The sequence below is a fragment of the Streptomyces sp. NBC_01384 genome (assembly GCF_045040035.1).
Classification (GTDB): Bacteria; Actinomycetota; Actinomycetes; order Streptomycetales; family Streptomycetaceae; genus Streptomyces.
The window spans coordinates 5956843-6014513 of record NZ_CP109559.1 but is presented as its reverse complement, the minus strand read 5'-3'; the positions used below and the strand labels follow the sequence as shown (position 1 = coordinate 6014513).

Annotated in this window: 38 protein-coding genes, 1 other RNA gene and 1 pseudogene (2 of these 40 only partly in view); 22 read left to right on the top strand and 18 right to left on the bottom strand. The window is 70.7% G+C overall.

Going from position 1 to position 57671, the window contains the following annotated elements:
• Together OG747_RS27620 and OG747_RS27615 are read right to left on the bottom strand one after the other, a co-directional pair.
• Nucleotides 1–1379, bottom strand: partial view of a nitrate/nitrite transporter gene (locus tag OG747_RS27620; RefSeq protein WP_405882092.1) — the 5' portion only. Its footprint begins 1 nt before the window's first position; the window shows 1379 of its 1380 coding nt (coding positions 1–1379); the start codon lies at nucleotides 1377–1379; the stop codon is cut by the window's left edge — 2 of its three bases fall inside, at nucleotides 1–2.
• A 121-nt stretch (nucleotides 1380–1500) separates the two neighbouring features.
• Nucleotides 1501–2523, bottom strand: coding sequence for a LysR family transcriptional regulator (locus OG747_RS27615; RefSeq protein WP_405882091.1), 1023 nt, complete (start codon nucleotides 2521–2523; stop codon nucleotides 1501–1503).
• A gap of 83 nt (nucleotides 2524–2606) precedes the next feature.
• Here OG747_RS27615 and OG747_RS27610 point away from each other — a divergent pair, with 83 nt between their 5' ends.
• The 7 genes from OG747_RS27610 (at nucleotide 2607) to OG747_RS27580 (ending at nucleotide 13487) form a co-directional block, all read left to right on the top strand.
• The gene (locus OG747_RS27610) at nucleotides 2607–3920 is read left to right on the top strand and encodes an MFS transporter (protein ID WP_405882090.1); all 1314 of its coding nucleotides are present in this window, start codon (nucleotides 2607–2609) and stop codon (nucleotides 3918–3920) included.
• A 182-nt stretch (nucleotides 3921–4102) separates the two neighbouring features.
• Entirely contained in the window at nucleotides 4103–5398 is a 1296-nt protein-coding gene (locus OG747_RS27605; RefSeq protein ID WP_405882089.1) for an ABC transporter substrate-binding protein, read from the top strand.
• Nucleotides 5395–6390, top strand: coding sequence for a carbohydrate ABC transporter permease (locus OG747_RS27600; protein WP_405882088.1), 996 nt, complete (start codon nucleotides 5395–5397; stop codon nucleotides 6388–6390). Before OG747_RS27605 ends, OG747_RS27600 begins: the two co-directional genes overlap by 4 nt.
• Entirely contained in the window at nucleotides 6387–7208 is an 822-nt protein-coding gene (locus OG747_RS27595; protein WP_405882087.1) for a carbohydrate ABC transporter permease, read from the top strand. Before OG747_RS27600 ends, OG747_RS27595 begins: the two co-directional genes overlap by 4 nt.
• An 11-nt stretch (nucleotides 7209–7219) precedes the next feature.
• On the top strand, nucleotides 7220–9538 hold the full coding sequence (gene yicI, locus OG747_RS27590; RefSeq protein WP_405882086.1) for an alpha-xylosidase: 2319 nt from the start codon (nucleotides 7220–7222) through the stop codon (nucleotides 9536–9538).
• A complete protein-coding gene (locus OG747_RS27585; protein ID WP_405882085.1) occupies nucleotides 9538–10551 on the top strand; it encodes a LacI family DNA-binding transcriptional regulator in 1014 nt (337 codons plus the stop codon). The genes yicI and OG747_RS27585 overlap by 1 nt, the downstream gene beginning before the upstream one ends.
• Before the next feature lie 11 nt (nucleotides 10552–10562).
• On the top strand, nucleotides 10563–13487 hold the full coding sequence (locus OG747_RS27580) for a glycoside hydrolase family 3 C-terminal domain-containing protein (protein WP_405882084.1): 2925 nt from the start codon (nucleotides 10563–10565) through the stop codon (nucleotides 13485–13487).
• Between the two features lie 66 nt (nucleotides 13488–13553).
• Here the strand turns inward: OG747_RS27580 and OG747_RS27575 are convergent, their stop codons facing one another.
• From OG747_RS27575 to ftsE, 9 genes and pseudogenes are all read right to left on the bottom strand, one after another.
• Entirely contained in the window at nucleotides 13554–13913 is a 360-nt protein-coding gene (locus tag OG747_RS27575; protein ID WP_405882083.1) for a hypothetical protein, read from the bottom strand.
• A gap of 298 nt (nucleotides 13914–14211) precedes the next feature.
• Nucleotides 14212–14514: a hypothetical protein gene (locus OG747_RS27570; RefSeq protein WP_405882082.1), complete on the bottom strand. Its 303-nt coding sequence runs from the start codon at nucleotides 14512–14514 to the stop codon at nucleotides 14212–14214.
• A 334-nt stretch (nucleotides 14515–14848) separates the two neighbouring features.
• The gene (locus OG747_RS27565; RefSeq protein WP_405882081.1) at nucleotides 14849–15448 is read right to left on the bottom strand and encodes a hypothetical protein; all 600 of its coding nucleotides are present in this window, start codon (nucleotides 15446–15448) and stop codon (nucleotides 14849–14851) included.
• A 13-nt stretch (nucleotides 15449–15461) separates the two neighbouring features.
• Nucleotides 15462–20268: pseudogene (locus OG747_RS27560) on the bottom strand (RICIN domain-containing protein).
• Between the two features lie 747 nt (nucleotides 20269–21015).
• Nucleotides 21016–21404, bottom strand: a transfer-messenger RNA (tmRNA) gene (gene ssrA / locus OG747_RS27555).
• A gap of 86 nt (nucleotides 21405–21490) precedes the next feature.
• Nucleotides 21491–22033, bottom strand: a complete 543-nt coding sequence (smpB, locus tag OG747_RS27550; protein ID WP_054229635.1) for an SsrA-binding protein SmpB — start codon at nucleotides 22031–22033, stop codon at nucleotides 21491–21493.
• Nucleotides 22034–22102: 69 nt separating this feature from the next.
• Entirely contained in the window at nucleotides 22103–23269 is a 1167-nt protein-coding gene (locus OG747_RS27545; RefSeq protein WP_405882080.1) for a S41 family peptidase, read from the bottom strand.
• A gap of 67 nt (nucleotides 23270–23336) precedes the next feature.
• On the bottom strand, nucleotides 23337–24254 hold the full coding sequence (ftsX, locus tag OG747_RS27540) for a permease-like cell division protein FtsX (RefSeq protein WP_405882079.1): 918 nt from the start codon (nucleotides 24252–24254) through the stop codon (nucleotides 23337–23339).
• A gap of 38 nt (nucleotides 24255–24292) precedes the next feature.
• Complete coding sequence (gene ftsE / locus OG747_RS27535; RefSeq protein ID WP_405882078.1) at nucleotides 24293–24982, bottom strand: cell division ATP-binding protein FtsE; 690 nt, start codon at nucleotides 24980–24982, stop codon at nucleotides 24293–24295.
• A 286-nt stretch (nucleotides 24983–25268) separates the two neighbouring features.
• Here ftsE and OG747_RS27530 point away from each other — a divergent pair, with 286 nt between their 5' ends.
• Entirely contained in the window at nucleotides 25269–25460 is a 192-nt protein-coding gene (locus tag OG747_RS27530) for a hypothetical protein (RefSeq protein ID WP_356140973.1), read from the top strand.
• A gap of 108 nt (nucleotides 25461–25568) precedes the next feature.
• Here the strand turns inward: OG747_RS27530 and OG747_RS27525 are convergent, their stop codons facing one another.
• The 4 genes from OG747_RS27525 to OG747_RS27510 form a co-directional block, all read right to left on the bottom strand.
• Complete coding sequence (locus OG747_RS27525) at nucleotides 25569–26159, bottom strand: hypothetical protein (protein ID WP_405882077.1); 591 nt, start codon at nucleotides 26157–26159, stop codon at nucleotides 25569–25571.
• Nucleotides 26160–26480: 321 nt separating this feature from the next.
• Nucleotides 26481–27587: a peptide chain release factor 2 gene (prfB, locus tag OG747_RS27520; protein WP_405882076.1), complete on the bottom strand. Its 1107-nt coding sequence runs from the start codon at nucleotides 27585–27587 to the stop codon at nucleotides 26481–26483.
• Nucleotides 27588–27875: 288 nt separating this feature from the next.
• Entirely contained in the window at nucleotides 27876–29114 is a 1239-nt protein-coding gene (locus tag OG747_RS27515; RefSeq protein ID WP_405882075.1) for a serine/threonine-protein kinase, read from the bottom strand.
• A gap of 105 nt (nucleotides 29115–29219) precedes the next feature.
• A complete protein-coding gene (locus OG747_RS27510) occupies nucleotides 29220–31025 on the bottom strand; it encodes a serine/threonine-protein kinase (protein WP_405882074.1) in 1806 nt (601 codons plus the stop codon).
• A 488-nt stretch (nucleotides 31026–31513) separates the two neighbouring features.
• Between OG747_RS27510 and OG747_RS27505 the strand changes: the two genes are divergently transcribed.
• Nucleotides 31514–35041, top strand: a complete 3528-nt coding sequence (locus tag OG747_RS27505; protein ID WP_405882073.1) for an FHA domain-containing protein — start codon at nucleotides 31514–31516, stop codon at nucleotides 35039–35041.
• Between the two features lie 97 nt (nucleotides 35042–35138).
• Here OG747_RS27505 and OG747_RS27500 read toward each other — a convergent pair whose 3' ends face one another.
• Nucleotides 35139–35675 (bottom strand): GNAT family N-acetyltransferase, encoded by a 537-nt coding sequence (locus OG747_RS27500; RefSeq protein ID WP_405882072.1) that lies wholly within the window; start codon nucleotides 35673–35675, stop codon nucleotides 35139–35141.
• A gap of 430 nt (nucleotides 35676–36105) precedes the next feature.
• Between OG747_RS27500 and OG747_RS27495 the strand changes: the two genes are divergently transcribed.
• The 8 genes from OG747_RS27495 (at nucleotide 36106) to OG747_RS27460 (ending at nucleotide 49755) form a co-directional block, all read left to right on the top strand.
• Nucleotides 36106–37491 (top strand): ABC transporter substrate-binding protein, encoded by a 1386-nt coding sequence (locus tag OG747_RS27495; protein ID WP_405882071.1) that lies wholly within the window; start codon nucleotides 36106–36108, stop codon nucleotides 37489–37491.
• A gap of 7 nt (nucleotides 37492–37498) precedes the next feature.
• Nucleotides 37499–38839: a carbohydrate ABC transporter permease gene (locus OG747_RS27490; RefSeq protein WP_405882070.1), complete on the top strand. Its 1341-nt coding sequence runs from the start codon at nucleotides 37499–37501 to the stop codon at nucleotides 38837–38839.
• Nucleotides 38836–39744: a carbohydrate ABC transporter permease gene (locus tag OG747_RS27485; RefSeq protein WP_405882069.1), complete on the top strand. Its 909-nt coding sequence runs from the start codon at nucleotides 38836–38838 to the stop codon at nucleotides 39742–39744. Before OG747_RS27490 ends, OG747_RS27485 begins: the two co-directional genes overlap by 4 nt.
• A 149-nt stretch (nucleotides 39745–39893) precedes the next feature.
• Entirely contained in the window at nucleotides 39894–42170 is a 2277-nt protein-coding gene (locus OG747_RS27480) for a CDP-glycerol glycerophosphotransferase family protein (protein WP_405882068.1), read from the top strand.
• A gap of 186 nt (nucleotides 42171–42356) precedes the next feature.
• Complete coding sequence (locus OG747_RS27475) at nucleotides 42357–44564, top strand: CDP-glycerol glycerophosphotransferase family protein (RefSeq protein ID WP_405882067.1); 2208 nt, start codon at nucleotides 42357–42359, stop codon at nucleotides 44562–44564.
• A gap of 1 nt (nucleotide 44565) precedes the next feature.
• Nucleotides 44566–46776 (top strand): CDP-glycerol glycerophosphotransferase family protein, encoded by a 2211-nt coding sequence (locus OG747_RS27470; RefSeq protein ID WP_405882066.1) that lies wholly within the window; start codon nucleotides 44566–44568, stop codon nucleotides 46774–46776.
• Between the two features lie 11 nt (nucleotides 46777–46787).
• Complete coding sequence (locus OG747_RS27465; protein ID WP_405882065.1) at nucleotides 46788–48092, top strand: hypothetical protein; 1305 nt, start codon at nucleotides 46788–46790, stop codon at nucleotides 48090–48092.
• A gap of 46 nt (nucleotides 48093–48138) precedes the next feature.
• Nucleotides 48139–49755, top strand: a complete 1617-nt coding sequence (locus OG747_RS27460; RefSeq protein WP_405882064.1) for a hypothetical protein — start codon at nucleotides 48139–48141, stop codon at nucleotides 49753–49755.
• Between the two features lie 122 nt (nucleotides 49756–49877).
• On the opposite strand, the gene OG747_RS27455 is transcribed toward OG747_RS27460, so the two are convergent.
• Nucleotides 49878–50291 (bottom strand): organic hydroperoxide resistance protein, encoded by a 414-nt coding sequence (locus OG747_RS27455; protein WP_054229732.1) that lies wholly within the window; start codon nucleotides 50289–50291, stop codon nucleotides 49878–49880.
• Nucleotides 50292–50415: 124 nt separating this feature from the next.
• Here OG747_RS27455 and OG747_RS27450 point away from each other — a divergent pair, with 124 nt between their 5' ends.
• Nucleotides 50416–50970, top strand: coding sequence for a MarR family winged helix-turn-helix transcriptional regulator (locus OG747_RS27450; protein ID WP_405882063.1), 555 nt, complete (start codon nucleotides 50416–50418; stop codon nucleotides 50968–50970).
• Between the two features lie 17 nt (nucleotides 50971–50987).
• Here OG747_RS27450 and OG747_RS27445 read toward each other — a convergent pair whose 3' ends face one another.
• The gene (locus tag OG747_RS27445) at nucleotides 50988–52577 is read right to left on the bottom strand and encodes a hypothetical protein (RefSeq protein ID WP_405882062.1); all 1590 of its coding nucleotides are present in this window, start codon (nucleotides 52575–52577) and stop codon (nucleotides 50988–50990) included.
• 108 nt (nucleotides 52578–52685) lie between these two features.
• Between OG747_RS27445 and OG747_RS27440 the strand changes: the two genes are divergently transcribed.
• The 4 genes from OG747_RS27440 to OG747_RS27425 form a co-directional block, all read left to right on the top strand.
• Entirely contained in the window at nucleotides 52686–53954 is a 1269-nt protein-coding gene (locus OG747_RS27440; protein ID WP_405882061.1) for a glycosyltransferase 87 family protein, read from the top strand.
• 55 nt (nucleotides 53955–54009) lie between these two features.
• Nucleotides 54010–55605: a glycosyltransferase gene (locus tag OG747_RS27435; RefSeq protein ID WP_405885698.1), complete on the top strand. Its 1596-nt coding sequence runs from the start codon at nucleotides 54010–54012 to the stop codon at nucleotides 55603–55605.
• A 124-nt stretch (nucleotides 55606–55729) separates the two neighbouring features.
• Nucleotides 55730–56710: a UDP-glucose 4-epimerase GalE gene (gene galE, locus OG747_RS27430; protein ID WP_405882060.1), complete on the top strand. Its 981-nt coding sequence runs from the start codon at nucleotides 55730–55732 to the stop codon at nucleotides 56708–56710.
• A 782-nt stretch (nucleotides 56711–57492) separates the two neighbouring features.
• Nucleotides 57493–57671, top strand: the beginning of a protein-coding gene (locus tag OG747_RS27425) for an ADP-ribosylglycohydrolase family protein (protein WP_405882059.1). The gene runs 757 nt beyond the window's last position; the window shows 179 of its 936 coding nt (coding positions 1–179); it begins with the start codon at nucleotides 57493–57495; its stop codon lies off the right edge, out of view.

The window sequence follows — 57671 nt, the reverse complement described above, 5'->3', positions numbered from 1 at the left end:
CAGACCTCGACGTAGCTGAGCTGCGGCTTCGCCTCTGCGGCAGTGGTGGTCCGGGTCTGGGTGGCGGGGCCGCGAAGGTATACGGCCCAGGTGACCAGGAAGCACACCGCGTAGAAGGCGAGGAAGGCCACGAAGGCGCCGGTGCCGGAGCCGTAGGAGAGGAAGGACTGCCGGAAGGCGAGGTTGATGCCGACGCCGCCGAGCGCGCCGACCGCACCGATGAGGCCCATGGAGGCGCCGGACAGCCGCCGCCCGTAGGAGGCAGCTTCCTCCCCTTCCAGTCCCTTGGCGACGGCCTTGGCCTGGAAGATGCCGGGGATCATCTTGTACGTCGAGCCGTTGCCGAGGCCGGTGAGCACGAACAGCGCGATGAACGCGACGGTGAACAGCGGCAGCGACTTCTGGGTGGAGGCGACGACGATGACACCGGTCGCGCCGGCCATGGCGACGAAGTTCCACAGCGTGATGCGGGCGCCGCCGTAGCGGTCGGCGAGCCAGCCGCCCACGGGCCGGATCAGCGAGCCGAGCAGCGGGCCGATGAAGGTGACGTACGCGGCCTGCAGGGGCGTGCGTCCGAACTCGTTCTGCAGCACCTGTCCGAAGGCGAAGCTGTAGCCGATGAACGATCCGAAGGTGCCGATGTAGAGGAAGGACATGATCCAGGTGTGCACGTCCTTCGCGGCGTCCTTGGCGGCGCCGGTGTCGTTCTTCACGGACGCGATGTTGTCCATGTAGACGGCGGCGAGCACGGCGGCGACGACGATGAGCGGGATGTAGATCCCCAGCAGGACCCTCGGACCGCCGTTCGCGCCGATGATCGCGAGCGCCACGAGCTGGATGACGGGCACGCCGATGTTGCCGCCGCCGGCGTTCAGTCCGAGCGCCCAGCCCTTCTTCTTCAGCGGGAAGAAGGCGTTGATGTTGGTCATGCTGGAGGCGAAGTTGCCACCGCCGATACCGGCGAGCAGGCCGACCAGCAGGAAGGTGTTGAACGAGGTCCCGGGCTTCATCACCACGAACGCGGCGACGCTCGGGATGAGCAGCAGGCTCGCCGAGACGATGGTCCAGTTCCGGCCACCGAAGATCGCGACAGCGAAGGTGTACGGCACCCGCACCACCGCCCCGACCAGCGTCACCATCGAGGTGAGCATGAACTTGTCGGCCGGGGTGAGCCCGTACTCGGGCCCCATGAACAGGACCATCACCGACCACATGGTCCAGATCGAGAACCCGATGTGCTCGGAGAGCACGGAGAAGAGCAGATTCCGCCGGGCGACCTTCTCACCCGTCTCTTTCCAGAAGGTCTCGTTCTCCGGATCCCACTCCTGGATCCAGCGGCCTCCCCTGCTCTGTGCGGGGGCTGTACTAGGGGCTGTCATGACGCCTCCACGGTTCTCCGGTGCGGTGCCCAGGTGTCGTACAACGACTGGCTGAGTCCCGAAGGTAGGGAGGACGCGTTTCCGGTCTGTGGCTGTGAGTGACCGGAAAGGAACGTTGCTCTCACGAGAGCGCGGGGGCGACGGTGAGGTGGCGGTGCTCTCCCTGCCCCATTCCCATAAGCTCCTCGTCCGCGGCCGGGAGCCACCCCCCGGCGGGACGCCGCAACCACCCCTCCTCCGACGCCAGTTCCCCCGCGGCGCGTCGAAGCGCATCGATTCCGGGATGCGTCAGCCCCTTGCGCCACACCAGCGACACCGGTGACAGCGGGACGGGGTCGATCAGCGGCCTGCGTACGGTGCCGGGCATGGCCGGGAAGTCCACCACCGCGAGGACGGGGTTCCGCTTCTTGGTCATGATCCGCCGGAACTCCTCGGCGCCGACGGCCACCGGCGCGGGCGGCGCGAGCTCGATGCCGCGCCCCGCGAAAAGCTGACACGCCAGGTCGGTCCACTCCCGCGTCCGCGGATTTCCCGCACCGGCGTACACGGTCTCGCCCGCGAGCGCCTCCAGCGGCACCGCGTCCAGCGCGGCCAGGCGGTGGTCCTCGGGCAGGACCACGGTCATCGGCTCGTACCGTACGGGCTGCTGTTCGAGCCGGGCCCGGACCGCCGGTTCGAGCCCCGCGAACCGCCCGAACGACGCGTCCAGGCGCCCCGCGAGCAGCTCCCCCGCCGCGCCGGTGAGCCCGCTCTCGAAGCGGGCCATCAGCTCGCAGTCGGGGGCGAGCGCGCGGGCCCGATCGAGAACCCGGCCGGAGGCCAGCCCCGGGGAATTGACGTCGACGAGCAGCGGTCGCTCCGGCCCGCCCCCCGCGAACGCGGACAGCAGCGCGTCCTGCGCCTCCAGCACCCGCCGCGCATACGGCAGCAGCCGTTCGCCGTCCACCGTCAGCGCCACCTGCCGGGTCGTCCGCACGAACAGCTCCGCCCCGAGTTCGCGCTCCAGCCGCCGGATGTCCCGGCTCAACGCCTGCTGGGCTACGTACAGCCGGGCGGCGGCCCGCGTGAAGTGCAACTCCTCGGCGACGGCGAGGAAGGCGCGGAGGAGACGGGGGTCGAGATGGTGGTGGAGAGGGGCGGGCATCACGCGAACTTACAACGCAGGTGCGTCAATGGCCACGGAGTAAGTGTTGGACCGTCCACCCCACACCCGGCGACGGTTGATCCATGCCGCAACAGCCCTCCGAGCAGACGTTCCTGCCCCTGCTCACCGTCACCGGCGACAGCCTGGTGATCGCCGACTTCCACCCACGCCGCCAGAAGGCCCCGCACCGCCGGACAACCCCGTATCGCCGGACAACCCCGTACCACCGTCTCTTCGCCGTCCCCGGCGCCCGCGCCTTCACGATCGGGAATCTGCTCGCCCGACTGCCCATGGGCATGTTCAGCGTCAGCGCGGTGATCATGATCGCCGGGTCGCGCGGCTCGTACGCGCTCGCCGGTGCCGTGACGGCGACGGGACTCGCGGCGACCGCGCTGGTCGCCCCCTGGACCGCACGGCTGGTCGACCGCCACGGCCAGGCCCGGATCGCCGTGCCTGCCACGGCCTTCGCCCTGCTGGGAAGCCTGGCGCTGCTGTTGTGCGTGCGCTTCGGGGCGCCGGACTGGACCCTGTTCGCCGCGGAAGCCGCCACGGCCACCACCCCCAACACGGGCGGTATGTCCCGTGCCCGCTGGGCTCACCTCCTCCGGGACGATCCGGCCGCCGCGCACACCGCGAACTCCTTCGAACAGGCCGCGGACGAGCTCTGTTTCATGCTGGGCCCGGTACTGGCGGCCTTCCTGTGCGGCGCGTTCTTCCCGGAGGCGGGCACGCTCGTCGGCGCCGTCCTGCTGATGACCGGCGTCCTCGTCTTCGCCGCCCAGCGCTCGACGGAACCCCCGCCCCACCCACGTACGACGACCTCCAAGTCCCCCGCCCTGGCCCCCGGAATGCCGCCCCTCCTCCTCTGTTTCCTCGCCACCGGCGCCGTGTTCGGCTCGATGGAGGTCGTCACGATCGCATTCGCGGACGCACAGGGCCACCGGTCGGCGGCGGGCGTGGTGCTCGCCCTGCAGGCGGCCGGCTCGTGCACGGCGGGGCTGCTGTACGGGGCACGGAAACCGGCCGGTCCGGCCGCGCGTCGCTATCCGCTGTGCCTCGCCGCCATGACCGTCCTGATGGCCCTGCCCCTGCTCGCGGCCTGGCTGACCGGCTCGCTCCTGGCACTGGCGGGCGCGTTGCTGATCGCCGGAATGGCGACCGCCCCGACCATGGTCACCGGCATGACGCTCCTGCAACAGCGCACGCCCGAGGGCCGGTTGAACGAGGGCATGACCCTCGGGGTGACGGGCCTGCTCGGCGGGATCGCCTGCGGCTCGGCGACCGGGGGCTGGGTGGTCGAACACGTCTCGGCGACGGCGGGGTACGGGGTGCCGGTCGCGGCGGCGGGGACCGCGCTCGCCCTCTCGTTCGCGGGGGCACGACTCACAGGTCAATGACAGCGTCCGCCCCGTCGAACAGCCGCCAATCCCTCTGCCCCAATTCCCGCGCACCCCATTGACGCGTCCACAGCTCCCCCCTACCTTCCCCCGTCGAAGCGCTTCGACGTCACGCATCGAAACGATTCGACGAACGCTGCGTGACGGTCCCGAAATTCATCCAACTCCCTTGGAGGCAATGGATGTTGACGACACAAAGGCGTGTGGTGGCGACGGCGGCGGTGGCCCTGGCGGGCTCCCTGCTGTTGGCGTCCTGCGGCGGCTCGGACAGTGGTTCGTCGGACGGCAAGACGCTGAAGCTGTGGCACTACGAAGGGCCGGACAGCGCGATGGGTGTGGCCTGGAACGAGGCCATCAAGGAGTTCGAGGCGAAACACCCGGGCGTGAAGGTGAAGTTCGAGGAGAAGGGCTTCGAACAGATCCAGAAGACGGCTCCGATGGTCCTGAACTCCAACGACGCGCCCGACATCATGGAGTACAACAAGGGCAACGCGACGGCCGGTCTGCTGTCGAAACAGGGCCTGCTGTCGGACCTGACCGCCGAGGCGACGAAACGCGGCTGGGACAAGAAGCTCAGCGCGGGCGTGCGCACCACCAGCCAGTACGACTCCAACGGGGTCATGGGCTCCGGCAAGTGGTACGGCGTGCCCAACTACGCCGAGTACACGATGGTGTTCTACAACAAGGACCTCTTCAAGAAGTACGGCATCGCGCAGCCCACCACCCTCGACGAGCTCACCGCCGCCATGGACACGTTCGTGGCGAAGGGCATCACCCCACTGGCGAACGCGGGCGCCGAGTACATGGCGCAGCAGTACCTCTACCAGCTGGCGCTGTCCAAGGCCGACCGGTCGTGGGTCGACTCGTACGAGCTCTACAAGGGCAAGACCGACTTCCACGACGCCGCCTGGACGTACGCCGCCGAGACCTTCGCCGACTGGGTGAAGAAGGGCTACATCAGCAAGAAGTCCAGCGGGACGAAGGCCGAGGACGCGGGCGTCTCCTTCATCCAGGGCAAGAGCCCGATCCTGTTCAGCGGCAGCTGGTGGTACGGGCGCTTCAAGACGGAGAACAAGTTCGACTGGGGCACCTTCCTGTGGCCGGGCAGCAACCTCACGCTCGGCTCCGGCGGCAACATCTGGGTCGTCCCCAAGGGCGCCAAGAACAAGGACCTCGCCTACGACTTCATCGACATCACCATGTCGCAGAAGATCCAGAACCTGCTGGGCAACAAGGGCGGCGTCCCGGTGGCCGCCGACACCGCCGCCATCACCGACCCGCAGGCCAAGACCCTCATCGCCGACTTCAACACCCTCTCCGGCAAGGACGGGCTGGCCTTCTACCCCGACTGGCCGGTCGCCGGCTTCTACGACGTCCTCGTCTCCGAGACACAGAAGCTGATCACGGGGAGCGAGAAACCGGACGCCTATCTGAGCGCGCTGCAGTCGGCGTACGACAAGGGCGCGCCGAAGACATGACGGTCACCGTCGAACGGGGACGGGGACGGGGACGGGGCGGCCGGGTCGTCCGCGCGCACCACCGGCACCACGGCCGTACGACGCAACCGCGCCGCCCCCACACCTCCTACGCCCTCTTCCTGCTCCCCGGCGTCCTCGCCTTCCTCGCCGTCATCGTCGTGCCGTTCCTGATGAACACCGGCGTGAGCTTCACCGACTGGCAGGGCGTCGGCTCCCCGAAGTGGTCGGGGCTCGCCAACTACCGCGAGCTGATGGACGACTCCGAGTTCTGGGCGTCCTTCCGGCACAGCCTCTTCATGGTCGTCGCCATGGCCGCCGTACCGACGGTCCTCGGCCTCGTCCTGGCCGCCGCCCTCTTCGACTTCGTCGGCAAGCATTTCGGCACGAAGACCGCCGCCGTCCTGCGCGCCTGCTTCTACCTCCCCCAGGTCCTGCCCATCGCCGTCGCCGGAATCGTCTGGAGCTGGATCCTCGCCCCCGACAACGGCTCCCTCAACGAACTCCTGAAGGCCGTCGGACTCGGGTCCTGGCAGCAGGACTGGCTCGGCGACCCCGACGTCGCCCTCTACAGCGTCATGGGCGTGATGGTGTGGGTGCAGATCGGCTTCCCGCTCGTCATCTTCATGGCGGGGCTGCAACGCGTGGACCCGCAGCTGTACGAGGCGGCGGAGCTGGACGGCGCCGGCTGGTGGCGCCGCTTCTGGCACATCACGCTGCCGCAGATCCGCCCGGAGATCTACGTCGTCCTCCTCTGGTGCACGATCGCCGCGCTCAAGGTGTTCGGCGCGGTGTACGTCCTCACGAAGGGCGGCCCCGGCGGCGCGACCGACGTGCCCTCCTACTTCTCCTTCACCACCTTCTTCGAGAAGACCCAGGTCGGCTACGGCGCCGCGATCTCCACCGTGCTGACCGTGATCATCCTCGTACTCGCCCTGATCGGCCTGAAGCTCCAGACCCGCGCCGAGGACGCCGAGGAAGGACTCCGCGCATGACCGCCGTACGCCGCTACCCCGTCCTCGTGGCCCTGATCATCGCGGCCCTGTTCATGGTGCTGCCCTTCGGCATCGTCGCCATCAACGCGGTCAAGTCCCCCGCCGAGTACTCGTCGAACGGGCCCCTCAGCCTTCCCCACGGCCTCTACCTCGACGGCCTCAAGGACTTCTGGCAGCGCGTCGACTACGGCCAGAAGCTGATCAACTCGATCCTGATCTCCGGCTCGGTGGCGATCGGCGCCGCGATCCTGTCCGTCCTGAACGCGTACGCGATCGGTATCGGCCGTATCAAGGGCCGCACCTGGGTCCTCGCCTTCTTCGTGCTGGCGAACATGCTGCCGCAGGAGGCGCTGGTCTACCCGATCTACTACCTGAGCAAGCAGGCGGGCCTCTACGACACCCGGCTCAGCGTGATCATCGTCTTCACGGTCGTCCAGGCGGCCTTCGGCACGTATCTGCTCTCCTCCGTCCTCGGCCAGTTCCCGCGCGAGATCATCGAGGCCGCCCGGATCGACGGGGCGAACAAGTGGCAGGTGCTGTGGCGGATCGTCGTCCCGGTCAGCCGCCCCACCATCGGCGTGCTCCTGGTCTTCTTCTTCATCTGGACCTGGAACGAGTTCCTGCTGCCACTGGTCATGCTGATCTCCAACGACAACCAGACGGTGTCGGTGGCGCTCGGCGTCCTGCAGGGCCAGCGCCTGATGGACGCGACCATGACCAACGCGGCGGCCCTCCTCGGCGTCCTGCCCGCGATCGTCTTCTTCCTCGTCTTCCAGCGGACGCTGACCCGCGGCATCGCCGTGGGCGCGGTCAAGTAAGGGGTGGGTGCGTGAAGTTCACCGACGGCTACTGGCTGCTGCGCGAGGGCGTCATCGCGGCCCACCCGGTCGAGGTTCTCGACGTCAGCGCGTCAGAGGGAACCCTCGACATCCACGCGCCGACCCAGCCCATCCGCCACCGCGGCGACCTGCTGAAGGGACCGGTCGTGACGATCAGCGCGCACGCGCCGATGCCGGACGTCATCGGCGTCACGTTCACGCACTTCGAGGGCGAGGAACCGCGCGGCCCCCGGTTCGAACTCCACCGGAGCGTCCGGGGGTCCGGGGGATGTCCCCCGGAAAAGCACAGCACCCCCACCGTGGAGTACGACGACGAGCACACGACCCTCACCGCGGGCGCCCTGTCCGTCCGGGTCGCCCGCACCACCCCCTGGCACGTCGACTTCCTCGCGCACGGCCGCACCCTCACCACCAGCGGCCCCAAGGGCATGGGCATCATGCGGGACGCGACCGGCGCCCACTATCTGCGCGAACAGCTCACCCTCGGCGTCGGCACCCAGGTCTACGGCCTCGGCGAGCGCTTCGGCCCGCTCGTCAAGAACGGCCAGGTCGTGGACATGTGGAACGCCGACGGAGGCACGGCGACGGAACAGGCGTACAAGAACGTCCCCTTCTATCTGACGGACGCGGGCTACGGCGTCTTCGTCGACCACCCGGGCCGGGTCTCCTTCGAGGTCGGCTCGGAGGCGGTGTCGAGGGTCCAGTTCAGCGCCGAGACACAACAACTGACGTACTACGTCATCCACGGCCCGACCCCGAAGGACATCCTGCGCAAGTACACCGAGCTCACCGGCCGCCCGGCCCTCCCGCCCGCCTGGTCGTTCGGCCTGTGGCTCTCGACGTCCTTCACCACCTCCTACGACGAGGCCACCGTCACCTCCTTCATCGACGGCATGCGGGAGCGCGAACTCCCTCTCTCCGTCTTCCACTTCGACTGCTTCTGGATGCGCGAGTTCAACTGGTGCGACTTCCAGTGGGACCCACGGGTGTTCCCGGACCCGGAAGGCATGCTGACCCGGCTGAAGGAGAAGGGCCTGCACATCTGCGTCTGGATCAACCCGTACATCGCGCAGCGCTCCCCGCTCTTCGCGGAGGGCAAGGCCCTCGGCCATCTGCTCAGGAAGCCCGACGGCAGTGTGTGGCAGTGGGACCTGTGGCAGCCGGGCATGGCGCTGGTCGACTTCACCAGCCCGGCGGCCCGTGACTGGTACGCGTCGAAACTGGAGGCGCTGCTGGCCCAGGGCGTCGACTGCTTCAAGACCGACTTCGGCGAGCGGGTCCCGGTCGACGTGGCGTACGCCGACGGCGCCGACCCGGAGCGGATGCACAACTACTACACGTACCTCTACAACCGGACCGTCTTCGACGTGCTGCGCAAGGACCGGGGCGAGGCGGAGGCCGTCGTGTTCGCGCGCTCGGCGACGACCGGGAGCCAGCAGTTCCCGGTGCACTGGGGTGGCGACTGCGAGGCCACCTACGAGTCGATGGCCGAGTCGCTGCGCGGCGGACTGAGCCTCGGGATGTCAGGCTTCGGGTTCTGGAGCCATGACATCGGCGGCTTCGAGGGAACGCCGACACCGTCGCTGTTCAAGCGCTGGATCGCCTTCGGGCTGCTGTCCTCCCACAGCCGGCTGCACGGCTCGTCCTCGTACCGCGTGCCGTGGCTGTTCGACGAGGAGGCCGTGGACGTCCTGCGGCTGTTCACCCGGCTGAAGCTCTGCCTCATGCCCTATCTGTACGAGACCGCCCGCGCCGCCCACGCGGAGGGCGTCCCGATGATGCGGGCGATGGTCCTCGAATTCCCCGACGATCCGGGGTGCACGCACCTGGAACGGCAGTACATGCTCGGCCCGGACCTGCTGGTCGCGCCCGTCTTCAGCGACGAGGGAGACGTCTCCTACTACGTCCCGGACGGCACCTGGACCCACTTCCTCAGCGGGCGCACGGTGACCGGTCCGCGCTGGGTGCGCGAGCGGCACGGCTTCCTGAGCGTGCCGCTGCTGGTACGGCCGGGTTCGGTGATTCCGGTGGGCGCGGTGGACGACCGGCCCGACTACGTCTACGCCGACGGGGTCACCCTGCGCGCGTACGGCTTGGAGCGCGGCGCCCAGGTCACGGTGCCGGTGGGCGGGGTGACCTTCACGGTCGTCCGCGAGGGGAACACCCTGCGGGCCTCGTCCAGTGATCCGGCGGCGCCGTGGGGGCTGGCGGCGGGCGGACGCGAGGTGCGGGCGAAGGCGGGAACGGGGTTCTTGTCCTTGGAACTGGAACTGGAACTGGGACCGGGACCGGAGCTGGAGTCCGAGTGATGGTGAAGATCACTGATGTGGCGCGGCACGCCGGGGTCTCCCCCAGCACCGTGTCCTACGCCCTCAGCGGCAAGCGCCCGATCTCCGAGGAGACCCGGCAGCGCATCGAGGCCAGCATCCGCGAGCTGGGCTACCGGCCGCACGCCGGTGCGCGGGCGCTGGCCAGCAGCCGGTCCAACGTCCTGGCGCTGGTGGTGCCGCTGCGGGCGGGCATCCACGTGCCGGTGGTGATGCAGTTCGCGGTGTCGGTGGTGACGGCGGCGCGGCAACACGATCACGATGTCCTGCTGCTGACGCAGGAGGAGGGCGAGGAGGGACTGCGGCGGGTCGCGGACACCGCGCTCGTGGACGCGCTGATCGTGATGGACGTCCAGCTCCACGACCCCCGGCTGCCGCTGCTGCGCGCCCTGGACCGCCCCTCGGTCCTCATCGGATTCCCTTCCCGGCCCGCCGGGCTGACCTGCATCGACCTCGACTTCAAGGCGGCGGGCGAGCTGTGCGTGGAGCGGCTGGCGGGGCTCGGGCACCGGGTCGTGGCGCTGGTCGGGTCGCCGCCCGAGGTGTACGTACGGGGGACGGCGTTCGCCCAGCGCGTGGTGGAGGGCTTCACCGCCGCCGCCGACCGCAACGGGCTGGCGTCCTCCGTCCACCCCTGCGAGGCCTCACCCGCGGCCGCCCGCCGGGTCGCGGAACAGCTCCTGCGCGAGCAGCCGGCGCTGACCGGCGTCGTCGTGCACAACGAGCCGATCCTCGAACCGCTGATCGACGCCTTCGAGCAACTGGGTCTACGGGTCCCCGTCGACCTCTCCGTCACCGCCATCTGCCCGGACGAGCTCGCCGAGAACGTCGTCGTCCCCGTCACCTCCATCGCCATCCCGTCCACCGAGGTGGGCGCGCGGGCGGTGGACCTGCTGATCAAGAAGCTGGGCGGCGCCGACGTACCCGAGGCCACGCTCCTCGCACCCCGGCTGACGGAACGCGCGAGCACCGCACCGCGCACGCTGACCCCTTAAGGAGCCGCGACATGAAAGGCAAGAGAAGCAAGAGAAGACAGAGAGCCACCCTCGGTACCCTCGTCCTGGCGCTCGCGCTGATCGCCGGTCTGGGAGCCACCGTTCCCGCGGGGGCGGACGATCCCGCGTACGCCTTCCGCAACCCGCGCCTGCCCGTCGCCGAACGCGTGAACGACCTGGTCGGGAGGTTGACGCTCGACGAGAAGATCTCCCTCCTGCACCAGTACGAGCCCGCGATCCCCCGCCTCGGCATCCAGTCGTTCCGGACCGGCACCGAGGCCCTGCACGGCGTCGCGTGGCTGGGCAAGGCGACGGTCTTCCCCCAGGCCGTCGGACTGGCATCCACCTGGGACCCGGCGCTGATCGAGCAGGTCGGCTCGGCGGTCGGCGACGAGGCGCGCGGCTTCCAGCAGGAACGCCCCGACGGCTGGGGCCTGAATCTGTGGGCGCCCGTGGTGAACCTGCTGCGCGACCCGCGCTGGGGACGCAACGAGGAGGGCTACTCCGAGGACCCGTACCTCACCGGCTCGATCTCCACGGCGTACGGCGAGGGCCTGACCGGCGGCGACCCCGACCACCTCAAGACGGCCCCCACCCTCAAGCACTACCTCGCCAACAACAACGAGGTGAACCGCACGACCACGTCCTCGGACCTGCGCCCCCGCGTCCAGCACGAGTACGACGAGGCGGCCTTCAGACCGGCCGTCGAGGCGGATGCGACGACGGGCGTGATGGCGTCGTACAACCTGGTCAACGGGCGCCCCGACACGGTGAACCCGGATCTGAACGACGTCGTACGGACGTGGACCTCCCGGGATCTTCTGAACGCCACCGATGCCTTCGCCCCCGGCAACCTGCTCCCCGGCGCCCAGAACTACTACGACACCCTCGCCGAGGGCGACGCGGCGGCGCTCAAGGCCGGCATCGACAGTTTCACGGACAACAACGGCGACTCCGCCCCGACCACGACGGCAGTCACGTCGGCTCTGTCCCAAGGCCTGTTGAAGGAGTCGGACGTCGACACGGCCGTCTCCCACATCCTCGCCATCCGCGTTCGGCTCGGCGAATTCGACCCGAACGGCGGCAAGTACGGGTCCATCGACAAGTCCGTCATCAACAGTCCGGCCCACCAGAAGCTGGCGCGCAAGGCCGCCGCCGAGGCAGCAGTACTGCTGAAAAACTCGATGACACTTCCGCTGAAAGTGTCATCGAAAAATGTGGCGGTTGTCGGACCCCTCGCCGACACCCTCTACACCGACTGGTACTCGGGCACCCTGCCGTACGCGGTCACCCCCGCGCAGGGCATCGCGGCGAAGATCGGCACGTCGGTGGCGAGCAGCGAGGGCGTCGACCGCATCGCACTGAAAGACACGGCGACGGGGCGGTACGTGACCGCGGGGACGTCGGACACCGGAGCGGCCCTGAAGGAAAGCACGGACACAGGGATCGCGACCCAATTCGACGCGTTCGACTGGGGCTCGGGCATCGTGACCCTGCGCTCGGCCGCCAACGGCAAGTACGTCGGCTATAACTGGTCGAACTTCGTCAACGACCAGGTCCAGCCGAACGGTTGGTACGTCCAGCAGCAGTTCAAGCTGGAACAACAGGACGACGGCACATACCTCCTGCGCTACGCCGGATACGAGACCGCCGAGTCCTGGTGGTCGAACCCGGTCTACCTCGGCCCGACGGGCCCCGACGGCACCCTGGGCCTGGTCGAGAAGTCGGGGGCCGCCCACTACTCCAAGGACGTCGCCCGCAGCGGCGTCGACGAGGCGGTGGCCGCGGTCAAAGGCAAGGACACGGCGGTGGTCGTGGTCGGCTCGATGCCGTCGATCAACGGCCGCGAGGCCCATGACCGTACGGACATGGGCCTGGCCCCGTCGCAGGAAGCCCTGGTCAAGGCGGTGCACGCGGCCAACCCGAAGACGGTCGTGATCGTCGAGAACAGCTACCCCACCACCCTCGGCGCCCTCCAGAAAGAGGTCCCGGCCCTCCTGTGGACCACCCACGCGGGCCAGGAGACGGGCGACGCGCTCGCCGACGTCCTGTACGGAGACACCAACCCCGCAGGCCGCCTCACCCAGACCTGGTACCAATCGACATCGGACCTCCCGTCGATCCTCGACTACGACATCATCAAGTCCGACCGCACGTACCAGTACTTCAACGGGCAGCCGCTCTACCCCTTCGGCTACGGCCTCTCGTACACGTCGTTCCGCTACGGCTCGCTGCAGCGCGTGGACGGCGGCTACGAGGTGGCGGTCACGAACACCGGCCGCCGCGCCGGCGACGAGGTCGTACAGCTCTACACCCACCAGCGCGTCTCCCGCGACAAGCAGCCGCTGAAGCAGTTGAAGGCGTACGCGCGAGTGTCGTTGCGGCCGGGCGAGACGAAGACGGTGCGGCTGAAGCTGCGTACGAAGGACCTCGCGCACTGGGACGTCACGCGCTCGAAGTGGGTGGTGGAGAGCGGCACGTACGACGTCCTGGTGGGCGCCTCCTCGTCCGACATCCGCACCCGTACGACGCTGAGGGCGCAGGGCGAGACCATCCCGCCCCGTGACCTGTCGAAGGTCACCCGTGCCGAGAACTTCGACGACTACGCGAACGTACGGCTGGTCGACGAATCGAAGGCGCGCGGCACAGCGGTGGCTTCCGGCGGCGACGGGGCCTGGCTGAAGTTCGCGGACGCCCAACTGGGTGCGGGCGCGACGGAGTTCGGCGCACGAGTCGCGGGCGCGTCCGGCACGGTCGAGGTCCGGCTCGGCTCCCCGACCGGCCCGCTCGCCGGCACCGCTCGTACGGACGGCACGTCATCGCCGTACGCCTACACGACGGTGACCACCGCCCTGTCCGGCGCGGCGAAGGGCCGTACGGACGTGTACCTGGTGCTGAGCGGGGGTGTGCGGCTGTCCACGTTCAGGCTGCGCTGAGACGGACACGGCAAGGGCGCTCCTCCGCGCGGGAGGGGCGCCCTCGGGCCGGTCCGGTCGGTCGGGTCAGCCGGCCTCGACCAGGTGTTCCACGTCCGAGACGTGGTACTCGCCGTACCCGAACCGCTCGCCGATCGCCTGGTACCGGTCGTACTGCTCCTGTGTGAGCGGCACGAACAGCGTGTTCAGGACCCGGAGGAACAACCGGAACCCGAGATCGGGATCGATCTGGGTGACGACGTGTTCCAGCGCGTCCATGACGTCCGTGGCCGGAACGGGATGCCAGTGGGGGCTGACGGCCTGGGCCGCCACCGCGGGCACTGTCTCCCGGACTTCCCGCAGCACCGTGTCCGTGAGTTCGGTGCGGGCGGGGGCCACGACGGGGGTGTACTCGGGGGCGACGTCCGTCAGCCGCTCCGGGCACACGTCCGCGATCAGCCGAAGCCGGTCCCGCCCATCTGACCCTGGTGGCCACGCTGGCGGACAAGTGGGGTGCCGAACCCCGCCCCTTCGGCATGGGCTAGACGGTCTGGTTCGAACTACAGGCTCCCTGTCCGCACCCGCCAGCACCGTGGGCGCAAGGAGCACACAATGAAGGAGCCTCACCTAACCACCCGGCCTGATCACGGCCAGGAGCTCATCCCTCGCCCAAAGCGAACCCCGACCTGGCCGCAGCCGAGGCGGAGGCCCAGCGGGCGGTGTCCGCATGACACCGGACCGGCGGTCAGGTCGCCGACTCGGCGGTCCGCGCGGCTCGGCGCAAGCGCAGCAGGGCTGTGAGGGAGCGGATCCGCCAAGCGGTGAAGCCGAGGATGACGACGCCGGTGAGGGTCGGAATCTTCCAACTGCCGGAGCCGTTGCGGGTCGCGGTGTGGTCGCCGGAGCTGTCGACGAGTGCGGGCAGGGTGCCCTCGGCGGGGCGGGTCTCGATGACCCCGTCGACGGCGACGCTGCTGATGCTGACGGTGTGGTCGGTAGCGGCGAACGAGCCCTCGCAGGCCCAGCCGTCCTGCCACAGGTCGCTCAAGCCGCCGGTCGCGGGCGTGCACTCGGTGACGGTGACCGTGCCGGGGACGCCGGTCGCCTCGGCATAGGCCTACAGGGCACCGTGCACGGCCAGGAACAGCCCGAAGAGAAGCCCGACGACGGCGAAGGATATCTCGCGGGGCAGCAGAGGGAGGAAACGGAGCAGGAGCACGGGCAGGTGGGTCCTTTGCGGGGTCAGTCATCGGGTCAGTAGGAATTCACCGGATCACAGACTCGTACCGGTGTGGGGGCGCAGAGTGGGGCCCGCACTCGGGTGAGTGCGGGCCCCTGTGGTGCGTTCAGCCGTCGGCCGGCGGTCGCACCGGTGGCGGCGGCTACTCCTCGACCAGGAAGTCGACGGAGTCCACCACGAACTCGCCGTAGAGGAGGGCCGATCCGATGGTCTCCATCCTCGTGTACTGCTCCGGAGACAGCGACCCACCTGGGGCGTTCAGGATGGCCCTCAGCAGCACACGGAACGCCAGGTCCGGAGTGCAGTGGCGAGCGCAGTCGACGAGCGCCTCGCGCACCTCGGCGGCCAGAAACTCCGCCCGCTCGATCTCAGCGATGACGGCGTCCCGGCACGCCCAGCCGTCCTCCGTGTCGGCTCCGGTAAGCGGGCGTACGTCCGCCTTCGCGGCCAGCCGGGCATCACACAGGCCGATGACCGTCCGCGTCCACTCCGCTCCTGAGGTCCCCTCGAAGCTCGCCATGTACTGCGCTCCGGCGTTCCACAGCACCTCGAGCGTCTCCGAAGGGAGGTTGTCGAGGAGTGTCCGTGCATCGCGGCGGACTGCCAGTGCCAGCTCGTCGGCCGATTCCGAGAGGTGTTTCGCCACGATGTCGGCGGCTGTGTCCCCGTCATGAGTCCCGTCCTGGTGGAAGAAACTCATCACCCATGAGACACCAAAATCGAATGCGGTGAAGCGCTCCACTGCCTGCCACTCCTTACTTTGGAAAGCACGTTTGCACGTAGTAGCCGTACTTGTGCTTGTCGGGCGCCCTCACGATCTTGATGGTGAACCCGTTGCCCGCGGCCTTCTCGGTCCCGTTCGCGTAGTACACCTTGCCGAGGGAGGAGTCCTTCGGTCCGAAAGTACCGCTCCAGGTCAGCTCGTTCGACTTCTTCTCCCGGAGCCACTTGGTGATCTTGCCGGCCTTGTCCTTCAGCGCGAAGTCGACGATCTCCTGTGCCGTCTCCTGGTTGACCCACACGCTGTTGGGCGTGTCCACACCGAGTTTCTCCGTCTTCGCCTTGGCCAGGTCCACCGCCTCCTCCTTCTCCGGGCGCACGTGCTCATCGAGGGTGTGCGCCTGGCCGGGGAACTTCTGCTCGTCGAACACGAGGTCGTTGCAGTTGTGGACCAGGACCGGAGTGGCGCCCGCCACGGCGTAGAAGGTGTGCAGGCCCGACACGGTCAGGTCGTACACGGTCCGGGGCGTGGCCTCGTGCCGGTCGAGCAGCGCAGCCACGGTGCGGAGGGTTCCGTCCGGGCTGCGCAGGCCGTCTCCGGACCGCAGGTCGGACGCCAGGGTCCAGCCGCGGCCGGCCACGAAGAACCGGTGTCCGGGCGTGCTGGTGAGGCGCCCGCCGTCCGCCAGGGCGACGTCGACCAGGTCGACGGCGGTGTGGTGGAAGGTACGCGTGACCGGCTCGCCCTGCGTCTGTCCGGTCGCCGGATCGGCGGCCAGCAGCAGGTCACCGGCCCGCACGTCACGAAGTGCCTTGCGGCTGCCATCGGCCAGGACCACCTCGGTGCTGCCGGGGAAGCTGTTGACCGGGCAAGCCGTGCGCGCCTCCTCGTAGACGTTCGCGCTCCGCTCGATCTCGGCGAGCGTGCGGGCGTCCACGTCCAGTGCCCTCAGCGCCTTCATGGCGTCGGAGACTCCGACCCCGGTGCGCATGGCGGCGTCCACGGCCCGGATCGCCTCGGTGATCTTCGCGATCGGCCCGCCGAGCGGAAGCCAGGTGGCGGCCCAGGCGCAGTCGCCGTAGCTGCCGCTGCCGTCGCCGTTGAACTTGTGGTAGCAGCCGGTGAAGTCGCCGATGATCGACTCGTAGATGCCCTTCCAGACGTCCTTGGTCATCTCCCACGCGGAGACCTTGACCGTCTTGGTCAGATTCGGGAACGTCTGCGTCTTGAGGAAGACCGTGTCCTCGGCCGGGCAGCCGGCCTCCGTGGCGGGCACGTCCGGGTTGGTGCACAGGTAGTAGCTGACCACCGCGTCGAAGTGCGCGACGAACACCAACGTGTTGCAGTCCAGACCGTGGCACTCGTTGGGGAGCTGTTCCGGCTCTCCGTGCTGCTTGATGTCGTCGATGACGGAGAACACGCCTCCGACACCGGTCGCCGCACCCGCCTGCACCTGCTTGTTCGCATCGTTCTGCTGTGCCTGTTCGGCGGCCTCCTGCGCCGAGTCCGCGTACTTCTGCGCGTCCTTGGCCGCGTCCTCGGCCGCCGTGGCATCGGCATCCGCGCGGTCGGCCGCCGAACGGGCGTCCTTCGCCGCCTGTTCGGCCTCGGACGCTGCCGTACGGGCGGCCTCGGCATCCAGGGCCGCCTGGTCGGCGGAGTCGCGGGCGTCCTTCGCGTAACCCTCGGCGCGGCCGGCGGCATTGTCGGCGGCGTCGGCGTCGGTGGTGGCCTGCTGGTCGTACTCGATGGTGCGGGCCAGTGACTTCTGCGCGTCCGCCGCGGCTTGTGCCGCCTCGGCGGCGTAACCGAGCGCCTCCTTCGCCGACTTGCGGGCGTCCGCCGCGTGTCCGGCGGCCTCGGCGGCGATCGTGTAGGCAGCCTTGGCGTCCCCCGGTCGCCGCATTCGCGACGCTCGCGGCCTGTTCGGCGTTCTTCTGCGCGTTGGCGGCGTGCGCCTCGGCGACGGCCTGCTGCTGTTCGGCGATCGTCTTCGACGCCTGACCCGTCAGGACGGCGAGGCCCGCGGCGGAGTCGGCGGTGACGTACGGGGAGCCTAGCTGGATCGCGTCGTTGGCCGGGGCCGCGACCTGCTGCGCCGAGACGCCGGCGTCCTCCGCCGCCTGCGCGGTCGTATAGGCGTGACCGGCGGCGTCGGCCGCTCCCGCGACCGCCTTGACCGCCTCGGCCTGGGCCGCGTCGGCCTGCTTCCTGGAGTCGGCGGCGCTCTTGTCGGCGTCGTCGGCCAGCTTGACCGCGGTGCGTGCGGCCGTGGCGGAGTCCTGGGAGGCCTTGATGGCATCCGCCGCCGCACTGGTCGCCGTCCGCGCCGCGGCGTCCGCCTTCAGCTTGGCCGCCTGCGCGGCGTCGGCGTCGGAACGGGCCCGCTTGGCCGCGGCCTCGGCGCGCGTCGCCGCCGCGTCGGCGTCGGCCGCCGCCTTGGTCGCCGCGTCCGCCTCGGAGCGGGCCGAGCTCGCGGCCGCCTCCGAGTCGTCGGCGGCCTTGTCCGCGTCGTCCGCCGCCGCCCGCGATGCCGTGGCGTCGTCGGCGGAGTCGTGGGCGTCGGCGTAGGCGTCCTTGGCGTCGGCCTTCGCGCGGGCGGCGTTCGCCTTGTTCTCGGCGTCCCAGGCGTCGTCGCGCTTGCCCTTCGCCCTGTCCCGGGCTGCTTCGGCGTCCTTGCGCTTGTCCCTGGCGGTGGACTCGGACGCTTCCGCCTTGTCCTGGGCGTCCTTGGCCGTGGTCGCGTAGCCCTCGGCGTTCTTCTTGTGCTCCGCGGCCTCGGACTGCTTCTGCGCGGCGGTCGCCTTCTCCGCCTTCGCCGTGGCCTCCTCCGCCTCCGCCGCGAGCCGCTTGGCGTGCACGGTGGCGGCCGCCGCCTTCGCGTCGGCCTCGGCCTTCTGCGTCTCGGCGAGCTTGGTCCTGGCGGTGTCGCGGGCGTCCTTCGCGTTCTTCGCCTGTACGGCGGCGGCATCGGCGGCGGCCTTCGCCTGCGCGTTGGCCTCCTGCGCCGCGGCCGTGCGGAACGCGGCCTTCGAGGCGGCGGCCTGTGTCACGGCGCGGGCGGCGATGGTCGCGCTGTCCCCGGCGGCGGCGCGGGTGGCGGCGTACGCGGTGTCGCCGGCATTGGAGAGCGCGTCGAGCGCGGCTGCGGACGCCTTCGTGACCTGTGCCTTCTGCTGTCCTACCAGCAGAGCGCGGCCCCTGGGGGCGCCCGCCTTGTCGGCGATGGCGTACGCGGCCTGCTCGGCGGTGTCCGTGGAGGTGGCGGCCTTCTTTGCCGCGGCGGCCTGAGCCTTGAGCAGGTCGAGCTGCTTCTTTGCCTCGGTCTGAGCGTCCGTGATGCCCTTCTTGGCCTTGTCGAACTGGGCCTTGGTCGGGTAGTCCAGCTTGTCGGTGCCGTTGTGGCCGGACGGCACGATGTCGAACTTCTGCGGATCGGTGCCGTTGCAGTCCCACATCCACGCGTCGCGGCCGTTGTCGTAGGCGTGCAGGTCGAGGCAGTTGCCGACGCCCGAGTTGTACAGACGCGTGGTCCCGTGCGTGTCGTACTCCCACTTCTGGACGCCGCTTTGGTTGCACGTCCAGATCTGCACCACGGTGCCGTTGGCGGTATCGGAGCTCTTCACGTCCAGGCACTTGCCGGAGTTGACGTTGACCAGCGCGTCATCACGGATCTCCCACTGCTGGGCAGCGGAGCCGTTGCAGGTGTAGAGCTGCACCGGTGTGCCGTTGTCCTTCTTGGACCCCTGCACGTCGAGGCACTTGCCGGACGCGGCGTGGATGTGCACGACCATCGGGCTGTCGCCGATCCAGCCGGGACCGCCGGGGGACCACCAGTCCTGCCAGCGGGTCAGGTGGTCGGCAAGCCACGACTGCCCGAGCAACTCCCCGAGCGCCTTGGCGCCGGCCTCGAGCGCCTTGGTGGCGTCACGGTTGGCGTTCAGGATCTGGTTTCTCTGCGTGGCCTGCCCGGTGATCTCTTGCTGCCACTCGGCGGACGCGGCGGCGACCTCCTTGCCGAGGACCTTGTCCGGGTCGGCCGGGGTGCGCCAGGCGCAGGCGGCGAAGCGGGTCTTGAGGTCCTCGACCGCGAGGCGGAACTCCAGGCCGCCGGGTTCGGGCGCGGTGCGCGGGAAACCGCCGAAGGAGAGGAAGAGACGGGCGTTGTCCGCGCCGAGAGGCTCAAAGGAGTTTTCCGTCAGACTCTGCCACGCCTCGTGCTCGTCGGTGCGCATTTGCCGTTCGGAGCCGGGAACCGACGAGTCCGGATACTTCCCGTACAACGGAGTACCGAGATCCTTGACGGCTTTCACCGTGGCATCGTCGGCCCGCGGGGTCGAGTCCTCGTAGAAGCCGTCCTCGGTCAGCCACATGCGCTTGCCGACCCACGGACCCAGGCCGGTCTGGTCAAAGAAGTCCTTTTCTCCAGAGCCGATGCCCGGTGGCCATTCGAAGTCGGCGACGCTCTTGAATCCGCCGGGGTAGGGCAGACCGGAGATCTCCCAGTCGCGGATGTGGTCGCTGAGCGCCGACCCTTCCTTTTCGGCGGCGTCCCTGTCCTGCTCGAACGCATTGGACAGCGGAGTGTCGTTCCAGTACTGCCGGTCCGCCGCCGCATGAAGCTTGTCCGGCGCCCGGTTCAGCGCGTCCTGCGCAAGGTTGAACATGCCTGGCCCGCCCAGCCGCAGCACCCCGGCCATCAGGCACTGGTCCTGGCGGAGCTGCTCGGCCGCCTTGGCGTCGAAGCCGTCGTAGCTGTCCGCCACGGGGCTGGCGTCGCCCGCGTTCCGGTCGAGCAGAGCGGGCTGGACGGCCACTCCGCTCAGTACGGCCACGGCCACCGCGGAGGTGGTGACGGAGGTGAGGAATCAGGATTTACGTGATCTAGGCATGAACCGTGATCTGGATCTGGGTGTGAAGGACCCTGGTCTTGGGCGCAAAGAAGCATTCCTTCATCGCAAGGAGGGCAGGCGGGGACGCCCGCCCGAAGGGGCGGAGGAGATGCGTGAAGGTCAGCCCGCTGTCTCGGTAAGGAGGCAGGGGCGGCAGACACAGACACAGGTCGAGGCCCAGGCCGAGGCCCAGCCAGAGCCACAGGCGCTCCTGGCCGAAACGGCATGCGTGATGAGCCGGTATCGCGGCATAACGGTCTTTCCCTCCCCGTGGCGACGGTGTTCCCCCGGCCGCCCATGGACACGCGCGTTGGCTGAGGGGTCAGACTCCGCCAGGCACGGCGATCACCATAGGCAGAGATGACCGGGACAGGACAATGAATATGTCGAGGCCAAAACGGTGTGGCGCGATAGCACCCATGGCGGCCGACAGCCCCCGACACGAGCAAGTCCCGTGCGTAAACAGGGGATTACATGTGTGCCCCTCGTGAAGACAGCGGCCGGCCGGGCGGGCCGGGCAGGCCTTCTCCCGCCAGAGTTGGCCAAAAATCGCCCCTCCAGCCCATCGCCCGCCACGGCCCGTCACCGTCACCATCGCCCGCCATCGTCGGCTACCGGCATGACAAAGGCCCCGCCGCTCGAAAGCGACGGGGCCTTTGCCCACATGGGATGTGGAGGTCCGGGAGAACCTCCTGATCGTGGAGATGGCGGGAATCGAACCCGCGTCCACCGGTGCAGAATCAGGGCTTCTCCGTGTGCAGTTCGCTGCGATTTTCTCGGCCCCGGCGATCCCGCGAACAAGTCGCCGACGGGCCCAGTCACTGTTTGATTTCCCATCGAACCCCGTGACCGGGCTCGATGGTTTAGTTCCCTAGATTATGCCAGGGTCCGGGTCGGGAACACCCCCGGGCTGACACCCATTAAGGGTCCTTCACTCACTGCTTATTAGGCAGCGAGGGCGAAGGACTGGGAATCGCTCTTAGAATTGGCGATTATTGGTTGCGACATATGGTTAACGAGATCATTGTCGCTTCCTCGACACGCTTCCCCTGCTTCGACAGCCGCTGTCGAAACCGATCATCCCCATGTTGTTTTTTCAAACCGCTACACACCCGCTGTGGGGTGCACTACCCATCGTACGTGACCAACGCACGCCGATGCCACCGTATTCCTACTCGCCGCGCTGCTTGCGCTTCGCCGCCGCGATCGCGCGGTCCGACTCCCGGCGGTCCTGCTTCTCGCGCAGGGTCTGCCGCTTGTCGTACTCCTTCTTGCCGCGGGCGAGCGCGATCTCGGCCTTCGCGCGGCCGTCCTTGAAGTACAGGGCGAGGGGCACGATCGTGTGACCCGTCTCCTCGGACTTCGAGGCCAGCTTGTCGATCTCCTCGCGGTGCAGGAGCAGCTTGCGCTTGCGGCGCACCGTGTGGTTGGTCCACGTACCCTGGCTGTACTCGGGGATGTGGGCGTTGTGCAGCCACGCCTCGTTCCCGTCGATCTGGACGAAGCCGTCGGTCAGCGAGGCGCGTCCCTGGCGCAGCGACTTCACCTCGGTGCCGGTGAGCACGAGCCCGGCCTCGTAGGTGTCGATGATCGCGTAGTCGTGCCGTGCCTTCTTGTTCTGCGCGACGATCTTGCGCTTGCCGTCCTTGGCCTTCGCGGCCCCTCCGCCCTGCTTGGGCTGGGACTCCTTCGGTACGTACATTCCCTTACTCATAGTGCTGACCATTTTCGCACTACAGGGGGGTCCGGGGGAAAGCCGATTACAAGAGCACCGAGCTGGTGACTACGAAGGGTCCCCGAGGCCGCTGAGCACGGTCTCCGCCCGCTCCAGGGCCTCCGCGTCCACCTCCAGGTCGGGGGTGATGCCCCGCCCGTCGACGCCGTGCCCGGCGGGGGTGCGGTAGTGCCCGACGGTCAGCTCGGCGACGGAGCCGTCGGGCAGCCGGCTCGGCATCTGGATCGAGCCCTTGCCGAAGGTCCTGGAGCCCACGACGACCGCACGGCCGCGGTCCTGGAGGGCCCCGGTGAGCAGCTCGGCCGCGCTCATCGTGCCGCCGTCGACGAGCGCGACCAGGGGTCTGGTGGTGTCGCCGCCGGGATCGGCGTGCAGGGCGCGCTGCGCGCCGTTGACGTCGTAGGTGGCGACCAGGCCGCCGTCGAGGAAGGCGGAGGCGGCGGTGACGGCCTCGGTGACCAGGCCGCCGGAGTTGCCGCGCAGGTCGAGGACGATCCCGGCGTGCTCGGGGGCCTGGTCGACGGCGGTCCTTACGGCGTCGCCGACGCCCTTGGTGAAGGCGGCGACCTTGATCACGGTGACGCCGCCGGGGACCTTGCGTACGGTCACGGAGTCCGTGGACAGTCTGGCCCGGCGCAAGGTCTCGCTCCACGCGCGCGTGCCGCGCTCCAGGCCGAGGGAGACCTTCGTACCGGCGGCGGCGGCGTCCGCGTCGCCGCGCAGTGAGGAGACGACCTCGGTGACCGGGCGGCCGTCGACCTTCTCCCCGTCGACGCTGCGCAGCCGGTCGCCCTTGCGGATCCCGGCGCCGGCCGCGGGCGAGCCGCTCTGGACGCGGGTCACTTCGATACGTCCGTCCGCCTGACGCCTGGCCCACAGCCCGACGCCCGTGTACTGGCCGTCGAGGGCCTCCTCGAACTCCTCGTACTCGCCCTGGGAGTAGACCGCGCCCCAGCGGTCGCCGCTGCGGCTGACGGCCCGCTCGGCGGCTTCCATGGGCGACTTGCCGTCGGCCATCGCCTCGGCGGCGGCGTCGGCGACCGCCTCGCGGTGGGCGGCCGCCGACGAACGCGCCGACGGATGCGGGGATTTCCGGTCCGGATCACCGAAGGACCCGGTCGCGGCCCCCGCGACGAGAACGCTCGCGAAAAGCAATGTCAGGGCGGCCCCGCGGCCTGCGCGGCGGGGCTGGCAGAACAGGTCTCGGCCTGACATGGCGGTGAGTCTAGGACAACGCAAAGGGCCGTACCGCCGGTTGGCAGTACGGCCCCCTTGGCATGCGTCACACCTTCAGGTACTTGCGCAACGCGAAGAACGCGGCCAGCGCGGGCATCACCAGACTCGTCGCAAGGATGAGCGGCAGCTTGGTAAACACGGCGTCCCAGCCGATGAAGTTGATCAGATTGAGCTTGTGGGACAGCGCCAGACCGTGATCGATGATGAAGTAGCGGGCGACCAGCAGGAATCCGCACGCCACCCCGCCGCCGATGAGCCCGGCGACCGCGGCCTCCATGATGAACGGCGCCTGGATGTAGAACCCGGAGGCGCCGACGAGGCGCATGATGCCCGTCTCTCTCCGTCGGCTGAACGCGGAGACGCGCACGGTGTTGACGATCAGCATCAGGGCGACGACGAGCATCATCGCCATCACCGCGCGCGCGGCCCAGTTCATGCCGTTGAGCAGTCCGAAGAGGTTGTCCAGGATGCCCTTCTGGTCCTGCACCGACTGCACGCCGTCACGCCCGTCGAAGGCGGTCGCGATGACCTTGTACTTCTGCGGGTCCTTCAGCTTGATGCGGTACGACTCCTGCATCTGGTCCGGCGTGAGGGAGCTGGCCAGCGGGGAGTCGCCGAACTGCTCCTTGTAGTGCTTGTACGCCTGGTCCGCCGACTCGTAGGAGATCTTCTCGACGACGGACATCTTGCCGAGGTCACTCTTGATCTGGGCCTTCTGCTCGGCGGTCACGGCCCCCTTGGCGCAGTGGGGATCGGACTGCGCGTCGCTCTTGTTGCAGAGGAAGATCGAGACGTTGACCTTGTCGTACCAGTAGCCCTTCATGGTGCTCACCTGGTCGCTCATCAGCAGCGAACCACCGAACAGGGCGAGGGAGAGGGCGACCGAGACGACGACCGCGAAGGTCATCGTGAGGTTGCGACGGAGACCGACACCGATCTCCGACAGAACGAACTGGGCGCGCATGGCGTCTGCTAAGCCTTTCCGTGGACGTCGTCAGTGCGTCAGTGCTGGTAGCCGTAGACGCCGCGTGCCTGGTCGCGGACGAGACGGCCCTTCTCCAGCTCGATGACGCGCTTGCGCATCTGGTCCACGATGTTCTGGTCGTGGGTCGCCATCACCACAGTCGTGCCCGTCCGGTTGATGCGGTCGAGCAGTTTCATGATGCCGACGGAGGTCTGCGGGTCGAGGTTGCCGGTCGGCTCGTCGGCGATCAGCAGCTTGGGCCGGTTGACGAAGGCTCGCGCGATGGCGACGCGCTGCTGCTCACCGCCGGACAGCTCGCCGGGCATCCGGTCCTCCTTGCCGCCGAGCCCGACGAGGTCGAGCACCTGGGGCACGGACTTGCGGATCTCACCGCGGGACTTGCCGATGACCTCCTGGGCGAAGGCCACGTTCTCGGCGACCGTCTTGTTCGGCAGGAGACGGAAGTCCTGGAAGACGGTCCCCAGCTGGCGCCGCATCTGCGGCACCTTCCAGTTGGAAATGCGCGCGAGGTCCTTGCCCAGGACGTGCACCTGACCGTGGCTGCACCGCTCCTCGCGGAGGATCAGCCGCAGGAAGGTGGACTTCCCGGAGCCGGAGGACCCCACGAGGAACACGAACTCACCGCGCTCGACCTCAAGGGTGACATCCCTGAGAGCGGGGTGGGTCTGCTTGGGGTAGACCTTGGAGACACTGTCGAATCGGATCACGGATGCACCACGGGTCGCCGGGGGTAGGTGTGCGTGACCATACGCGAACCGGGTGTACGAGCGCAGTCTCCGGTCGGGGTTGCGCCGGGTTGTGCGTTTTTGCACAGCCCCAGGAGCCGCCCGGCCACCCCACCGAGAACGGCCGTTTCCCGGACTGACCCGTGGAGCGCGGGGCAGGATAAGGCGAGCCGCGCCGAAATCCGCGGAACCTGGCACAGTGGAAGGGGAACGGTTGCGTTCCCCGCGGCGTTATGTAGGCGGAGGACAGCGCAAGGAGGGCAAGCGCATGACGTACGACCGATTGGTGTGCGCGAACTGCGCGGCGCCCGTCAGCGAGGGTCGCTGCCCGGTCTGCCGTGCGAACCGGGAGCGGCTGCAGCAGGAGAGCCCCTTCGCGGGACTGAACCCGATGGCGCTGATCGCGCTGCTCGCCGTACTGATCGCGGCGGTGGCACTGCTGGCGCACCAGACGGCGTGAGCCTCACGAGAGCGTTGGTGTGACCAGAATCACTCCCCGACATGCCTGACGCGGGAGGGGCCCGGAGCGAGCTGCTCCGGGCCCCTCCCGTGCCTGCACTCAGGTGCGTCAGGCGGCTGCGCCGCGGCCACCCATGAGACGCGGCAGCAGACGGAAGCCGACACCGCCCGCGATCATCGTGGCGGCGCCGACCAGCAGGAACGTGGTCTCGGCGGCACCCGTCTCGGCCAGCTGGCCCTTCTTGCCCTGGACAGAGGTGCCGGAGGAGGTGTCCGAGCCGGTGTCGGTCAGGCCGGAGGAACCCTTGCCCTGCTCGACGGGCTTGGAGCCGCCGTCGGGGTTGCTGTCATTGCCGGTGCCGGTGCCGGACCCGCCGGTCGGGTCGTCCGTCGGGTCGGTGGGCTCGGTCGGCTCCTCGGTCGGGTCCGTGGGCTCGTCCGTAGGCGCGATGGTGGTCGGAGCGGTCTCCGACGGGGCCGTCTCGGTGGGCGCCGGCGGGGTGCTCTCCGGGGTGCTCGGAGTCGTCTCGGTGGGCTCCGGCGAGGTCGGAATACCCGTCTCGGTCGGGGTGGGGCTCGGGTCGTCGGCCGTGGTGCCGACGTAAGCCGAGGCGGCACCCGCGGCAGTCAGAGAGGCACCGGCGGCGATCACCACACCTGCGGCTATCCGTGCAACGCGGATCCGCGTCTTCTTGGTCATCTGCTTGCTACCCCCAGTAGCTGATCGTCAATGGAGCAGCGCCCGGGGCCACGGCGTCACAGGTGGCTCACTCAGCCCCCCGGTTCACATGCGCCCCAGAGATACGCATGCCACGCGCCACCTTTCCCAGTTTTCACAGCAACGTCAAGGTCGTTGCGTACGCGATGTCCAGATCAACGTCATTTGCCTGCCGTGAGGTCATGTGACTGTGACGTAAAACCCAGAAACCCCACACACAAAAGGCAACTGCCGCCCGGCAGGCGGCAGTTGCCTTGTCGACAAAGAGGCATCAAGAGGTGTCCGGAGACACCAGGAGACGGCTTACTTCTCCTGCTGCTTGCGCCAGCGAATTCCGGCCTCGAGGAATCCGTCGATCTCACCGCCGAAAACGGCCTCCGGGTTACCGACCTCGAACTCGGTCCGCAGATCCTTGACCATCTGGTACGGGTGCAGGACGTACGAACGCATCTGGTTGCCCCAGGAGTTCCCGCCGTCGCCCTTGAGGGCGTCCATCCTGGCCTGCTCCTCCTGGCGGCGCCGCTCGAGCAGCTTGGCCTGGAGCACGTTCATCGCGCTCGCTTTGTTCTGGATCTGCGACCGCTCGTTCTGGCAGGAGACGACGATGCCGGTGGGGAGGTGGGTGAGCCGCACCGCGGAGTCGGTGGTGTTGACGCCCTGGCCGCCCGGGCCGGACGACCGGTACACGTCGACGCGCAGCTCGGACTCGTCGATCTCGATGTGATCGGTCTGCTCGACGACGGGCAGGATCTCGACTCCGGCGAAGGAGGTCTGCCGACGCCCCTGGTTGTCGAAGGGCGAGATCCGCACGAGGCGGTGGGTGCCCTGCTCCACGGACAGCGTTCCGTACGCGTACGGGATGTGGACGGCGAAGGTGGTGGACTTGATGCCCGCCTCTTCCGCGTACGAGGTCTCGTAGAGCTCGGTCTTGTACCCGTGCCGCTCGGCCCAGCGCAGGTACATGCGCTGCAGCTTCTCGGCGAAGTCGGAGGCGTCGACGCCGCCGGCCTCGGCACGGATGGTGACGACGGCCTCACGGGAGTCGTACTCCCCGGAGAGCAGCGTGCGCACTTCCATCTCGTCCAGCGCCTTCTTGACGGCGACGAGCTCGGACTCGGCCTCGGCACGGGTGTCCGGGTCGTCCTCCTCCTCGGCCATCTCGAAGAGCACGCTCAGATCGTCGATACGCCCGCGCAGCGCCTCGGCCTTCCTGACCTCCGCCTGGAGGTGGCTCAGCTTGCTGGTGATCTTCTGCGCCTCGTCAGGGTCGTCCCACAGGGACGGCGCGGCCGCCTGCTCCTCGAGCACGGCGACATCTGCCCTCAGCTTGTCGAGGTCCAGGACGGCCTCGATCGACTCCATGGTCGAGGAGAGGGACTTGAGCTCTTCGGATACATCGACGACTGCCACGCCTCCAGCGTAACGGCTGCCGCAAGCGGGGCTTGCCCCTCGTTCGACGGGGGCTGCGCAACGGGGCGGGCCGGGCCCGGGGCGCGCTGGGGGGTTTCCTCGCCCCCGCCGCCCCTACCCGTCCCATCCCCCGGGGCTCCGCCCCGGACCCCGGCCGGGGTTGTTCGGCTGCGGGTGGGTGGGGGGTTGATCGCGCAGTTCCCCGCGCCCCTAGGGCGGGGCTGCGCCCCGAATCCCCGGCCCACCCCGAATCGCCCGGCTGCGGGTGGGCTGGGGCTGGGAAGGTGCTTATGGGGAAGCGGGGGCTGAGTTCTTGGTGTCCTGGGGGGTGGCTCCCGCGTCGTCGCCCGAGGTGGCCAGCCACGTGCCGACACCCACGGCGGCGACAAGGACGGCCCCCGCCACCCCCAGTGTGATCCGACGGCGGCGCGCGGACGCCCGGTGCCGGGCCGACCCCGGCCGAGGCGCCCCCGCCGCCCGCGGCGCACGAGCCGTCCCGCGCGCCCCACCCGCCAGCTCATCGGGCCCCGGCACCCGCATCGACGTATGGGTGTCCCGGTTGGAGTCCGGCGTGGCCCCCGGCACCAACGGGACCGCCCCCCGCCGCGCCCGCGAAGCCGGCACCGCGGGTTCCACGGTCTCGCCCTCGTGGACGTCCTCCGCCGGCTCACCGTCCGGCTCGTCCACGTCCAACGGCGGCATCCCCGCCAGCAACGGCAACTGTTCCCGCAGCCGCGCCCCCAGCTCGGACGCCCGCAGCCGCGACGCCGGCGCCTTGGCCAGACACTGCACGATCAGCTGCCACAGCTCTTCGGGGATACCGGGAAGCGGTACGACCCTCTCGGTCACATGCCGCCGCAGCACCGCCCCCGGATGCCCGCCCCCGAAGGGCGTGAACCCGGCAAGGAGCTCGTACAGGACAGTCGCCAAGGCATAGATGTCGACGGCGGCCCGCGGTGGCAGTCCCTCGATGATCTCGGGCGCGAGATAGTCCGGCGTGCCGATGATCTTCGTGGCCCGGGTCCGCCGCGGCGAGTCGATGAGTTTGGCCACACCGAAGTCGGTGAGCAGTGCGGGGTGCGAGCCGCCGGGGCCGAGCGGGCCCTGCATGTCGAGCAGCACGTTCTCCGGCTTCACGTCCCGGTGCACGACCCCCGCCGCATGCGCCGCCGCCAGCCCGTCCGCGACATCGGCCACGATCGCGACGGCCGCCTCGGGCGCGAGCCGGCGTTCCCGGTCGAGCCGGGTGCGCAGATCCGTACCCCGTACGAGATCCATGACGAGCGCGAGGTCATTGCCGTCGACGACGAGATCCCGTACCGCCACCACATGCGGATGATCGAGCCCGAGCAGAGCCGTGCGCTCCTGTACGAAGCGGCCCACCAGCTCCTGGTCGGACGCGAGGTCCTCGCGCAGCAGCTTGATGGCGACGGGCCCCTCAGGTCCGTCACCGAGCCACACCGTGCCGGCGCTACCCCGCCCCAGAATCTGGTTGGCGGTGTACCGGCTCCCGATCTTCCGTGCCAAGACTGCTCCTACTGACGCGTGTTGTCGCTAAAAGTACGCGTCCGAAGACCCAACCTTCACTCCGGAGACGGAAATCACCCGTCAGGTGTCGACAAATCCCCAAGGTTAGTTACCGGAGCCGCCGAGTTTCCCGATCCACTTGGTGGCTTTGTGGAACCCGCTGCTCAGCAGGTCCCAGAACCCCTTGGTGGTCCCGATCCAATGCTGAAGCGGGCTGAATTCCCAGATCAGCCACGCGGCGACGAACAGGATGACGATCGTGAACAGGCAGCCCTTGAGGCAGCCGAGTCCCGGGATCCTCATCGGGTTGGCGCTGCGCTGCCGCGGCTCGCGCGGCTGCCGGGGCGCCGGGGCCGCGGGCTGCTGCGGCGCGGGCGCGTACCGCTGAGGCTGCTGCTGCGGCTGGTGCTGGGGCGCGGGCGCGTACCCCTGCGGCGGCTGCTGACGCTGCTGCCGGCGCTGAGGCTGCTGCTGCGGCTGGGGCTGCTGGGGCGCGTACTGCTGCGGTTGCTGCTGAGGGGCGTACTGCTGCGGCTGTTGCTGCTGCGGATACCCGTACCCGGGCGGCGGCTGCTGTCCCTGCGGCGGCCGCTGCTGTTGCTGCTGGGGCCGCGCGACCTGCCGCTGCGGGCGGCGGCGCAGCGGGTCCTGTCCGGGATCGAGGTACTGGACCTGCGTCTGCTCGTTGCGGTCCCGGGCCGCCCGCATCTGACTCTGCCAGGGGTGCGGGTCCTCGCCCTGCCCAGGCTGACCCGGCTGTCCCTGCTGCCCGCCCGGCTGGTGATGCGGCACCGGTGGCATGACGGCGGTCGGGTCGGCGGCGCCGCGGTGCGGGAGTACGGCGGTGGGGTCGGCGGCACCGGGGACGCCGGGGGCGCCGGTGTGCGGCAGGACGCTGGTCGCGCCGTTCGGGTCGTACGCCCCCGGAGCCACCGGAGCGCTGTGCCGCAGCACCTGCGTGGGGTCGGCAGCGCCGGGCAGGCCCGGAACCGCCGTCGGCATCGGGTCGGGGGCGAGCAGCGCGCCCACCCCCTCCGCGGCGGCGATCTGCGCGGCGGTGGCGTGCACGCCGACACCCTGGGCGACGGCGCGCAGCCCGCGCGCGAGGTTCTCGGCGCTGGGCCGCTCGTCCGGGTTCTTGCGCAGGCAGCGCTCTATGACCGTCCACAGGGGGTCCGGGACGGTGGACGGGCGGCGCGGCTCCGCGCTCAGGTGCTGGTGCAGTACCTCGAGCGCGGACTCGCCCGCGAACGGCGGACGGCCGGTGACCAGCTCGTACAGCAGGATGCCCGCCCCGTAGATGTCGACGGCGGACGTCTGCGGACGTCCCTCCGCGGACTCGGGCGCCACGTACGCGGGCGTGCCGACGAACTCGTGGGTGCGGGTGAGGCCAGGGGAGTCGGCGAGCCGGGCGATGCCGAAGTCGGTGAGCATCGGGTGCATCTGGCCGCCGTCCTGCTTGAGCAGGACGTTCGCGGGCTTCAGATCGCGGTGTACGACACCGTCGGCGTGGCTGGCGGCCAGCGCGTCGGCGACCTGGGCGGTGAGGAGGGCGGCGGCCACGGGCGAGAACGGCCCGTTCTCGCGCAGGTACCGGTGCAGGTCGGGCCCGTCGATCAGGTCCATGACGAGCGCGAGCAGGTCGCCTTCGACGACGAGGTCCCGTACCCGCACGATGTTCGGGTGGGTCAGGCGCAGCAGGACGGAGCGCTCGCGCAGGAACCGCATCACGATGTCCGCGTCGTTGGCGAGTTCCTCCTTGAGGACCTTGATCGCCACGGTCTCGCCGGGCTGCCCCGCGACGGCCGCCTCGGCGCCCGCGGTCTCCCGCTGGCGGGCTCGCCAGACAGTGCCTGTGGCGCCGCGCCCAAGCGGCTCCTCAAGGAGGTACTTGCTCCCTACCGGCCGCACGTCATGCGCTCCCTGTTACTTGCTTGCCTGGTCCGTCCGCCGTCGTCAGCGTGCTCCAGCGGTTGCGCCCCACTGTAGTGCCGGGATACATGGCACTGGACTGTCGTCTTCCTGTGTTTCCCACCGCTTCCCATGGGCGGGTGCGCTTCGCATAAGCGCTTACGTACGCGCTCCCGTACATGTTCGATGGAAAGACGCTCGCATCGGGCGGTTGGTTGCCGAATGGGTTCCGAATGGGTTCCGCGGGGACGACGTGACCGATCTCAAGCGGGCACCGGTCGAGCACTGGTCAGGCACTTTTGCGGGCAGAGCCGACCAATCAAGATCACTTGCGGGTGGGCGGCGGGCGTGTTGTCAGTGACAGGTGCGAGGATGCCTTCAGTACTGGCCGACGTGCCCGTGTGCGGTGGGGGAATCTGCGGTGGGGGGACCGCGGCACAGCCTCGCCCTCCTCACGGGCGCCTGTGCGGAAGGGACCGCTGACGGCGATGCAGATCCGGCTGACCGTCGTTGACCCGTTGGGCTCGCCCTCGGAGCCGCGGGGGCGTGCCGCGGCCTGCGATGTGCTGGTCACCGCTCCCGCCGGGACGGCGCTGGCGGCGGTGGCGGCGGGTCTGGCCTCGGCGGTCGGCGGGGACGGGGGGAGTGGCCAGCCCGAGCGGAGCCGAGAGCTCGGGGGCGGTCCGGTCGTGCTGTACGCGGGCGCGGAGCGCCTCGACGGCCAGCGCTGCACGCTGGGCGAGCCGCCTCTGACGGACGGTGCCGTGCTGTCGTTGGGCTCGCCCGCGGAGCCCGGTCCGGACGTGGACGACGTCGCGGCCCAGCTCCATGTGGTCGGGGGCCCCGACGCGGGCGGCGTCCACCTGCTGCACGGCGGCCGGATCGACATCGGCCGCTCCGCCGACGCGGACGTCCCGCTGGACGACCCCGACGTATCCCGCCTGCACTGCGCGGTCACGGTCACCCCGGAGGGCCGCGTCTCGGTCACGGACCTGGGATCCACGAACGGTACGACGCTGGACGGCATCCCCGTGGACACCCGCCCGGTCCGCTTCGCGCAGGGCGCGCTCCTGCGTGTCGGCGAGTCCGCCCTGCGGCTGGTTCCGCCCGGCGGCGCGGGGCCTGTGGGGACGACGCCGGACGGGGAGGGCCACGTCAGGGTGACGACGGTCACCGGACCCGCCGCCACCGGACCCGCCGCCCGCCCGAAGCCCGACTCCGGGCCGGTCTCCGGGTCTTCGGCGCCTCCTACGCCCTCCATGCCTGCCGTGACCCACGCGCGCGTGGGTCCCTTCTCCGGCGCGGACGGCATCCCCGTCCCGCCCGCCGGTGAGACACATCACGGCTACGGATCGGCGGAGTGGGGAGCCGCCGGGGGTGTCCCCGGAGCGCAGGAGCACGGCCCGGTCGTACCGCCGCGCACCGCGCCGAGGCCCGTGCCGCCCGTCGTGCCCGAGCAGGGCAGGGCCCCCCGCATCGAGGACAGGCCGACGGGACCGTCCGGTCCGGACACGCCGGCGACCAGAGCCACGACCCGGGCCACGGCCACCTCCGACCCGGCCACCTCCGCCTCGGCCACCCCCTACCCGGGCACCGCCGCCCCGAGCACCCGCAAAGGCACCCCCATGCGGGGCACCGACGTGCCGCCCGGTGTGCGCAAGCGGGGCGGATTCGGCGCGTGGGCGCGGCGGCTGACCGGGGGCCGGGGCGAGCTGTCCGGCACCGGGCCGCAAGGCCCGTACGACACGGACGGAGACGACGGGGCCGCCGAGTTCCTGGCGGCCTCCCTGCCCGCCCAGGCCCCGGAGAGCTGGCCCGACCCCGCGACGCTGCTGCTCACGGCGCTGGGACCGGGACCGCGGCTGTGGGAGCGCGGCCCGGGCCACCCGGAGACGCTGACGGTACGGCTGGGGACGGCCGACCGGGCGGCGCCCGACGGTTCGGGGCTGTTGCCCGCGGTGCCGGTGACCGCGGGCCTGCGGGAGGTCGGCGCGCTGGGCCTGGCGGGACCCCGGGCGCGGCTGGCCGGGCTGGCCCGCTCGGTGGTGGCCCAGCTCGCCGCGCTGCACTCCCCCGATGCCCTCGACATCGTCCTGATCAGCACGGACCGCTCCCGCTCGGCCGAGGAGCGCACCGCCGAGTGGTCCTGGCTCGGCTGGCTCCCCCACCTGCGTCCCACCCACGGCCAGGACTGCCGCCTCCTCCTCGCCTACGACCGCGAACAGGCGACGGCCCGCACGGACGAACTGCTGCGCCGCCTGGAGGACCACCTCACGGAATCGGGCGGCACCCACGGCACCCACGGTTCGCGCGACACGTACGGCAAGCACGGCGAGTACGACAAGGCCGATCGCATCCCCCTGGACGCACGGGGCGGCGCCCGGCGCCCCTCCTGGGCCCGGGACGAGGACCCGGCGGACGGAGGTTACGACGGCCCGTACACCGTGCTCGTGGTGGACGGCGACCCCGGCGGCGCGGACGTACGGGAGGCCGTGCTGCGGCTGGCGCACGACGGGCCCCGAGCGGGCATCCATGTGGTGTGCCTCGCCGAGACCGCGTCGGCCTCGCCGTCGTCCCCGGTGACGGACACGTACGAGGCGGCCTGCGAGGCGTCACCGGCGTTCCGGGGGTGCGGGGCGGTGGCGCTGCTCAGCGGGGATGTGGCGACGGCGCTGCGGCTGCTGCGAGTGGCGTCCGGCGGCCCCGTGGGTCAGGGCACGGTCGCCGCCGTGGACGCGGTGTCACCGGCCTGGGCGGAGCGGTTCGCCCGCGCGCTGGCGCCTCTCCGCACGGACGGCACCCACCCCGACCACCGCGCGCGCCTGTCCGCACCCCTGCCTCAAGCGGCACGCCTGCTCGACGAGTTGGGACTCGCCCGCGCCACCCCCGCGTCACTCATGACACGTTGGGCGGACGCGGCGGACGACTCGGAGTCGCTCGGCGGCCGTGCCCGGGCGGTCCTCGGCGCGGGCCCGCGCGGACCGGTGGCCGTGGACCTCCCCGCCGAAGGCCCGCACCTCCTGATCGAGGGCCCACCGGCCAGTGGCCGTACGGAACTTCTCCGCTCGATCGCCGCGTCCCTGGCCGCCGCGGAGCGCCCCGACCGGCTCGGTATCGTCCTGATGGACGGCCGGGACAGCACCGGCGGCCATGGCACGGGCCAGGGAACCGAGGGACTGCAGGGCCTGCGGGTCTGCACCGACCTCCCCCACGTCACCACCCACCTCACCGCCAACGACCCCGTACGGATGCGGGAGTTCGCCCAGTCCCTGAGCGCCGAACTGAAGCGGCGGGCGGAACTCCTCGGCCGGCTGGACTTCACGGAGTGGCACACCAACCGCGAGGTGACGGGCCGGATAGTCACGCAGCGCGCGCCCAAGCCTTCCCCCGGAGCACCGCCCGGCGCTGTCTCCTCCTCCGGCGCCGCGGACCTGGACGCGCATCCCAGCTCGACCCTGCGGCTGCGCCCGGCGGCCACCCGCGAGCGCACGGATCCGGGCCCCCCGCTGGCCCGTCTCGTCGTCATGGTCGACGACCTGGACGCCCTGCTCTCCCCCGCCCTGGGATCACCGGGCCGGCCGGCGGCCGGTTCGGTCGTACGAGCGCTGGAAGCGGTCGCCCGCGACGGTGACCGCCTGGGCGTACACCTCGTGGCATCCGCCGCGGACGACGGCCGCACGGCCACCACCGAACTGGGCCGCGCCGCCGCCCTCCGCATCACCCTCGACCCGGTGTCACCCGGTGCGGACGAACCCGCCCCCGGCCGCGGCCGCCTGGCCACCCCGGACGGCCGCCTCACTCCCTTCCAGGCCGGCCGCGTCACGGGCCGCATCCCCCGCACCGCCACCCTCCGCCCCACGGTCGTCCCCCTGGAGTGGCACCGCATGGGCGACCCCCCGGCCCGCCGCCCGGTCCGCGAACTCGGCAACGGGCCGACGGACTTGGCACTGCTGGCCAGTGCGCTGGAGCGGGCGGCACGCTCGGTGGCGGCGGTGGAGGTGCCGTCGCTGTTGTAGCCCAGGGCGCTTCAGGTGGTCCGGTGTGCTTCAGGTGGTCGGGAGTGCTTCAGACGGTCCGGTGCGTTGCGGGTCGTGCGGTGCGGGCTCAGAGGGATCAGGTTGTCGCCGCATAACACCGGATGGCCACGACCTGGTCCGCGCTCCACCGCTGCTCGACGGTGGCCAGCAGTTCCCACCCCAGCCGCTCGTACAGGGCTGCCGCCGCCACATCGGAGGCGACGACGTCGAGGACCGGATGCAGACCGCGACGTCGCGCCTCCCGCACGGCCCGCTCCATGAGCAGCGCGCCGATCCCGTGGCCCCGGGCTCCCGGCGCGACGAACAGTCTGCTGACCACCGCGGTCGCCTCGCCGCCCGCGCCCTCCCGGGCACCCCACAGACCGGGTGCCAGATCCCCTGGCTCGCTGCGGGACAGACCGATGTGACCGACGAGCCGACCGTCCAGCTCCGCGACCCAGGCCGTCAACAAGGAGGACTTGGACAGCCACTCGCCCGGCCGGTCGGGCCAGTTCACCGGATAGCCGTCGGCCGCGTGCACCTCGGCGAGCACCCGGACGCAGTCGACGAGGTCACGATCCGTTCGATGCCGGACCTCAGGTCCACCGGACGCGGTGCCGCTCTCGCTGTTCACCGTGCCATGCAAGCACAGCCCGGCCGGCCGCCCGGGCAAAAGGCGGGAGCGGCGATGACCTCACTGTCCTGAAAGAGCACTCAGCCCCTCCCCGAGCCCCGCCCCGGCTGAACCCGCTGCCCCGCTGGCCCGCTGAGACACGTCGGGGTCGGGGTGCGTCGGCGACCGGCTCGTCGTACGCCGCCACAGCCGCGCACAACACCGGCAGCCCGTTCGCATCCACCGTCTCCGGATCCGCGATCCGCGCCCTGTTCCAACAGGGCCCGCACCGCCTCGGCGTCCCCCGTCCGCGAAGCCGCCTACGTCACGACCCGATCACGATCAGTAACTTGACAGCGCAGGCGCTCTTGCCGCCCTCGACGCCCCGGGCGTAGACCAGACGGCACGGGACAGCGCCGGACGTTCAACGAGGAACGAGAACGGGGCAGTGATGCGCAGAACTCTTCATACATACAGGTCACGCAGGGCCGCACAAGCCGCCGCAGTCGCCGTCGTCGTCGGCGCGCTCACTCTCACCGCCTGCGGCAGCGACAACAAGGACAAGAACAACAACGGCGGCGGCAACAGCAGCGCCAGTAGCAGCGGCGGCGGCACCGTCGCCCTCCCCAAGCTCAACGGGGAGAGTCTCGAAGTGGCCGCCGTCTGGACCGGGCCGGAGCAGGCCAACTTCAAGCGGGTGCTCGCGGAGTTCGAGAAGCGCACCGGCGCCAAGGTCACCTTCGTCCCCGCGCAGGACCCGATCATCAACTTCCTCGGTTCGAAGATCGCGGGCGGTGCGCCGCCGGACGTGGCGATGCTTCCGCAGGTCGGCGCCATCAAGCAGGCCGTGGAGAAGAAGTGGGCCAAGCCGGTCGGGCCGGAGGCCCAGGCCCAGCTCGCCAAGAACTACTCGCAGGGCTGGCAGGATCTCGGCAAGGTCGGCGGCACGCAGTACGGCGTGTACTTCAAGGCCGCCAACAAGTCGCTGGTCTGGTACAACGCGAAGGTCTTCGAGAACGCGGGGGCCAAGGAGCCCGGCACCTGGAAGGACTTCCTCAGCACCGCGCAGACCATCTACGACTCCGGGGTCACCCCCGTCTCGGTCGGCGGCGCGGACGGGTGGACCCTCACGGACTGGTTCGAGAACGTGTATCTGTCCCAGGCCGGGCCGGAGAAATACGACCAGCTCGCCCAGCACAAGATCAAGTGGACGGACCCGTCCGTGAAGGACGCGCTGACCACGCTCGCCCAGCTGTGGGGGAACAAGAACTTCATCGCGGGTGGCCCGGACGGCGCCCTGCAGACCGAGTTCCCGGCCTCCGTGACGCAGACGTTCACCGGCGGCGACCAGCCCAAGGCGGGCATGGTCTTCGAGGGTGACTTCGTGGGCGTCAACATCGCGGAGACGAAGGCGAAGATCGGCACGGATGCCAAGGTGTTCCCGTTCCCGGCGGTGGGCAGCAGCGCCCCCGTGGTCAGTGGCGGTGACGCGGCCGTCCTGCTGAAGGACTCCAAGGCGGGGCAGGCCCTGCTCACCTTCCTCGCCTCGCCCGACGCCGCGACGATCTGGGCGAAGCTCGGCGGGTATCTCTCCCCCAACAAGAACGTCGACAACTCCGCCTACCCGAACGCGGTCCAGCAGTCGATGGCCAAGGCGCTGATCGCCGCCGGCGACGACTTCCGCTTCGACATGTCCGACCAGGCCCCGCAGGCCTTCGGCGGTACGCCCGGCAAGGGCGAGTGGAAGGACCTGCAGGACTTCCTGAAGAACCCGAAGGACGTGGCGGGGGCGCAGGCGAAACTCGAATCGGACGCCGCCGCGGCCTTCAAGGGCTGATCCGGCGATGACGTCGGCGACGGCCGGAGGAACCGCACCGGTTCCTCCGGCCCGTAAGCGCAAGAGCGTGACCGGCACCCGCGGGACCGTGGCGGTGCTGTTCCTGCTGCCCTGTCTCGTGCTGCTCGGCGCGCTCGTGGTCTACCCGATCGGGTACTCGCTGATCCGCAGCTTCCTCAACCGGTCCGGCGACGGTTTCGCCGGAGTCGACAACTACAAGGCCCTGTTCACCGACGACGGCATCCGCACCGCGCTCAAGAACAACGTCATCTGGGTGGTGTTCGCACCCACCGTCGCGACCGCGCTCGGTCTCGTCTTCGCGGTGCTCACCGAACGCGTCCGCTGGGGAACGGCGTTCAAACTGGTCGTCTTCATGCCGATGGCGATCTCGATGCTCGCCGCGGGAATCATCTTCCGGCTGGTGTACGACCAGGACCCGCAGAAGGGCGTCGCGAACGCCGTGTGGGTGGGGGTGCACGACACCTTCGCCGAGTCGTCGGCGTTCCCGAAGGCGCACCCGGGGCGGCAGTCACCCCTCCAGCCCGAACAGGGAGGGTTCATCACCCGGCAGGCCGTGCACGCCGGGCAGTCCGTCACCCTTCCCCTCGTCGGTGTCGCCCCCGACAAGATGCCGAGCGGCGCGAAGAAGGCCGTACAGGCGCAGCCGGAGCCCGGCAAGGTCACCGGCACCGCCTGGCAGGACTTCACCCGCGGCAAGGGCGTCGGCAAGCTCGGCCAGGTCGACCCGGGTGAGCTCGGCTACGCGGGCATGAAGGTCGAGGCCGTGAAGGACGGCAAGGTCGTCGATACGGCGAAGGTGCGCGGCGACGGGACCTTCACGCTCTCCGGCCAGGCCGACGGGGCCCGGCTGCGGCTGCCCGCGAGCAACTTCCGCGAGCCGTACAACGGCGTCGACTGGCTCGGGCCGTCCCTCGTCACCCCGGCGGTGATCGGCGCGTACGTGTGGATGTGGGCCGGTTTCGCGATGGTGCTCATCGCGGCGGGGCTCGCGGGCGTGCCGCGCGAACTCCTCGAAGCGGCACGGGTGGACGGCGCGAACGAGTGGCAGGTGTTCAGAAGGATCACGGTGCCGCTGCTCGCCCCCGTCCTCGCCGTCGTCCTCGTCACCCTGATGATCAACGTGCTGAAGGTCTTCGACCTGGTCTTCATCATCCCGCCGGGCTCGTCCCAGGACGACGCGAACGTGCTGGCCCTGGAGCTGTACCGGAAGGGCTTCTCCGAGGACCAGCCGGGCATCGCGAGCGCGATCGCCGTGTTCCTGCTGCTGCTGGTGATCCCTGTGATGTGGTTCAACATCCGACGTCTACGGCGGGAGGTACGGCGATGACCACCCACCCCGGAGGTCTCCCGAAGTCCGCACCCGTCACCGTCGTCAAGGCCGGGCAGTCGTTCGGCTCCCGGCTCGCGAGCGGCGTCAGCGGCGGTCTCGTCCGCTTCTTCCTGCTCCTCGTCGGCCTGTTCTGGCTGGTGCCGACGATCGGGCTGCTGCTGTCCTCACTGCGCACACCGGAGGACATGAGCGCGTCCGGCTGGTGGAAGGTCTTCAGCGAGCCCTCCCAACTCACCGTCGACAGTTACCAGAAGCTCCTGGAGAACGGTGACATCACCGGCTCGCTGGTGAACACCGTGCTGATCACCGTCCCGGCGACCGTCCTCGTCGTCGTCATCGGCTCACTCGCGGGCTATGCCTTCGCCTGGATGGAGTTCCCGGGCCGCGACTGGTGGTTCCTGGGCGTGGTCGGCCTGCTGGTCGTCCCCGTACAGGTGGCACTGATCCCGATCGCCGGACTCTTCGGCAGGATCGGCATCTTCGGCACGGTCTTCGGCGTGATCCTCTTCCACGTCGGCTTCGGCCTGCCCTTCGCGGTGTTCCTGCTGCGGAACTTCTTCGCGGAGATCCCAAGGGAGTTGCTGGAGGCGGCCCGGCTCGACGGTGCGGGTGAACTGCGGCTGTTCGTCAAGGTCGTGATGCCGCTCGGCGGTCCCGCGATCGCCTCGCTCGGCATCTTCCAGTTCCTGTGGGTGTGGAACGACATGCTGGTCGCGCTGGTGTTCTCCAACTCGGGCAGCCAGCCGATCACGGTCGCACTGCAGACCCAGGTACGCCAGTTCGGCAACAACATCGACGTCCTGGCGCCCGGCGCCTTCATCTCGATGGTCATCCCACTCGCCGTGTTCTTCGCGTTCCAGCGCCAGTTCGTCTCGGGCGTGATGGCGGGCGCGGTGAAGTAGCCGAACAAGTAACCACGTCAGGGGCGGGCCGGATACCGGTTCGCCCCTCGGTGTTCACCGCGGGTCCCCCATATGCCACATCTGGCGTAACCAAGTCACCCCTTCGGCCGTTGCCGGGCAGTATGCCCGCGCCGACCCATGGATGTCCCTTGCCCAGGTTCAGTGTCATCGTCCCCGCGTACAAGGTTCAGGCGTACCTGCACGAATGCCTTGAATCCGTCCTTGAGCAGTCCTACCCCGACCTCGAACTGATCGCCGTCGACGACCGCTCGCCGGACGCCTGTGGCGCGATCATCGACGAGTTCGCCGCCCGCGACGCCCGCGTCCGCCCCGTGCACCTCCCGGAGAACGTGGGCCTGGGCCGCGCCCGCAACGCCGGTCTCGAACACGCCACCGGTGACTACCTGATCTTCCTGGACAGCGACGACACCCTCACCCCGGACGCGCTGCGCGCGATCGCCGACCGGCTGAAGGAGACCGCCGAACCGGACGTCCTGGTCTACGACTACGCGCGCACGTACTGGAACGGGGACATCGTCCGCAACCGGTTCGCGGAGCAGCTCAGCGAGCAGGGCCCGGCACCCTTCCGTCTCGACGACCGGCCGGGGCTGCTCAGGGTCCTGATGGTGGTGTGGAACAAGGCCTACCGCAGGGAGTTCGTCGAGCGCGAGGGCTTCACCTTCCCGCCCGGCTACTACGAGGACACCCCCTGGACCTACCCGGCGCTGATCTCCGCCGAGACGATCGCGACCCTCGACCGGGTCTGCGTGCACTACCGCCAGCGCCGCCGGGGCAACATCCTCGGCACCAGCGGCCGGGGGCACTTCGACATCTTCGCGCAGTACGACCGCCTCTTCGCGTATCTCGACGCGCACCCGGAGCTGGCGCGGTGGCGCCCGGTCCTGTTCCGCCGCATGGTCGACCACCTCTCCACTGTGTTCACCAAGCGGGGCCGGCTGCCGCGCGGCGTCCGTGCCGAGTTCCTGCGGGGGGCCCGCGCCCACTACCGCCGCTACCGCACCCCGGGCGCCCCCGTCCGCCTGCGCACCCGCGTCCGGCACACCCTGGTCCGGCTCGGCAACCACCGCACGTACCGCCTGCTGTCCCTGGCCTTCCGCGTCCAGAAGAAGACCCTGCGCGGTACGAAGGACCTGCTCCGCAAGGCCCGCGGTGCCGCCCTCCAGTTCCACTACCGCATCCAGCTCCGGCTGCCGCTGCGCGCCGACCGCGCCGTCTTCTCCAGCTACTGGGGGCGCGGCCACGGCTGCAACCCGGGCGCCCTGGAGTCCGCGTTCCGCAACCTCGCCCCCCACATCCGTACGGCGTGGATCGCGCACCCCGAGCACCACCACACGATCCCCGCCCCGACGCGACGCCTGCGGCCCGGTACGACGGCGTACTGGACGGCGCTCGCCCGCTCCAAGTACCTCGTCAACAACGTCAACTTCGACCGCCGGCTGGTCAAGCGCCGCGGCCAGATCATGATCCAGACCCAGCACGGCACCCCGCTCAAGCACATGGGCCTCGACCTCCAGGACCGCCCGGCGGCGGCCCGTGACACGGACTTCGCCGAGCTGCTGCGCAGCGCCGACAAGTGGGACTACTGCCTCTCCGGCAACCGCCACTCCACCCTCGTCTGGGAGCGCGTCTTCCCGGCCTCGTACACGACCCTGGAGTACGGCCTCCCCCGCAACGACGCGTTCCAGCGGGCGACCTCGGCGGACGTCACCCGGCTGCGCGAGTCGCTCGGCATCCCCAAGGGCACGGTCGCCGTCCTGTACGCGCCGACGTACCGCGACTACCGCCGCACCCAGCGCCTCACCCTCGACCTGGAACGCGTCCTGCGCAGGCTCGGCCCGCGCTTCGTCGTCCTGACCCGCGCCCACCACTCGTGCCAGGGCCCGCTCGCCACCGCCGCGCCTTCTTCATCGGCCCGGCTCATCGACGTCTCCGACCACCCCAGCATCGAGTCCCTCTGCCTCGCCTCGGACGCGTTGGTCACCGACTACTCGTCCCTGATGTTCGACTACGCGGTCCTCGACCGGCCGATCGTGATCCACGCGGACGACTGGGAGGCGTACGAGGCCTCCCGGGGCACCTATTTCGACCTGCGCGCCTTCCCGCCGGGCGCGGTCGCGCGCAGCGAGGACGAGCTGATCGACATCTTCGCGACCGGCCACTGGCGCGGCTCCCGCTCGACCCAGCTGCGGACCGCGTTCCGCGAGCGGTTCTGCCCGTACGAGGACGGGCGCGCCGCGGAGCGGGTCGTACGCCATGTCGTGCTGGGCCAGAGCGGCGGGCTGCCGCGGGTCGTACCGCTCGCGAAGCGCAACCCGGTCCCGTCCGCCGCCGCGGCCGGCCCCCGGCTGCCTCTCGCGACGGTGCCCGCGCCCGGCACCGCCGTCCCTGTCATCAAGACCCTCTGAACCCTCTGCCCCCCTGAAATCTCCGCCCCCTCCGAAACCTCTGCCCCGGAGCAGGCCTTGCCCTCCAGCCCCTCCCGGCCCACCCCGACGAGGCCCGTCACCTGGCGCCCCGCCGGGCGACCGGGGCGATGACACCCCGCCTCAGAGTCCCTTGAGACCTCAGCGTTACGTGAGAGAAAGAGCAGAATGCCCCGCTTCAGCATCATCGTCCCCACCCATGGAGTCGCCGGGCGACTGCCCCTCGCGCTGGACTCGGTCCTCGACCAGTCCTTCGCCGACTTCGAGCTGATTCCGGTCTGCGACGGGCCGGACTCCCCGGCGGGCGAGGTCGCCGCCGGGTATGCCGCGCGGGACTCCCGGGTCGTCCCGGTCCACTCGCCGCCCTCGGACGGGCTGAGCGCGGCACGGAACACCGGGATCGGGGCGGCGGCCGGCACGTATCTGCTCTTCCTCGACGGCGACGACGTCCTGGCGCCGGGCGCGCTCACGGCCCTGGAGGGCAAACTCCAGGAGGAGCCCGAGGAGCCCGAGGAGGTGGACGTCCTCTACTTCGGGCACGAGCGCGTCCACTGGTGGGACGTCGAGACCAGTACGCCCCCGCTCCCGAGGACACCCGCGGGGGTGTTCACCCCGGACCGGGCGCCGCAGCTCACCGGGGTGGGCCTGCCGGCGTGGAGCGCGGCCTACCGCCGGGCGTTCCTCCGCGAGCAGCGCCTCGCCTTCCCCGAGGGGCACTTCACGGATCTCGGCTGGGGCGGCCTGGTGACGGTGGCCGCCGGGCGGGTGGCGGTGCTGCGCGCGGTCGTCGTACGGCATCTGCTGCGCAGGCAGGGCAGTCGGCTGAACGAACCCGGCGAGCACCAGTTCGAGCTGCTCGACCAGGTCGGCCTGGTGCTGACCCGGGCGGCCGAACAGAAGCTGTCCGCGGAGCGGTTGCGGCCGCTGTTCGATGACCTCTTCACGGCGGTGCTGAGGTCGGCGGCCCATCCGGAGCGGCTTCCCCTGCACCGGCGCCGGGCCTTCTTCCGACGCGCGGGGAGGCTCTACCGGCGTCACCGCCCGGCGGGGTTCCAGCCCCCGGCGGGCCGGATCGGGGTGCAGCACCGGCTGCTGGCGGCCGGGGCGTACAGCGCGTTCCGGGCACTGCGCGGCGCCAACCAGCAGCTGGCGAAGGCCGGCCGGCAACTGCCACGCGTCCGCCGGCTGCGCACCCGCGCGCAGTACGCCGTCCAGCTGCGCCGCCCTCTCGACGAGAACCTCGCCGTGTACTGCGCGTACTGGGGCCGCGGCTACGCCTGCAACCCGGCCGCGATCCATGCCAAGGCCCGCGCACTCGCCCCGCACCTGCGCTCGGTGTTCCTGGTCGAGGCCGACGCGGTGGACCGGGTCCCGAAGGATCTCGACCACGCGGTGATCGGCAGCCCGCGCGCGTGGGAGGTGCTGGCCCGCGCCAAGTACCTGATCAACAACGCCAATTTCGCGGACGAGGTCGTCAAGCGCCGCGGCAGCGTGCACCTCCAGACCCAGCACGGCACCCCGCTGAAGACGATGGGCGTCGACCAGTCGACCTACCCGATCGTGGCCGCCGCGACCGGCAGCTTCGCCAAGCTGCTGACCCGGGTGGACCGCTGGGACTACAACCTCTCCTCCAACCGGCACTCCACGGAGATGTGGGAACGGGCCTTCCCGGGCACCTACGAGGCCCTGGAGTACGGCTATCCGCGCAACGACGTCTACTACACGGCGACGGCCGACGACGTGCTCCGCGTCCGCGCCCGACTGGGCGTTCCCGAGGGCAGGACCGCCCTCCTCTACGCGCCCACCCACCGCGACTACCGCACCGGCTTCGAGTCCCGGCTCGACCTGGAGGCGTTCTGCGAGGAGATCGGCGACGAGTTCGTCGTCCTGCTCCGCGCGCACTACTTCTACGACGGGCGCGGGCGCAGAGGCAGCGGCCGGATCATCGACGTGACCCGGCACCGCTCGTCGGAGGACGTCTGCCTGGCCGCCGACGCGCTCATCACGGACTACTCGTCGATCATGTTCGACTACGCCCATCTCGACCGTCCGATCGTCGTGTACGCGGACGACTGGGAGATCTACCAGGAGACGCGGGGCGTGTACTTCGATCTGATGGAGGCACCGCCGGGCCCGGTGGCCCGCACCCCGCAGGAGCTCGCCCGGATCTTCCGTGACCGCTCCTACACGGACGGCTCCGCACGGGCCCTGCGGGCCGCGTTCCGGGGGCGCTTCTGCCAGTTCGACGACGGGCTGGCCGCCGAGCGGGTCGTCCGCAGAGTGCTGCTGGGCGAACCGCCCGAGGCGATCCCTCCGGTGATCCCCCTCGCCGAGCGCCTTCCGGCCCCCGCCGCGTCCACCCTCGTAAGGAGCTGACGTGTCCCGCTTCAGCATCATCGTCCCCGTCTTCAAGGTGCAGGGCTTTCTGCGCGAGTGCCTCGACTCGGTCCTGGAGCAGTCGTACGGCGACATCGAGGTCATCGCGGTCGACGACTGCTCGCCGGACGGCTGCGGCGCGATCCTCGACGAGTACGCGGCCCGCGACCCGCGCCTGCGGGTGCTGCATCTGCCGCGGAACGTGGGACTCGGCCGCGCCCGCAACGCCGGAATGCCGTACGCCACCGGGGACTTCCTCTTCTTCCTCGACAGCGACGACACGCTCACACCGGGCGCCCTGCGCGCCATCTCCGACCGCCTCGACGAGACCGCCGACCCGGACGTGCTGGTCTTCGACTACGCGCGCACCTACTGGTGGGGCGGAACCCGCCGGAACGTCCTCGCGCAGGTACTGGCGGAGTGCGGCGACAGAACCTTCACGGCCGCCGAACACCCGCAGATCCTCGACCTGCTGATGGTCGTGTGGAACAAGGTCTACAGCCGCGCGTTCGTCGAGCGGGAGGGCTTCGCCTTTCCGCCCGGCTACTACGAGGACACGCCCTGGACCTTCCCGGTCATGCTCAGCGCGGAGCGGATCGCGACGCTCGACCGGATCTGCCTGAACTACCGGCAGCGCCGCCAGGGCAACATCCTGTCCACCACCAGCCGCAAGCACTTCGACGTCCACGACCAGTACGAGCGGGTCTTCGCCTTCGTCGACTCCCGCCCCCAGCTGTCGAGCTGGCGCCCCTATCTGCACGGCAAGATGGGCGAGCACTGTCTCGACATCCTCGCCAAGCCGGACCGGCTGCCCGACTCCGACAAGGGCGAGTTCTTCCGGCGTACGGCCGCGCTGTTCCGCAAGCACCAGGGCGGCGGCCCGGTGCCGCGCGAGCTGCGCGTCCTGCAGGGCGGTTACCTGAGGTACCGCGCCCGGCGGGGGACCGGCCGGGCCGGCGCGGAACTCGGGCGGCGCGGGCTGCTGGTGCGCAAGGCGGCGGTCACCCGGATCAAGGGCGGCTGGTCGGCGGTGCACGAACACCGGCCGCTCGACCCGAACCTCGCGGTGTACTCGGCGTTCTCGCACCGCGGGGTGCTCGGCGACCCGGGCGCCATCTACCGCGCCGCCCGTGAACTCGCCCCGCACATCCGCGGGGTGTGGGTGGTGCGCGAGGACCAGGTGCCGCTGCTGCCGCCCGGCGTCGAGTACGTCGCACCCGATTCGCTCGCCTACCGCCAGGTCACCGCCCGCGCCACGTACCTCGTCAACAACGTCAACTGGCCCGGCACCCTCGTCAAGCGCGAGGGCAGCGTGCACCTCCACACCCACCAGGGCACCCCGCTGAAGTACATGGCCGCCGACCTGCTCGACAAGCCCGGCGCCCGGCACGGCTTCGACGTACCGCAGATGCTGCGCCGCGCCGACCGCTGGGACTACAGCCTGGTTGCCAACCGCCACTCCGAGCTGGTCTGGGACCGCGCCTACCCCTGCCACTTCACCTCGCTGCGCACCGGCAGCCCCCGCAACGACGTCCTCGTACGGGCGCGCCCCGAGGACGGTGCGGCGGTCCGCGCCCGCCTCGGCATCCCCGCCGACCATCAGGTGGTGCTGTACGCGCCGACCCGCCGCGACTACGTCCGCGGCGGGCTCGTCGACCGTATCGACCTGGCCCGGTTCGCCGACGACCTCGGCGCGGGCCACACCCTCCTCGTACGGCTGCACCCCTCGCTCGTGGACGGCCCGGCGCGCGGGATGGGCCTGTCCGAGCTGCACCGGCGCGGGGTCGTGGTCGACGCGACCGACGAACCGCACGTCGAGGATCTGATGCTCGCCTCCGACGCGCTGGTCACGGACTACTCGGCCCTCATGTTCGACTACGCCAACCTGGACCGGCCGATCGTGATCCACGCGGACGACTGGGGCGCGTACGCGGCGAGCCGGGGCGCGTATTTCGACATCACGGCGGACCCGCCCGGCCATGTGGCGGACTCCTACCGGGAGCTGGCATGGCTGTTCGCGTCCGGGTCCTGGCGGGACGGGGAGTCGGCGCGGCTGCGGGCCGGGTTCCGGGCACGGTTCTGCGCGTTCGACGACGGGCGGGCGGCCGAGCGGGTGGTACGGACGCTGATGCTCGGCGAGCGCATGCAGGAGCCGGTGTCGCTCGCGCCGGTACCGGCGCAGGCGGGGCACGACGTCCTCGCGTCCTCGTGAGGCCCCCCGCCGTGCGGCCCCGTACCTGGGTGGTGCTCCTGGCCGTCGTCTTCGCTCTGCTCCAGCTCGCGAACGTCACCGGCCGGGACACCCCCGACACCAAGAACTACCTCTCGTACGCGCTGAGCCTGCGCGGCGCGAGCAAGCACGAGGCGGCCGCGGCCACCATCGACTACGCCTGCGCCGGCCGGGCGTCCGTCGCGCGCCGCAACCAGAGCGTCAACGTGGTGCACTTCCGCGATCCGAGCCCCGCCCGGCAGGTCGTCGAGGAGTGCCGGCGCGAGCAGTGGCAATGGGTGTCGAAACGGCTGCGGGCCGGGCAGACCTCGGGCCACACCGTGCCGTTCATGCCGCCCCGCTTCATGCGGATCTTCGAGACGCGGCCCGGCTATCCGGCGTTCCTGGTCCCCTTCGTCACCGTCCTCGGTGTGCCGTGGGGCCTGTGGACGTCGAGCGTCCTCATCACGGTCACCGGGGGCGTACTCGCCTTCCTCGTGCTGCGCACCCTGCGCGCCCCCACCGTCGCGGCCCTGACCGGACAGGCCCTCTTCTACGTCCTGCCGTGCGGCACGACCGCCATGCGCCCCATGACCGAGGGCCTGCTGCTGACCCTGACGCTGGCCGCGCTGTGGGGCTGCGCGCTGGCGCTGGAGGGCCACGCGCGAGCCGGAACATGGCTGGTCGGCGGCTGCCTTGCGGCCCTCTTCACCGTGAAGCACTCGCAGGCGCTGTTCCTCGGACTGTGCCTGGCGGGCGCGTGCGCGGTGCTCGGCGTACGGCGCGGGGGACTGCGGCAGCCGCTGCGCAGGCTCGCGCGGCCGTTGCGGGAGGTGGGAGTGGTGGCGGCCTGCGGGGTTGCCATGACCCTGCTCGCGGCGAGGGTGCTGGGCTACCCGTCCGAGACGGAATCCCTCCAGGATCTGCTCACGGCCCACTTCTCCCGGCACGACCGCGCTCATCCATGGCCGGAGTTCCTGGACCTGGAGGTCAACTTCTGGGTGGAGTGGCTGCGCCGCGCGCTCCGGGAGCCGCTCTTCCTCTCCGCGCTGGTGGCGGCGGCCTGGGGCGTCCTGCGGCGGCGCCCGGCCTTCGGCGTGTTCCTGGTCGCGGCCGCGCTCACCGGCATCCTCAACCAGGCCGGGCACCCCGACATCGACATCTACGGGGACCGGCTGATCGTGCTGGCGTGGGTGCTGCCGGTGCTGGGGCTTCCGCTGCTGCTGGAATCGGTCGTACGACTGCGGGCGGGGGGCCTGGACTCGGTGCCGGGGCCCCTCCGGAAGGATGCCGGGGTGGACGCCAGGGTCGCTCGATGAGGTGAAGGGTGGCAAAGCCGTTGGCCCTGGCGGGCATATACGGCAAATGCCCCGAACGGCTCAGGCCGGCGCCGCCCACACCGGCCGCGCCGACCACTCCGACCTCCACGGCCCGCGGACCGCGCGCGGCGCGACCGCACTGCGCGGCGGTGCCCCCTGGCGCCCCACGCCCTACCAGGTCTTCGGCGGTCTGTTCTGGCTGGTGATGTGGCTCGCCTCCTGGCGGGTGCCGATGTGCTGCGACGTCGGCCGGCACGCGGCGGTCGTCGAGCGCCTCAAGGCGAACCTCCTCCATCCGGCCCACCCGATGGCGGACCTGCCGGGCGAGGGCAGCCCCTCCTACTCGCCGTACGCCGTGACGCAGGGCGCGATCGCCCGGCTGACGGGCCTTACGGGCTGGGAGGCGGTCCGGCTCTCGGCACCGCTGAACCTGCTGGTGCTGCTGACGGGGATCGGCCGTTTCATGCGCGTCCTGGCACCCCGCCGCCCCTGGGCGCCCGTGCTCGCGCTGCTCGCCATGGTGCTGCCGTGGGGTACCGAGCGGGCCTGGTGGAGCGGCTATCTCGGGCTGATGTCGATGGCGGGAAACCTCGGCCATCCGTCGACGTTCGCCATCGGGCTCACCTTCTGGGCCTGGGCGCTCACGGGCACACGCGCGGGAGAACACGGCGGCCCGGTCCGGTACGTCGGCCCGAGCGGGCTGCGCGGCCTCTCCGGGTACAAGGGCCTGGGCGTCCTGTACGGGCTGATCCTGCTCGTCCATCCGATCACCTCGGTGGCGGCGGCGCTCGGGGCGGTGGCGCTCGTGGCCGGATGGCAGCGGGGATGGCGGGCGGCCGTGGTGGGCCGGTGGGCGCTCACGGGGGCGACGGCGCTGCTGGTCGCGCACCTCTGGCCGTACTTCGACGTCTTCGCGCTGAACGGGGACCGCGGCGTGGACGCGATGCACGAGCGGCTCTACGAGGGCATGCCGGGGCACTTCTGGCTGGCGCTGATCGGGGTGCCGGCGCTGTGGGTACGGGCGCGACGCGCTCGGCGTTCCTGGCGGGATCCGCTCGTGCTGATCTTCGCGCTGGACTGCCTGGTGGTGGCGTACGGCTGGGTCAGCGGGCACTACACCTACGGCAGGATCCTGGGGCTCACGCTGGTGGCGCCGCAGTTCGCGCTCGCGGTGGAGCTGGCGGCGGCGCGGCCGTGGCCGGTGTGGCGGCGGGCGCTGGGGGTGGTGGCGGCCGTCGGGGCCTGCGTCGGGTTCCTCACGGTGCAGGCCGGGGCGGTCGTACCGCGTTCACTCGATCCGGTGGGTTTCGACCAGCCGCCGCGCTGGCCGGCGTACGACTGGGCGGCGCGGCACATCAAGCCCGGCGACGTGGTCATCACCGACGGGTACTACGCCGTCCATCTGATCGCCGGCTACGGCCCCAACCTCGCCGCGCCCGCCTGGCCGGACGCCGCGCTGGACGAGCGGGAACGGGTGCGGCGGCTGGCGGCGGTGCGGGGTTATCTCGACCCCGCGTCGACCCATGCCGGGCGCTCCGCGGTGGTGCGCCGGTACCACGTGCGGTGGCTGTTGTTGACGCGGTGGCGTCGGGTGCCGGAGGAGGCGACGGTGGTGGATCGGAGCCGACGGACGGGTGAGGTGCTCGCGCGGGTGGGGGTGTGAGAGGTCGCCTGGAGACCGCGGGGCGGTGGGGGCTGAACGCGCTCACGGGGCGGAGCCGCACATGTCACAGCCCCGCACCCCTGAAGGGGCACGGGGTGCACGCTCGATGACAGCGTCCCGAACTACTCGATGACGAGCTCGACCGGGATGTTGCCGCGGGTGGCGTTGGAGTAGGGGCAGACCTGGTGGGCCTGCTCGACCAGCTTGCGGCCGGTGGCCTCGTCCACGGAGTCGGGCAGCTCGACGCGGAGCGTGACGGCGAGGCCGAAGCCCTCGCCCTGCTTGCCGATGCCGACCTCACCGGTCACCGCGGCCTCGCTGACGTCGACCTTCGCCGCGCGGCCGACGAGACCGAGGGCGCTGGCGAAACAGGCGGCGTAACCGGCGGCGAACAGCTGCTCGGGGTTGGTGCCCTGACCGCTGCCGCCCATCTCCACCGGGATCGCCAGCTGGAGGTCGAGCTTGCCGTCGGAGCTGACGGCGCGGCCCTCGCGGCCGTGGGTGGCGGTGGCGACGGCGGTGTAGAGCGCGTCCATGGAGACCATCCCTCTCAAGTCGAGTTCTTACCTCGGCGGCCGGTCCGACCGCCTCACGACCTCAATTAGAGCACGCAATTCAATTGCGCACAACTTAATGACGAGCAAGAGCTATCCTGGGTCCATGACCGCCATGCCGACCCCGAGCCCCCAGGCTCCGTCCGACGGGGACTACCTCCGTCTCGACCAGCAGATCTGCTTCTCTCTGAACGCCGCGTCGCGCGCCTTCGGCGGCGTCTACCGGGTGATCCTCAAGGACCTCGGTCTCACCTACCCCCAGTACCTGGTGATGCTCGTGCTGTGGGAGCACGGCGAGTTGCCCGTGAAGAAGGTCGGCGAGCATCTGCGGCTCGACTCCGGGACGCTGTCCCCGCTGCTCAAGCGGCTGGAGGCGGCCGGTCTGGTACGGCGGGAGCGCAGCGCGCTGGACGAGCGCTCCGTGCATGTCCACCTCACCGAGGAGGGCACGGCCCTGCGGGAGCGGGCGCTGCAGGTGCCGCGCCGGATCGCCGCGGCAACGGGTGCGGACCTCGAGGAGATCCGTGAGCTGCGGGCGCGGCTCGACCGGCTGACGGCGGCGCTGGACGCGGCCGCGCTGGACACCTCCGCCTTGGACACCTCCGCCTTGGACACCACCCCCTTGGACCCGGCGGCGCTGGACTCCGTCGGGCCGAAGTAGCCGCCGCCGGGACTCGCTCAACGGCGGCGTACGTACAGGCGCAGGGTGATGCCCCTGCGGACGATCCGCTCGCGCAGGGTGAACTCCTCGCGGAGCACGGCGAGTTTGGCCTCCTCGGTCGCCACCCCGGTGTCCGGATGCCAGTTCCTCCGGGCTGCGAAGTGCTCGGCGACCACCCAGACCCGGTCGAGCCGGTCGAGACGGCGGCGCAGCTCGCGTGGGCCCGCCTCCTCCCCGTACAGCGTCCCGGACGCCGTCGCGGACCTGGTCAGCGCGATGTCCCGAATCCCGCGGAAGCCCGCCGGATAGGCCAGCGCCGACCGCCGCGCGAGCGAGGGCAGGAACAACACCGGGTCGCCCGGCCGCAGTTCACGCCCGGCTGCGGCGGACATGGCGGCGAGGTTGTCGGGCCGGTGGTTGGGGTTGCGGTCCTTGCGGAGCAGGGGGAACTGGACGGTGAGGACGAGCGCGACGGCGAGCACACCGGCGACGGTGACGACGCGTGAAGGCAGGGCACTCCGCAGCTGCGGCACCGCGCCGAGCAGCCGGTCCGCCCCGGCCGCCGCCAGCAGTGGCGCCCCCGACATCGCGTACAGCACGTACCGCTCGTCGTACAGCGGCCAGAAGTGGGAGACCGTGATCAGTACCGCGGGCGGGAGCAGCAGCAGCGGCAGGGCGACCGCCGCGAGGGTCATCTCGCCGCGCCGTACGAGGGGCCAAAGGCCCAGGGCGATCAGGAACAGGTAGGGCACGACCACCAGTTGGGCCGGTCCGGTGAACGCCCGGACCAGGAGGTCCACACTCTCCCCGTTCGGCGCCGACAGCCAGGCGACCTGCGCGGACTGCCCGTGCGAGACGAGCGCCAGCGGCGACAGGACGAGCACCGTGGCTCCCGCCGCGCACCCCCACCGCCGCCACACCCGCCACGGCATCCGGGTCAGCGCCAGGGTCGTGGCGTGCGCGAGCAGCAGGAGTACGGCGAACTCGTGCAGGATGCAGGTGACGGTGAGAGTCACACCGTATCCCCACCAACCTCCTGTGCGAACGGCCTTGACCAGAAGCAGCGTCGCTCCCGTGGCCCCGGCCGCGACCAGCGCGTACGACCGGCCTTCCTGGGCGAAGTGCCCGGCCAGGGGGGTGACCGCGTACAGCAGGCCCGCCCACAGGCCGACGCGCGGGCGGCACAGGCGGACGCCCAGGGCGGCGACGAGGCCCGCGGTGGCGGCGGCGCCGATGACCGAGGGGAGCCGGAGGGCGACCTCGCTGGGATCGACGGCGAGGACGACGTGCATGAAGAGGTAGTACAGGCCGTGCACCGCGTCGACGTGGTGCAACAGATGCCAGATCTGCGGGACCGAACGCCGCGAGACCTGGAAGGTGGCCGCCTCGTCGCGCCACATGCCCCCGCGGTCGAGCCTCCAGAGTCCGAGCGCGAGCATGACGAGCACGGGCACGAGCACCGCCACGACCGCTGCCGGTGACCGCGCACCGGCCTTCGTCGGACGCTCTCCCCCAGACCCTCCCCCGGCCTTCGCGGAGGCCTGCGCCACAACCGTCGCCGGGGCCTGCGCCACGGCTTCCGGGTCGCCGGTGTCGGACCACTTCATTGACGCCCTCATTTTATGACCGTTTTCTTACCGTTGACTAACCTTCGAAGGGTGTTTGCGGCGTATCGACTCCGCTGAGGCATGCGCGCAGCTTACGATCCGGCGTTGATGAGCGCTTATCCGACCCCTCGACACCGTCTGGCCACCCTCGCCACCGCCTGGGTGGCCACCCGCGCCCTGATGCTGTGGCTGCTCACGCACGACGACCTCTCCGCACTGGGCAGCGGAGGGGTCTCGCACGAGGTGCGCCACCTGTACTTCCGCTGGTACGGCATCCTGTCGCACGGCGCCTATCCGGCGGGCGACCGGCTGTGGCAGTACCCGCCCGGCGCGGGCCCCGTGCTGCTCGCGCCCGGGCTGCTGCCGGGCCTGACGTACTTTCACGCCTTCGTGGCCCTCACGCTCCTCGCGGACGCGGTGATCGCGTGGGCCCTCGCGCGCGCGGGACGCCGGCCCGGCCACAGTCTGCGCGGCGCGGCCCTGTGGACACTGGGCCTGCCCCTGCTGCTGCACCTTCCGCTCGCCCGGTACGACGTGCAGGTCACGGCGTTCGCCGTCATCTCCCTGTTGACGTTGTCGCGTTCCCCGCGCGCGGGCGGCGCGTTCGCCGCGCTCGGCGCCCTGGTGAAGGTCTGGCCCGCGCTGGCCCTCGTGGGCGCCCCCCGGGGCCGTACGACCCGGGAGGCCTGGACGTCGGCGGTGCTCACGGCGGTCACCCTGCTCGCCGTCCTGGCGACGGCCTTCAGCAACCCCTTCGACTTCCTGCGCCAACAAGGCGGCCGGGGCGTGCAGATCGAGTCGCTCGGCGGCACGGTGCTCGGCCTCGCGCGCCACCTGGGCTGGCCGGGCAGAGTGCGCTACCGGTACGGCGCGATGGAGTTCGTGGGCCCGTACGTCCAGACGGTAGCGACCGTCTCGCTCGGCCTCACGGCCGCCGCCTTCGGGCTCCTGCTGCTGTGGCGGGTGCGGGCCCGGCGCTGGACGGCGGCGACCCCGTACGACGCCGCGCTCGCCGCCGTGCTGCTGTTCACGGTGACAAGCCGGGTGATCAGCCCCCAGTACATGGTGTGGCTGCTCGGGCTGGCCGCTGTGTGCCTGACCTCGCGGCACACCACCCAGCGCCCGGTGGCCGTGCTGATCTTGGCGGCGACCGTGGTCAGCTCGGTCGCGTACCCCGGCCTCTACCGGGAAGTCATCCACAGCACCTGGGCGGGCTGTCTGCTGATGCTCCTGCGCAACGGTCTGCTGACGGCCGCGGCGGTCCTGTCCTTCACCCGGCTGTGGCGTTCCGGCCTTCCCGTCCCGCAACGACTGGAATCCGCCGCGCCGACACGGAACCCACACCCGATTCCTGCCGTCTTCCGGACCGGACGTTAAGCGCCTCTTAACGGAAAATTACTGTTAACCCCTACAATCCCGGGCCGTGACTCCCATGAACCCTCACCACTCGCAGGTCTGCGTCGTCGTCATCGGGTACAACGACGCAGACCATGTGACGGACGCGGTACGCTCGGCGCTCGCGCAGGGCCCGGCCGTCCGGGAGGTGCTCGCCGTCGACGACCGCTCGACCGACGGCAGTGCGGACCTCCTCGACCGCCTCGCCGCCGAAGAACCGCGTGTGAAGGTCATGCGCCGGCAGGACAACAGCGGCGGCTGCGGCAGCCCCCGCAACAACGGCATCGACGCGGCGACCGCCCCGTACGTGATGTTCCTGGACAGCGACGACGTGCTGCCGCCGGGCGCCGTGGACGCGCTGCTCGGGGCGGCGCTGGAGCAGCGCACGGAGGTCACGGCGGGCCTGTGCGTGCGCCGCGAACTGCCCTCGGGCCGCGAAATCCCCTGGGAGCGCGACCTGTACGCGAAGGCCGCGCTGATCCCCGACCCGTCGCGGCGCCTCCGTCTGGTCCACGACACGCTCTGCGTCAACAAGCTGTACCGCACCGACTTCCTTCGTGACCACGAGATCCGCTTCCCCGAAGGCCGCCATCCCTACGAGGACTTCGTGTTCACCGCGCGCGTCCTGGCCGCCGGGCCGCGCATCGCGCTGATCCCCGACACGGTGTACGTGTGGCACGTGCGGCGCGGCGCCGGGCGGCTGTCGATCTCGCTGGACCGCGCGGACATCGACAACTGGCGGGCGCGCATCGAGGCACACCGGACGGCGTACGAGATCCTGCTCGGCGCCGGTGAGAAGCAGCTCGCGCGGGCCGCCAACGCCAAGTTCCTCGACCACGAACTGCGCATGTACGCCAAGGAGTTGGAGCTGCGCGACGCCGACTACCGGCGGGCGTGGTGGGAGCTCACACGCGCCTACCTGTCGACGTTCGACGCGAGCGACTTCACCGTCAACCCGAACGCCCCCGGCCGGCTGATCGCCCGTGTCGTCCTCGCCTCCGAAGAGCCCCGCGACCTGCCCCGCCTCAAGGAACTCGCCGCCCGGCCAGCCCGGCTGCGCCCGCCGTACGCCCGCGCCGCCGACGGCACACCCGTCTGGTCGGACGACCTCCCCCAGGTCACGCTGGACCACTACCTCCAGCGCCCCGTGCACGGGCTGCCCGCCGCCGTCGACGCGGAACTGCGTCCCAGCGCGCGCGGGGCCCGGCTGCGGCTGCGCCTGCACGACCTGTACGGGCGGATCGCGGAGGCCGGCCCGGCCTCGGCGGACGTCGAGTTCGTGCACCGGGACGAGGGGCGCATCGGCCTGAGCGAGTCGGTCACCCTCGCGCCGGACCCTGGCCAGGACACCTGGTCCGCCGAGCTGCCCGTGGACCTGTCGGCGCTGGGCTGCGACACCTGGGACCTGCGGCTGCGGGTCCACTACCGTGACGGCACGAGCCGGGACGTCACCGCCCACGCGGTCGGCGGGCCGGGCCTGCTGCGCCGCCGCGCGGTCCTCGACCTCCGGCACGGCGTCCTGCTGGTGCAGCCGTACCGCACCCACGCGGGGGCGCTGGCGCTGCGGCTCGCGCCCGGATGGCGAGGAATGACCGAAGTGGTACGCCGTCGACTGAAGCGCCTGCTTCACTGATACGCGGACCGCGACAGCGGTAGGCGGGCTGCGACAGCGGTAATACTGCGACAGCGGCAAGCGGGCTGCGACAGCGGCAGTACAAACAGCACGAAATGACTCACCGACGAGGGGACAACCGTCCATGACCTGGCTGATCACCGGCGGCGCCGGCTACATCGGGGCGCACGTCGTGCGCGCGATGCGGGATGCGGGCGAACAGGCCGTGGTCTACGACGACCTGTCCACGGGCATCGCCGAGCGGATCCCCTCCGACGTACCGCTGGTGGTCGGTTCGACCCTGGACGCCGAACTGCTGGCCCGGACGATCGAGGAGCACGCCGTCACCGGCGTCGTCCACCTCGCGGCGAAGAAGCAGGTCGGCGAGTCCGTGGACCTCCCGTTGCACTACTACCGGGAGAACGTCGAGGGCCTGCGGGTCCTGCTGGAGGCCGTGACGGCGGCGTCCGTCGCCTCCTTCGTGTTCTCGTCCTCGGCCGCGGTGTACGGCATGCCGGACGTGAACCTGGTGACGGAGGAGACGCCGTGCGTGCCGATGAGCCCGTACGGCGAGACGAAGCTGGCGGGCGAGTGGCTGGTCCGCGCGACGGGCCGGGCGACCGGTCTGTCCACGGCGTCGCTGCGCTACTTCAACGTGGCGGGCGCGGCGACCCCCGAACTCGCCGACGTCGGCGTCTTCAACCTCGTCCCCATGGTCTTCGAGAAGCTCACACAGGACGCGCCGCCGCGCATCTTCGGTGACGACTATCCGACGCCCGACGGGACGTGCGTGCGCGACTACATCCACGTGGTGGATCTGGCGGAGGCGCATGTGGCAGCGGCCCGCGCCCTTGAGGCCTCGCCCGGGCGGGACCTGACCCTCAACATCGGCCGCGGGGAAGGCGTTTCGGTCCGCGAGATGATCGACCGGATCAACGCGATCACCGGCTACGACCGCCCTCCGGTGACCACGCCGCGCCGTCCGGGCGACCCGGCCCGGGTCGTCGCCTCGGCCGACCGCATCGCGGTGGAACTGGGCTGGAAGGCGAAGTACGACGTCCAGGACATGATCGTGTCGGCGTGGGCGGGGTGGGTGCGGCTGCATCCCGGGGCGGCGCGCGACTGAGTCACCACCGCGCCCGCCTTCCTCGCCGCGAGCGGATGGCGGTCCGGTTCCTGCGGCCCCGCCCACCGGGCCGTCAGTCCCCGAGCCGCCACGGCGTGCCCCACCGGGGCAGGGGCGTTCCCGCGCCCTCCTCGGCCAGCCGCGTCCACATCCACGACCACGGTGCACCCCCGCCGACGAGACCGTCGTCGGCCGCAGCCTGCTCGCCTCCCGACCCGCCGACCAGCCCACTCGGCGGTAACTGTCTTCCGAGTCCCACCGGGCACGCCCCTCCACGACGCCGACCTGGTCTTACGGCGGACAGAGCTGAGACTCTGCGGACCCTTGCTTCCTCAGAACACCTGCGGACGACGACGGTCTCGGCAGCAGCCCGGACACCGTGTCCGTGGACGCGCCACCCACCGTCCGTCTGCCACCGAGCCCGCCCGTCCTGCCGCCGCTCGGCGGGTGCGCTCCCGCAGCCACCCACCGGCCGTTCGTCGCTGAGCCGGCCCGGCGTGCAGGCGAGGCGCGATCGCGCCCCACAGCCCCGGCCCCCATGCTGCCCAACAGTGGGGCGGGCCGACCCGGGGACCGCTTCCCTCCGGACCGCCCGCTCGCTTCTCCCCCGTGCTGGAGCGGGCCGTGTCAAGGGTGGAGCGAAGCGGAATCGGCGTAGCCGACGCACAGCGCAGCGGAGCGCCCTTTACTCGGACCGCGGAAGCACGACACTGACCTGGAAGCGGGCGGACCCAACAGCCACCACACGACCAACGCCCACGTCACCCCCGTACGCTGCCCCCATGACCGGCCCTCGCGAACTCCGAGCCATCGGTGCCGTCCTCGGCTCCGCCGTGGGCGACGCACTCGGCGCACCCTTCGAGTTCGGACCCGAGGGGGCGTTCTCGGCACGCTTCCCGGAACCCGGGTGCGGCGGGGAGATGTGCGGAGGCGGCGGATGGGACCCGGGAGAGGCGACCGA

Bases quoted from the DNA above. Each gene is read 5' to 3' on its own strand.
- OG747_RS27595 (WP_405882087.1), top strand. From the start codon at position 6,387: ATGACCGCCGTACGCCGCTACCCCGTCCTCGTGGCCCTGATCATCGCG.
- ftsX (WP_405882079.1), bottom strand. From the start codon at position 24,254: ATGCGCGCCCAGTTCGTTCTGTCGGAGATCGGTGTCGGTCTCCGTCGC.
- OG747_RS27490 (WP_405882070.1), top strand. From the start codon at position 37,499: ATGACGTCGGCGACGGCCGGAGGAACCGCACCGGTTCCTCCGGCCCGT.
- OG747_RS27435 (WP_405885698.1), top strand. From the start codon at position 54,010: ATGAACCCTCACCACTCGCAGGTCTGCGTCGTCGTCATCGGGTACAAC.
- OG747_RS27475 (WP_405882067.1), top strand. From the start codon at position 42,357: ATGCCCCGCTTCAGCATCATCGTCCCCACCCATGGAGTCGCCGGGCGA.
- OG747_RS27505 (WP_405882073.1), top strand. From the start codon at position 31,514: ATGCAGATCCGGCTGACCGTCGTTGACCCGTTGGGCTCGCCCTCGGAG.
- OG747_RS27440 (WP_405882061.1), top strand. From the start codon at position 52,686: ATGAGCGCTTATCCGACCCCTCGACACCGTCTGGCCACCCTCGCCACC.
- OG747_RS27600 (WP_405882088.1), top strand. From the start codon at position 5,395: ATGACGGTCACCGTCGAACGGGGACGGGGACGGGGACGGGGCGGCCGG.
- OG747_RS27525 (WP_405882077.1), bottom strand. From the start codon at position 26,159: ATGACCAAGAAGACGCGGATCCGCGTTGCACGGATAGCCGCAGGTGTG.
- OG747_RS27530 (WP_356140973.1), top strand. From the start codon at position 25,269: ATGACGTACGACCGATTGGTGTGCGCGAACTGCGCGGCGCCCGTCAGC.
- galE (WP_405882060.1), top strand. From the start codon at position 55,730: ATGACCTGGCTGATCACCGGCGGCGCCGGCTACATCGGGGCGCACGTC.
- OG747_RS27450 (WP_405882063.1), top strand. From the start codon at position 50,416: ATGACCGCCATGCCGACCCCGAGCCCCCAGGCTCCGTCCGACGGGGAC.
- OG747_RS27460 (WP_405882064.1), top strand. From the start codon at position 48,139: ATGCCCCGAACGGCTCAGGCCGGCGCCGCCCACACCGGCCGCGCCGAC.
- OG747_RS27485 (WP_405882069.1), top strand. From the start codon at position 38,836: ATGACCACCCACCCCGGAGGTCTCCCGAAGTCCGCACCCGTCACCGTC.
- OG747_RS27545 (WP_405882080.1), bottom strand. From the start codon at position 23,269: ATGTCAGGCCGAGACCTGTTCTGCCAGCCCCGCCGCGCAGGCCGCGGG.
- OG747_RS27605 (WP_405882089.1), top strand. From the start codon at position 4,103: ATGTTGACGACACAAAGGCGTGTGGTGGCGACGGCGGCGGTGGCCCTG.
- OG747_RS27580 (WP_405882084.1), top strand. From the start codon at position 10,563: ATGAAAGGCAAGAGAAGCAAGAGAAGACAGAGAGCCACCCTCGGTACC.
- OG747_RS27585 (WP_405882085.1), top strand. From the start codon at position 9,538: ATGGTGAAGATCACTGATGTGGCGCGGCACGCCGGGGTCTCCCCCAGC.
- OG747_RS27495 (WP_405882071.1), top strand. From the start codon at position 36,106: ATGCGCAGAACTCTTCATACATACAGGTCACGCAGGGCCGCACAAGCC.
- OG747_RS27455 (WP_054229732.1), bottom strand. From the start codon at position 50,291: ATGGACGCGCTCTACACCGCCGTCGCCACCGCCACCCACGGCCGCGAG.
- OG747_RS27615 (WP_405882091.1), bottom strand. From the start codon at position 2,523: ATGCCCGCCCCTCTCCACCACCATCTCGACCCCCGTCTCCTCCGCGCC.
- OG747_RS27445 (WP_405882062.1), bottom strand. From the start codon at position 52,577: ATGAAGTGGTCCGACACCGGCGACCCGGAAGCCGTGGCGCAGGCCCCG.
- OG747_RS27610 (WP_405882090.1), top strand. From the start codon at position 2,607: ATGCCGCAACAGCCCTCCGAGCAGACGTTCCTGCCCCTGCTCACCGTC.
- smpB (WP_054229635.1), bottom strand. From the start codon at position 22,033: ATGAGTAAGGGAATGTACGTACCGAAGGAGTCCCAGCCCAAGCAGGGC.